Raw genomic sequence first — 57671 nt, 5'->3', positions numbered from 1 at the left:
CCGATTCCCGCTTCCTGAGATGGACATCTGTCCGGGAGGGCCGATCGGGCCGAGGGCGAGCCTAGGTGTTTTCACCCTCCGGCAGGCCGTTCGTCCCGGGTGAAACTCTCTACTGTTCGCAGCATGTCCCCAGGTCAGCGCCCCCTTTCCCGTCCGATTGCTACCGGTGTGGGGATTTTCGTCGTGCTCGCCACAGGCCTCGTCGCGGCACCCGCGCAGGCGGCGGCGACGGTGATCGCGGTCACGACGGCCACCGACGCGCCCCTCACGGCGGGTTGCTCCAGCAGCGTCGCCGGGACGTCGCTGCGGGAGGCGCTGTGCCAGGCGGGCGACACGGCCGAGGCGGTCGTCGAGCTGCCCGCCGGCACGTACGACCTCACGGCGGGCGCACTGACGGTCGACCCGGGCGATGCGCTGGACCTCACGCTGCGCGGGGCGGACCGGGCGACCACGGTCATCGACGGGGGCGGCACGGCGCGCGTGCTCGACGTGGACCCGGCGCTCGTCGGCGGGGTCGACCTCACCGTCGAGCGCGTCACGCTGCGCAACGGCGTCGGGACGCCGGAGACGGGCGGCGGCGGCGCGATCATCGCCGGCAGCGGCGACCCTGACGCGCCCGACTCCCTGACGCTGCGGGACTGCGCGATCACCGGCAACCGCAACACGCCGGGCGGCGGCCTGCCGTCCGACGTCGGCGGTGCCGTCTCCATGGCGGGCGGCTCGCTGCGGGTCGAGCGCTGCACGCTCACCGGCAACACCGCGATCGGCGCCGGGGGCGGCGCCATCGGCTTCACCGGCGTGGACGGCACCGACGAGGTCGTCGTCGTGGACTCGGTCGTGAGCGGCAACGCGGTCGAGGCGTCCGGGGTGCAGAGCACGGTCGGCGGTGCGCTCGACGTCGCCTGGGGCGACCCGACGACCACGATCACCGGCACCCGGTTCGAGGACAACACGCTGCGCACGGGCTCGCGGCCCGCCACGGGGTCGGCCGTGCGCGTGGCGACAGGCACCGCGACGCTCACGGGTCTGGCCGTGACGGGCAACGAGGCCGTCGGGGGGACCGGCTCGACCGCCGCGCTCGACCTGGCCGGGGGCACGCTCAGCGACTCGCGCGTCGTCCTGAACGTCACGGACGTCGACGACGTGCGCACGCGCGCCGGTGTGGCCGGCGCCGACAGCGCCGTGCGCACGTGGTGGGGCTGCAACGACCTCGGCACGACCTGCGACAGCGCCGGCGGTGCCACGACGGCCCCGCACGCGACGGCCACGTTGTCGCTCTCGGACGGCACGGTGAACGCGGGGCAGCTCGTCTCGGCGAACCTCGACCTGACGATGTCCGACGGGTCGAGGCCCACGTCCGCGTTCTTCAGCGCGGTCGCGGGCGCGCCCGTGACGTGGGCGGGTGCCACCTTCCGGTCCACCGTCGACTCCCTCGGCAGCGCCGCGAGCGCGGGCGCGTCGTGGTCGGCCGAGAGCACGACCACCGTCACCGCGTCGCTCGACGGCATGACGGCGAGCGGGCTCATGACCGTCCTGGTCCCGCCCGTCGTCACGACGCAGCCGAGCGATGCCGCGGCACCCGAGGGCGGGTCCGCGACGTTCGTCGCCGCTGCGACCGGCGACCCGGCACCGACGGTCACGTGGCAGCGGCGCGCGGACGCGTCCGCCGACTGGGCGACGGTTGCCGGCGCGACCAGCGGGACCCTCGTCCTTCCCGGTCTCACGCTCGCCGACCACGGCGCCCAGGTCCGCGCGGTGTTCACCAGCACCGCCGGCACGGCCACGACGTCACCGGCCACGCTGTCCGTCGGCTACGGCCCGCAGGACGTCGTCGGCCCCGCGGACGTCACCGGCCTCGCCGGCAGCGACGTCACGTTCACCGCGAGCGCGTCGGGACGGCCCACTCCGACCGTGCAGTGGCAGACCTCGACCGACGGCACCACCTGGACGGACGTCGCGGACGCCACGTCGTGGACGTACACCCGGACGCTCGCCGCGGACGACGACGGCCTCCTCGTGCGCGCGGTCGCGACCGGTGCCACCGGTGACGTGCCGACCTCGCCCGCCAGCGTCACGCTGGAGTCCGCACCGGTCGTCACGACGCAGCCCGCCGACGCCACGGTCGCGATCGGCGACGACGCGGTGTTCACCGTCGCCGGGTCCGGCGCACCGGCTCCCACCGTCAGCTGGTGGCAGCAGACGCCCAGCGGCTGGGAGCGGCTCGCCGAGACCGGCACCACCCTGACGCTCCCCGCGCGGGACCTGAGCCACCACGGCCAGGAGGTCCGGGCCGTCCTGACGAACGTCCACGGTTCGACGGACAGCCGGGTCGCCCAGGTGCTCGTCCCGCACGCGCCGACGATCACCGCGCACCCCGCCGACGTCGAGGGCCGCCTGGGCGAGATCGTCGAGTTCCACGTCGGCGTCACCGGCTACCCGGCGCCGAACGTCGAGTGGCAGGTCTCCTGGGACGGCAGCTACTGGCTCACCACCAAGTGGGGCACCAGCACCGTGTACGGGGGCGCTCTGGGCACCGGCGAGCGTGGCATGCGGGTGCGCGCGGTGGTCTCCGGTGGAGGCGTGACCCTGATCTCGGAGTCCGCGTACGTCACCGTGCTGGCCGACCCGACCGTGACCGCTCCCGCCAGCACGACCGTCACCCTCGGCGAGGACGCCACGTTCACGGTCGAGGCCGGCGGCACCCCCACCCCGACCGTCACCTGGCAGCGCCGGGGCGCGGGCGAGGCGTCGTGGACCGACGCGGGCACCGGGACCTCGCTGGTCCTCGCCGACGTGACACCCGCCGACGACGGCACCCAGGTCCGCGCCGTCGTGACGAACAAGCTGGGCTCCGTCACCAGCGCGACCGCGACCCTCACCGTCCGCTGGGCACCGACCTTCACCCGGCAGCCGGCGGCGGCCACCGTGTACACGGGCCAGGTGGCGACGTTCTCGGCCGCCGGCAACGGCAACCCCACGCCCGTCGTGCAATGGCAGACGTCGACGGACGGGACCACCTGGTCCGACGTCCCCGGGGCGACGTCGTGGACGTACGCACGCACCACGACGACGGCGGACGACGGCCTGCGGGTGCGCGTCGTCGCGACCGGGTGGGCCGGACCGGTGGCGTCGTCGGTGGCGGTCCTCACCGTCGAGCACGGACCGGCGATCACCGCGCAGCCGCAGGACGTGTCGGTCGGCGCCGGCGGCGACGCCGGGTTCGAGGTCGGCGTGACGGGCACGCCCGCGCCGATCGTCCAGTGGGTGACGCGGGCACCGGGGGGCGGGTGGACCGTCGCCGGATCGGGCCGGTCGTTCCTGCTCGAGGGCGTGACGGCCGCCGACAACGGCACGCAGGTCGCCGCGGTGGTGGGCAACACGCACGGCTCGGTGACCAGCACCGTCGCCACCCTGGAGGTGCTCTACAGGGCGACGTTCACGCAGCAGCCGGCCGACGTCACGGGCCTCGCGGACGACACCGTGACGTTCACCGCGGCCGTCGACGCCAACCCCGCGCCGACGCTCACGTGGGAGACGTCCACGGACGGCTCCTCCTGGTCGGCCGTCGCCGGGGCCACCGCGACGACGTACACGCGCACGTTGACCGACGCCGACGACGGCCTGCAGGTCCGCGTCGTGGCGGTCAGCTCGATGGGCCGGACCGTGTCGGACGTGGCGCACGTGACGGTCGAGGCGGCTCCCGTCGTGACCGCGCAGCCCGCGGACGCGACCGTCGACCTCGGCACGTCCGCGACGTTCGAGGTGCAGGTCACCGGACGTCCAGCACCGGACGTGACCTGGCAGACCGAGGTCGACGGCGACTGGGTCGTGGTGCCCGGTGCCACGGGTACGACGCTCGTCGTGCCCGGCACGGACGCCGCCCACGGCACCCGCTACCGGGCGGTGGCGACCAACGCCCGCGGCACGGCGACGAGCGACCCCGCCACGATGCGGGTGCTGCTCGCACCGACCGTCTCCGACCCGGAGGACGTCGCGACGGCCCCCGGCGAGGAGGTCACGTTCACCGTGGACGTCACGGGCCGCCCACTGCCGGACGTGACGTGGGAGGTGTCGTCCGACGGCGCCATGTGGACGACCGTCGGCACGGGCACGGCGCTGCGGCTGACGCCCACGCTCTCCGACGACGGGCTGCTGGTGAGGGCGGTCGCGAGTGCGACGCTCACGTCGGGACCGGTGTCGGCGACGAGCGCGGCGGCCGAGCTCGCCGTCGCGGACGCCCCCGTGGTCATCGACGGGCCGGGGGCGCTGACGACCCTCACGGCGGGGGTCCCCACGACCCTCGCGTGGACGATCCTGGCCGCCGACGCGAGCGCCGCGTGGCACGTCTCGCGCGACGGCGGTGCCACGTGGGCGCCGGTCCCGGTCGGCTGGGTCGTCGATGCGCAGGCCGCGAGAGCCATGGCGCGCGCCGCCGGGCCGGCCGTGCGGACCGTGCACTCGCTGGCCCTCACGCCGGCGATCGCCGACGAGGGCGCACTCGTGCGGCTCACCGTCACGACCGCGGGTGGCACGGCGAGCCCGAGCACCGTGCTCGACGTCGCGGGCGTGCCGGACCCGGGGACGGGCGCCGGGGGACCGGGCGCCGGGGCCCCGGGCGCGGGCGGGTCAGCGGGGAGCGGCGACGCCCCGGGCGGCGCGGCAGGGACGGGCTCCTCGTCCACCGCCCGGCCCGCGGGTGGGGCCGCGCTGTCCAGCACCGGCGCCGAACCCCTGCGGCTGCTCGCGCTCGGTGCGCTGCTCGCCTCCGCGGGTGTCGTGGCCCTCGTCGCGGCGACGCGGCGACGCGGCGCTCGCGCCTGACGGACCTCGGCCGGCGCGTCGTCCCCTACGGCGCGTCGGCCGGCTCCACCCGGAAGACCGGGTGGTCGGCCACGACGGCCTCGAACGCCTCGACGGGCTCGTGGCGGCCGACCCGCACGTGCGGGCGGGTGCCGGGCGCCACCTGCACGATCCGACGGATGACGGGGGCCCGCTCCTCGAGGGGCACCTCGACCAGCCGGACCGGTCGTGCCCGGCCGTGCCGCAGCACGGCACGGCCCCCGGCGGCGCGGACGTTCCACACCCACGCGCACTCACCCAGCATCGACACCAGGTACCAGCGCCCGTCCACGTCGGCCATGCCCAGCGGGAAGCGCGTGAGGTCACCGGTGCGTCGGCCGGGGACCTCGAGCGTCACCCAGCGTCGCGGGGTTAGCCACGTCCCGTGCAGCGCGGCGTAGAAGCGCGCGGCCCGGCGTGCGAAAGCGTCGCCGCGCCCACCTGCGTAGTGCCGCCGCAGACGCGTCGCTTGCCAGCGTTCGAACCGTCCCACCACAGCCCCCTGCCCGTGTCGACGAGCCGATGGTGGCGCGCGTCAGGGCGTGGCACCAGAGCCCAAGGGCCGGTCTCGCGCGGGACGGTCAGATGTCGCCGTTGAAGGGCCGCGTGGGGACCCCGGGGAGCACGCCCTTCTCGTCCGCGCGGCCGGACTCGTCCTCCGGGGTGTCGACCTCCGGGTCGTCCGGTGCGGGCGGGGCCTGGGGCGCGGTCGTGTCGACGGGGTCCGGGACCTCGTCGGGCGTGGGGGTGACGTTGTCGTCGGGGACGGACATCGGTGGCCTCCCTCTCATCGGTGGCTCGATGGTGGCACGACGTCCCCGCGCCCGCGCGCTGGGCGACCGGCGCCCGCGGGCGGCCGACCACTGCCCGTCGTCAGGCGAGCAGGCGCGCGATCACACGGGCCCCCGCCGCGGGCGTGATGTGCTCCGGCCCCAGCAGCCGTGCGCCGAGCGGCGCGACGTTCAGCAGCGCGACGACACCGAGCGTCGTGTCGCGGTCGTCCTGCGTGATGCCGGGCGCCGACTCGCGGCCCTCGCGGGCGTCCCGTGCGCGGCGCAGGTCGGCGACGTGCTCGACGAGCGCGTCGAAGGCGCGCGCGTAGAACCCGGCGAGCTCGTCGGCGTCCTCGGGGTGGCGCAGCGCGTACGCGAGCAGCTCGACCGCGAGCAGCAGGCGCGGGTCGTCGGAGGACAGCGCGAGCGCGTCGGTGAGGGCGCCGACGTCGACGCCGGCAGGCCCGACGCCGGGCACCGTGTGCTGCGACGGGTCGCCCTCCTCACCGAGGCGGGCGCGTGCGACGGCGAGGAAGAGCTCGCGCTTGGACCCGAAGTGCGCGTAGACGGCGCCCTTGGTGTACCCGGCCTCGGCGGCGACGTCGTCGACGGACGCGCCCTCGAAGCCGCGGGCCGCGAACACGCGCGCGGCGGCGTCGAGCAGGTCGGCCCGCGTGCGGTCGACCTTGCGCCGACGGCGCTGGTCCCGCGTGCGGGCGTCGTCCGCGATGGATCCGGTGGCGTCCGCCAGCTCCCGGGCGGCCTCGCGCAGCCCTTCCGCGACGGCGTCCGTCACCTCCGGCAGCAGACGTTCGGCCTGGGAGCCGAGAGCGCGCGTCAGCTGTGCTGCCGCGTCGGCGAGGGCGCGGCTGGCGGCGCTGAGGCGGTCACGGTCGTCGGCCATGGCCCCCACGATACGCCGAGCTCATACCGAAGGGTTGATACCGACGGGTATACCGACGTACTGTGCAGCATGTACCGATCGGTATCTGACTGGAGGACGAGATGACCGGGCAGGACGTGCTCACGGTCCGCGGGCTGCGCAAGCGGTACCGCGGACGACGCGGTGTGCAGGCGAACGACGGCATCGACCTCGATGTCGCCCCAGGTCAGGTGGTAGGGCTGCTCGGCCACAACGGCGCGGGCAAGACGACGCTCGTGCACCAGGTCGTCGGGCTCGTGCGGCCGGACGAGGGCACCATCACCGTCACCGGCCACGACGCGGTGGCCCACCCCGAGCACGCGCGCCGCCTCGTCTCCATCCAGGCGCAGGCCAACGTGCCGATCAGCGGCCTGACGCCCCGGCGCGCCATCGAGCTCGTCGGCCGCATCCGCGGCGCGTCCCCCGCCGACGTGCGCCGCCGCGCCACGGACCTGCTCGACGCCCTCGACCTCGGCGCCTGGGCCGACACCCCGGCCGAGAAGGTGTCGGGCGGCGTCGCCCGGCTCACCGCGTTCGCCATGACCACCGTCGTCCCCGGGCGCCTGGTCGTCCTCGACGAGCCCACCAACGACGTCGACCCCGTGCGCCGCCGGCTGCTCTGGCAGCAGATCCGCGGCCTGGCCGACGCCGGTCACGGCGTCCTGCTCGTCACGCACAACGTCCGCGAGGCCGAGCGTGTCGTCGACCACCTCGCGATCCTCGACCGCGGCGTCGTCCTGGCCGCGGACACCCCGAGCGGGCTCACCGCGCGGCTGCGCGGCGCCCTCACCCTCGAGGTCGACACCGTGCCCGGCGTGCCCGTGCGCTGGCACGCCGCCGCCCGCGACGCCGCGGCCGGCCACCTGCGCGCGACCGCCACCGTCCCGTCCGACGCGGCGGCCGACGTCGTGCGCTGGGCGCAGGACGAGGTCGAGGCCGGGCGGCTCGAGCGCTACGCGCTGACCCCCGCGTCGCTCGAGGACGTGTACGTGCAGCTCGTCGGCGAGCCCGTCGACGTCACCGAGGAGGCACCGGCAGCATGACGACCCTGACCGCCCCCGCGCCGACGCGCACCGACGGCCTGCGGCAGACCCTGCTGCTCGCGCAGTGGCAGCTGCGCCGGCAGTCGCAGTACCTGCCGCTCATGGTCGTCGTGCAGGTGTTCATGGCCGTCGCCACCGTCGTCGGCTACGGGCTGCTCGTCGGGGACCCGGACCCCGTCACCGCCCTGTTCCTGGCCACGGGCGCGCCGACCATCACACTGATCACCGTCGGGCTGGTGATGGTGCCGCAGATGGTCGGGCAGTCGCGCATCGAGGGCTCGCTCGACTGGATGCGGACCCTGCCCGTGCCACGCATCGCGTTCCTGCTGTCCGACCTGCTGGTGTGGACCCTCATCGCCCTGCCCGGCATGGCCCTCGGCGTGCTCGCCGGGGTGCTGCGCTTCGACGTCGACCTGTCGATCGCGCCGTGGTTCCTGCCCGCGACCGTGCTGGTCTCGCTGACCGCCTCGGCCGTCGGCTACGCGATGGCGACGGTCCTGCCGCCGCAGCTCGCCATGCTGCTCACGCAGGCGCTCGTCTTCATCGTCCTGCTGTTCTCCCCCGTGTCCTACCCCGCCGAGCGCATGCCCGCGTGGCTGCAGACCGCGCACGAGTGGCTGCCGATCGAGCCGATGGCCCAGCTGGTGCGTGCCGGGCTCGCGCAGGAGACGTTCGCGATGCCGACCCGCTCGCTCGTCGTGCTGCTCGCGTGGGCCGCCGCCTCGCTCGCGGGCGCTGCGGTCGCCCTGCGGCGCCGCGCGTGACACGACGGGCCTGACACGACGGGCCTGACACGACGGGTCTGACACGACGGTGGCGCCCGCGTGGGCGCCACCGTCGTCGGCCGGAGTCGTCAGGCCGACCTGTCAGGCGAAGCCGGTGCTGGCCCGGTTGCCGGGGACGGGCAGGATCGTCCCCTGGTCAGCGGGCTGCCGGGTCGCGTCCTGGTCCTCGTCCGGCGCCGGGTCGGCCTCGGGGGCCGTCGCGGTGACGGGGTCGGGGAACGCGTCGGGCGTCTCGGCGGTGGTGTCGTCGGGCGTCGGGGTGGCGGTGTCGTCGGGAACGGACATCGGTGACCTCCCTGTCGTCGGGGACACGAGCGTCACACACCCGCCGCCATCCCGCGAGAGCGAGAAATCCGGGACTCCTGTGCCCGGATTCCTCTGCCTCACGGGCACCGGAGGGGGACGCGGGTCATCCCTGCGGCGTATGCCCCCGGCCTGCGCAGATGCGCCTTGCGGGCGTCCCCGTGGCGCGGCGCTCTCCGTACGTTCGAGTCACACCCGAACGAGGAGGACGCATGATCGAGGCCATCGGTCTGACGAAGAGGTACGGCGACAAGACGGTCGTCGACCACATGGACTTCACCGTCCAGCCCGGCAAGGTCACCGGCTTCCTGGGCCCCAACGGCGCCGGCAAGTCGACGACGATGCGCATGGTCGTCGGGCTCGACCGGCCCAGCGCCGGCAGCGTCACCGTCAACGGCAAGCCGTACGCGCAGCACCGCGCGCCGCTCGGCGAGGTCGGCGTGCTGCTCGACGCCAAGGCCGTGCACGGCGGCCGGTCGGCGCGCGAGCACCTGCTGGCGCAGGCCACGACGCACGGCATCGGCAAGCGCCGCGTCGAGGAGGTCATGGAGCTCACGGGCCTGACGTCGGTCGCCCGCCAGCGCGCCGGACGCTTCTCGCTCGGCATGGGGCAGCGCCTGGGCATCGCCGCGGCCCTGCTGGGCGACCCGCAGACGCTCATCCTCGACGAGCCGGTCAACGGCCTGGACCCCGAGGGCGTCCTGTGGGTCCGCACCCTGCTGCGCGGCCTGGCCGCCGAGGGACGCACCGTCTTCCTCTCGTCGCACCTGATGTCGGAGATGGCGCTCACGGCCGACCACCTCATCGTCATCGGGCGCGGCCGGATCGTCGCGGACGCCCCGGTCGCAGACGTCGTCGCGCTGGCCGGCAAGCCCGCCGTGCGCGTCCGCACGCCCGACGTCCGCCGCCTCGCCGCGCTGCTCGCCACGCAGCCCGGCATCGAGCTCGCGTCCACCGGCCCCGACGTCCTCGACGTCACCGGCACGACTGCCCCGGAGGTCGCGGCGCTCGCCGCGAGCGCCGGGATCGTCCTCCACGAGCTCGCCCCCGTGCAGGCCTCCCTCGAGGACGCGTACCTGCAGCTCACCGGCGACTCCGTCGAGTACCGCTCGACGGCCGCCGACGCCACCACCCGCCCCGTCGCAGGAGCCCACCGATGACCACCGCCACGCCCTCCACGTCCCTGCCCGCCAGCCGCACGCGGCCCCGCACCGTCGTGCAGCCCGTGAGCTTCGGCCGCCTCGTCGCCTCCGAGTGGGTCAAGATCCGCTCGCTGCGCTCGACGTGGTGGACCGCCCTGCTCGCCGTCGCGTTCTTCCCCCTGATGGGTGCGATGCGAGCCTCGAGCGTCTCCGGCATCGCGGACGACGCCCCGGACGACTGGTTCGTCGGGCCCGTGTACGCGATCTCCGGGCTCACGCTCACCCAGCTCGTGCTGTCCGGGCTCGCGGTCGTCGTCATCACCGCCGAGTACCGCACGGGCCAGATCCGCTCGACCCTCGCGGCGGCGCCCACCCGTGTGCCGGTGCTGCTCGCCAAGCTCGTCGTCGTCGTCGGGCTCGTGCTCGCCACGGGCCTCGTCGGGTCCCTCGCGGGCTGGGCGTCCGTCGCACCGTGGTTCGAGAAGCTGCAGATGACGGTCGACCTCGCGAACCCCGAGCACCTGCGGATCATGCTGGGCGTGCCGCTGTACCTGGCCGCCATGGCAGCCCTCGCGTACGGCATCGGCGCGATCCTGCGGAGCTCGGCCGCGGGCATCGCGACCGTGCTCGGCCTCGTCTTCGTCATCGAGCCCGCGTTCGCCTACATCCCGTGGAAGCCGGTGCAGGACCTCGCCACGCTCCTGCCGTCGGCCGCGGGCGGGCGCCTCATCACCCACGACGCCACCGGCTCCGTGCTCTCGGGCTCGCAGGGCACCGCGCTCGGCCCCTGGGAGGGCTACGGCGTGCTGGTCGCGTGGGCCGTCGCCGCGGTCGTCGTCGGTGCGGTGCTGCTGCGCCGTCGGGACGCCTGAGCCGTGACCTGGGAGGATGCGCAGGTGACTGACACGACGACCACCGAGGGCCGGGCCGCAGGGCTCGGCCCTCGGGGGTCGGTCACGGCAAGCACGCACGGCCGCTCGCCGCGCCCCGTGGGGCGCGTGCGGGCCCGGCTGCGGACGATGACCAGCGCCACCGCCCGCACGTGGTGGCGGGCGCTGGCGTCCATGGCGCTCGTCGTCGCGTTCGTCGCGTGGGGCGTCATGACGGCGTTCGGCGCCGAGTCGATGTACCTGCTCAGCCGGTACGTCGGCCAGCAGCAGACCGACACCATGGCGTTCGCATCGGTGCTGCTCACCCTGGTGGGCGCGGGCGTGCTGCTCGCGCGCCACCGCCGGCCGGAGCTGGTCGCCGCCGTCCTCGCGGCGCTCGCGATCGCGACGCTCGTCGTCGCCGGGGCGACCAACGGGTACGAGCTCGCGCTCGCGGCCGCGCTGTTCGCGCTCGCAGCCGCCCGCCCGCCCCGCACGACGTGGGTCGTGGCCCTGGCCGTCGTCGTGCCGGTGCTCGTCACCGCACGCGTCGCGCCGCGCGTGGGTCTCGTCGGGTCCCTCGCCGCGGGCGACGCACCGGGTGCGGTCGACGCGGTCTCCCGGTTCCGGCTGCCCGGGTTCCTCGCCGACGTGCTGCCGCCGTCGTGGATCGTCACCGCGCTGCCGCTGGTGGTGCTCGCGCTGTTCGGCATCGCGTTCGGCACCCTCGTGCGCACCGCCCGGCTCCGCGCCGCCGCGCTCGCGGAGGCCGCCGCGGCGCGCGCCGCCGAGGAGGAGCACCGTGCCCACGTCCTGCAGGCCGACGAGCGCGCCCGCGTGGCCCGCGAGATGCACGACGTCATCGCGCACTCCATCACCGTGATGATCGCGCTGGGCGGTGGCGCCGCCGCGGCGATGGACCGGTCGCCCGACCAGGCGCGGCGCGCGCTCGACGAGCTCGTCGACACCGGCCGCGGTGCGCTCGGGGACGTACGACGGATCCTCGGCGTGCTGCACGCGCCGGACGACACGCAGGCTGCTGACGGTCCGGGACGCGCCGTCGCCCTCGCACACCCGGCCGGCTCGGCGGCGGGCGACGACGCGTCGGCCGGTGACGTGCCGATGGCGCCGCAGCCGGGTGTCGAGGACCTCGACCGCCTCGTCGAGCGGTTCCGCACCGCCGGGCTGCCCGTGCGGACCGCGGGACTCGCGGTGGCCGGGCTCGAGGGCCTCGACGCCACCGTCCAGCTCGCCGTGTTCCGCATCGTGCAGGAGTCCCTCACCAACACCCTGCGGCACGCGCCGGGCACCGCGTCCGTCGACGTCGCCGTGCGGCAGCTCGACGACGCGATCGAGGTCGTCGTCGCGGACCGCGGCCCTGGCGACGAGGACCGCTCCACCACCGCACCGGTCCCGGGGTCGGGGCGCGGGATCGCCGGCATGACCGGACGGGTCGCCGCCTTCGGTGGGACGCTCGAGGCCGGCCCGCACCTCGGCGGGTGGCGCGTGCGCGCGGTCCTGCCGCAGCCCGGCGGCACGACGGGCGCGACGACGGGCGCGACGCCCCGCGTCGAGCGAGCCGTGCCGGCGACGAACGAAGGAGAGGCATGATCCGCGTCCTGCTGGTCGACGACCAGGCGCTCATCCGCATGGGGTTCCGGCTGCTGATCGACAGCACCGAGGACCTCGAGGTCGTCGGGGAGGCGCAGGACGGGCAGTCCGCGATCGAGCAGGTGGCCGCGCTGCGTCCCGACGTCGTCCTCATGGACGTGCGTATGCCGGGCGTCAACGGCATCGACGCGACCGCGCGCATCGTCGAGACGCACCCCGAGACGCGCGTGCTCGTGCTCACGACGTTCGACCTCGACGAGTACGCGTTCGCGGCCCTGCGCGCCGGGGCCAGCGGGTTCCTGCTGAAGGACGCCGCCCCGGCCGAGCTGGCCGCTGCCGTGCGGACCGTCGCGTCCGGTGAGGCCGTGGTGTCCGCGCGCATCACGCGCCGCATGCTCGAGCTGTTCGCGGGGCACCTGCCCGCCGGCGGGGCCGTCGCCGACCCCGACGCCCCGCACCCCCGCCTCGCCGACCTCACGCCCCGTGAGGTCGAGGTGCTGCGGGAGGTCGCCGAGGGGCTGTCCAACGCGGAGATCGCCGGGCGCCTGTTCCTGTCGGAGGCGACCGTGAAGACGCACGTCGGACGCATCCTCGCCAAGCTCGGGGTGCGGGACCGGGTGCAGGCGGTCGTGGTCGCGTACGAGACGGGGCTGGTGCGGGTGGGCGGGTGAGGTTAGGCCGCGGGTGAAGACTCCTGGCCGATCTGGTCGCTAGTGTCCGATATGCGCGGATACGCGGGTGGCGACGGCGAGGGGGCCTCATGCCAGCGAAGAAGCTCAACCCACCGCCCGGTTGGCCCGCACCCCGGCCGGGGTGGGCACCACCGGCGGACTGGAAGCCCGACCCGTCCTGGCCGGCCCCTCCGGAGGGCTGGCAACTCTGGGTCGAGGCACCCGCGCGGCAACGCCGATGGCTGATGCCCACCGTCGCCGGGGCCGCACTGCTTCTGGGTCTGATCCTCGGGTCGACGTCGGGCGCCGCGGCGGGCAACGACCGGGCGGCTGCCGACCGGACGACGATCGAGGAACTGACGACGGACGTCGACACGCTCGACGGTGAGCTGCTGGGCGTACAGGGCGAGCTCGCCTCCACGGAGGCCGAGCTCACGTCGGCGCTGGCGCAGGTGGCAGAGCTGGACCGCCGGTCCGCCGACCTGGCCGCGCTCGAGACCGCGCTCGCCGCCCGGCAGCAGGAGCTCGACACACGGCAGGCCCAGCTCGATGCCCGTTCCGGTGACCTCGACACGCGCGAGGCCTCGGTCGCGGCATCGGAGGCTCGCACGGGCTCGACCGGGGCATCGGGGGCGTCGTCGGGCAGCTCGTCGGCCACCGGGGAGGGCTCGGCACCGGCGGGCGGCTCGGTCTACTACGAGAACTGCGACGCCGCGCGCGCCGCCGGTGCCGCACCGGTGCGCCGTGGTCAACCGGGCTACGCCTCGCACCTCGACCGGGACGACGACGGGGTCGGCTGCGAGTAGCCCTGCTGGGAGCGGCGTCGGATCTCCGTGCGCTGCCTACCTCAAGGCCGACCGCCGGTACCGAAGCGCGTCACCGCATGCGCTCGGCGTCCGCGGGTCGGCGCGAGCTCACTCCTCGTCGAGCGGAGGGATCGGCACGGCGCGGTCGAAGCGCGCGCCCGCCGGGTTGCTCGGCAGCAGCATGAACACGATGCCGACGAGCACGAGCCCGGGGACGAGGCACATCAGGAGCAGCCAGCCGGACAGGTTCGCGTCGTGCATGCGTCGGACTGCCAGGGCGATGCCGGGGATGAGGAGCAGGAGCCAGGCCAGGGCGGCCAGGCCGAGCACGATCCCCATCACCCAGCCGAAGGCGGTCGAGTCGTCGCCGACGATGCTGCCGGTCACGCCTGCGACCACCGCCGCGACGACGCCGGCACCCACCTCGACCAGCAGGTAGAACAGCGCGACCCACCAGTACTCGCTGCGGCTCGCCCGGCCGCTGAACACGGTGTAGCGACGCACCAGGCGGCGGACCGCCTGGGGGAACGTCGCGCCGGGGAGCGGTGAGTCGTCGAAGAGGTCGTCGGGCAGGTCCGTCGTCACCGGTCCGTAGTTCTCCGTCACGGTCCGTGAGCCTAGGCCGCGAGCGCGCGCCCCGTCCTTGATTTCCACAGGATGCCCCCGGACGGCTCCTCCTGATGCGCGGCACCTCGCACCTGTGGATGACGTCGCCGCGTGCCCGGATTGATCCGATACGTTCCCCCGCCATGGGGCACCTGCGGCTGAGCACCGACGAGCTGATCGCCGTCGGCACCGACCTGCGCACCGTGGCGCGCGAGCTCGAGGACGCCGACGCGACCAGCGACACCGTCGCCGAGGCCGTCGGGCACGCCGGCCTGGCCGGCAAGGTCCGGGACCTCGCGCACGGCTGGGACGACCACCGCGCCGAGATGCTCGAGGAGATCGCCCGCCTCGCCGACGCGTGCACCGGCATCGGCGACAACTTCGAGCGCATCGACACCGAGTTCGCCGCAGCGCTGCGCGGTGACGTGTGAGCCGGCCGTACTCCTGGTACCCGTTGGCGACCAGCGACCCCGTCCCCGGCGACCCTGCTGTCGTCCGCGCCGGTGGCGACCACTACCGCCAGGTCGCCACCGCCATCGGCGATGCCGAGCGCGTCCTGCGCGCACTGGTGGACGCCCAGGACGCGGTCTCGGAAGCGGTCGACGCGATCCGGGACCGCACGCACGCCGTCGCCGACCGCATCCGCCGAGCGCACGCCCGGTACGACGCCGCCGGGGACGCCCTGGTGCGGTACTCCCGCCAGCTCGACCTCGCCCAGACCCAGTCCCTCGACGCCCTGCACACCGCCCAGTCGGCCCAGCACTCGTTGGACCTCGCCGAGGACGCCGTCCGCCGCTCGCGGATCCTGCTCGAGGACGCCATCGACCTCGGCGAGGACACCACGACCCAGCAGCACGCCCTCACCACGGCCCGCACGGAACGCTCCGACGCCGAGATCGACCTCGCGCGCGCCCGGCTCGCCCTCGCCGAAGCCGTCGAACGCCGCGACACCGCCGCCGCACAGGCCATGGACGAGCTCGACACCGGTATGGACGACACGCTCCACGACGGGTGGTGGGAGGACTGGGGCGCGGACGTCGCGCAGGTGGTGTCGACGTGGGCGGGGAACATCGCGACGGGAGCCGGGGTGCTGTCGTTGGTGCTCGGCTGGGTGCCGTTCATCGGCCAGATCATCATCGCCGTGTCGGTAGTGGCAGGCGCCGTCGCGCTCGTCGCGGACCTCGCCCTCGCCCTGAAGAGCGGCGACGGGAAGGACTGGTTCAACGTCGTCATGGGGGTCGTGGGGCTCGCGTCCTTCGGAGCGAGCAGGCTGCTCGCGCGATCAGTCGACGCGTTCGAGGTCTCGGCGAGAACAGCGTCGTCCCAGGCCGCCACCCAGGTACCACGGGGACTGCTCGGCCGACTACTGGTGGGGCTGGAGCTGGGGCCGACGACGCAGGCTGTGAGGGGCGCCGCGGAAGTCGATGCCTTCGCGCGTGGTGCTGGCAGGACCGACCGCCTCACGACCGCCGCGCGCGAGGTGATGTCCCTGCACGGGTGGGACCGGGTCCTGGCAATGGCAGGACACAGCGGCCTGGTACGACAGACCAACCTGCTCCGCGAACAGCTGTGGGATGCGTTCCCCTTCCGCCCCCGCGCATTCCTGACGCTCCTCGGGCCAACGGTTCGGGGCGCCGCCCTCGAAGGAGCTGCGACGGTTCAGTACCTGGGTGACGCCGCGCTCGCGATGACCTCGGTGACGAAGCTCGTCGGCGAGGCGGTGACCGGTCCTCCAGCCGCCGCCGGCACGAGGCTGAGCCTGTGAGACGCCCGAGGCACGTCGTCGTGCCGCTGACAGGAGAAGACGCATGGCCGCACTAGCGACGGTGAGGTGGGCACTGCCGCAGGACTGGCTCGGCTGGGCGCACGGTGATCGCGCTGAGGCAGAGCGGCGATCGCCGCTGCACGGCGACGACGGTGTGCGTCGCGGCGTCGTCGCGGCCGTGCGGAGCTTCGAGGACATGATCTCCACCGAGCTGCCCGGAACTGCGTGCGCCGCATTGTGGTTCCCGGAACCTGCAGATCCCACCCCGCATGCCTCGGCCGTGTTGCGGAGCTTCTCCCTACCCCGGTCCGATGAGCCGCGGCTCGAGCGCGTGCTCGAACGCGCTCGCGCCGACATCCCTCTACCGCCCGGCGTCCGGCTCCTCGATGTGGCCGCCCTGCCATCACAGGTCGCAGCCGGCGACGCAGTGCTCCAGATCGTCGACACCGCCCCGCGTTTCCGTCGACGGGTCAACCGGGAGTGGTCGTGGTTCATCCTGCCGCCGGACACGGAGGATCTGGTCCTCGTCCACGTCGAGTCCTCCTCGATCGCCCACTTCGACCAGCTCGCTGACATGTCCACGGACATCGCGAACGCCGTCGAGGTCACCCTGGAGTCACCATGAGCGGGGTCGTCGACGGGACCGTCGCCGTCCTCCTCCCCGACGACTGGGCCGTCCTCGACCTCGAGGACGACGCCGCACGCACCGCCTGCGTCGAGGACCTGGTCGCGCGTCAGCTGAGCGGGGCGCCGGACCTCGCGCCGTTGCGCGCCGCGATGCGGCAGGAGCTGCTGCGGAGCACAGAACGGGCCGCTCGCGCGGGCGGTGTGCTCATGGCATTGGCCGTCGGCACCGGTGGCGCCCCGCCCGTGCCCGCGTCCCTCACGGTGTACCGGGTCCCGGGGAGCCTCGACGCCCGGGGACGCGCCGCCATGACCAGCGTGCTCGCGAGCGACGAGCCAGGGCACACGCTCGACCTCGGCGAGGGTCCGGCCGGCACGGTGCTGCGGCGCGTGCGGCCGACGGGCGCGTCGTCCGGCCTCACCGGCGACCGCGAGGTCCCCGCCCTCGTCGCCGACTACTGGGTCGAGCCGACGCCCGGCGCCCAGCTCGTCTACCTCGTCTTCTCCAGCCCGCTCGTCGACCTGCGCGACGAGCTCCTCGGACTGTTCGACACCGTCGTGTCGTCCGTCCGCGTGCTCCAGCCCGCCACGCCCCACACCCCCCAGGAGGACATGTGAACCGGCAGTCGACCAGCCGCACCCTGCAGATCGTGGGCGTGCTCATCCTCGTGGTGCTCGCGTGGCGCCGGGCCCTGACGTCCGACGGGCCGTGGTGGCCGTCGGTGCTCGCCACGGTCGTGCTCGTCGCCGCCATCGTGGCGGGGGTGTGGTGGTGGTCCCGACGCGACGACGGGAAGCGGCGTCGCACCGTCGCCGCGCGGCCCGGGTGGCACACGCAAGCGGTGTGGGCGGAGGAGACGCTCGGGGCGTCGCTGGCCCAGCTCGGTGCGTCGGTCGGCAAGGTGCGAGGCGGCACGCGGTTGACGTTCGCGTGGTCGGCGTCCGGCGTCGAGGTCTGGCGCGGCGACGCCGTGCTGCTGAGCCGGCCGTGGTCGCAGGTATGGACGATCACGGCCACGACCGGGCGCGCGGCGTCGACCGGCAACCCGGCGGTCGAGCTCGTGACGCGGGAGTCCGTCCGGATCGTGCTCGTGCCGACACGGCGGCCCGACGGCGGGATGCTGCCCGCGAGCCCGAGCCAGGTGGACGCCCTGGTCGGCGAGCTGCGCGCGGCGCGGGAGGCGGCCGGGTCGGCGGCGACGACCTCCCAGGACGGGGTGGCGTGACGGCCGCGGACCGACGGCCGGCAGGGCCGCGGGCGCGCGTGCGTGATCGAATGGGGCAGGATCCGTCGGATGTGCGCGGCCCCTCCACGGGCGCCGACCTCAACACGTCCACCCGACCTGCCGATCGGTGAACACATGACCTTGCCCCCGGACGACCTGCCGCGCTCCCCCACGGGACGGCTGCCGCGGTGGGTCGCCGACGAGGCCGCGGGCAGCGAGATCCCCCCTCCGCCGCCGGCCGAGTGGAGCGGGTCCGCGTACGCCGGCCCGCCGCCCGGCCGCGGCCGGCGCAGCCTCGTGACGCGTCTCGCGGTCGTCGTCGCGGTCGCGGTGCTCGGCTGGTGGCTGGCCACCACGGTGCTGCCGGGGTTCCTGCGGGAGGCCGACGCTCCGTTCCTCGACGGTGTCGTGGCCGGTCGCGTCCCGGACCCCTCGCCCGAGGTCGCCGCACTGGCGGACGAGATGTACCTCACCCAGGAGGGCCGCGACCTGCTCTACATGGCGGAGCCGGAGCTGCTGGGTGCCGAGGAGTTCGCCGGTCGCTGCGACCGCGGCGACTCCGGTGCGGCAGGCACGGCCGGTGCCGTCGGGTGCTACCACAGCACCGCCGGCGGCATCGAGACGGGCGGCCGCATCGTCATCTACACGCCCGCGGACCCGCGGCTGCGCGGGTTCGTCGTCGAGACCGCCGCACACGAGCTGCTGCACGCCGCCTGGACCGAGCTCACGAGCGACGAGCGCGACGCGGCGACGACGTCCCTGGCGACGGTCCTGGCCGGCATCGACCCTGCCGACGACATCCACACCCAGATCTCGGGGTCCGTCGGGACCGAGCCGGCCAACCGGCCGACCGAGCTGTTCTCCTACATCGGCACGCAGATCTGGCAGGAGGGCGGGCTGGACCCCGCCCTCGAGGCGCTGTACGGGCGGTTCATCGCCGACCGCCAGGCGCTGGTGGGCGTCCACAAGGCGTTCGAGGGGCAGATCGACACGATGACCGCCGAGCTCACCACCGCGCAGCAGGCGCTCGCGCAACGGCAGTACGACCAGTCGCTCGCCGCCGCGCAGCTCGAGGCCGACATCGCCAGCCTCGCGCAGTACCGCGGCACCATCGAGCAGGAGGAGGCGCGGCTCGCCGCCCTGCCCGCGTCCGAGCGTGCCCGTTCGCTGCTGTCGTGGACGTGGCGCGACGGCACCCCCCTGCCCGAGGCTCCCGCCGCCGAGCTCATCGCCGACGCCCGCGCGCTGCTGGCGCGCGACGAGGCGGAGATCGCCACGCGCGGCGCGGCGATCCAGGCCACTGCCGCGGAGGTCGCCGCCGAGCAGGCCCGGGTCGAGGCGATGAAGACGGAGCTGGAGGCGCTGTTCGCCCAGCTGAACCCGACGGGCAGCTGAACCCGACGGGGAGCTGAACCCGACGGGGAGCTGAGGCCCGGCGGGGAGCTGAGGCGCGGCGGCGCTGTGCCCGTGGGCCGGTGCCGGGTCGACCGGCTCGTCGGACCTCCCCGCTACAGTCCGGAGGGCCTCGGCGGCGCCCTTCAGGACCGGCCGACGCGTGCCGACATGGACATGTCGGGCTGCGGACGCGCCCGACGACCGAGAGGACGCCTGTGAACGACGGGGACCACCACGGCGACGTGGACGCGGCGGCCGGCGCGACCATCTCGATCACGGCTCTCCCCGTCCTCAGCTACGCGATGGCCCACAGCCGCATCGGCGTCATCGACGAGGTCACGGTGACCGGCGTCGCCGCGGACTCGCGCGGCGCGTCGCTCGAGGTCGACGTCGTGTGCGCGAGCGGGTCCCTCGGCGGGCCGAAGGTGCACCTCCTCGACCTGGCCGCGGGGCAACCGACGATGCTGCGGGCCGTCGACCTGGTCCTGGACCCGGGGCGCATGCTCGCGGTCGACGAGCAGCAGCCCGGACGGATCCGCACGGTGCTGCGCGACGCGGCCGGGGTGGTGCTCGCCACCGGGTCCGTCGATGTGCAGGTCCTCGCGTCCCACCAGTGGATGGCCCGGCCCGCGCACCTCGCGCTCGAGATGCTCGCCGCGCACGTCCAGCCCAACGCGGCCGCGATCGCACCGCTCCTGGTCGAGGCGTCGGACCTGCTGCGCGCGTCCACGGGACGCTCCGCGCTCGACGGCTACCAGTCGGAGGACCCCGAGCGCGTCGACGCCATCGCCGCGTCCGTCTACGACGCGATCCGGGCGCGCGACGTGCGGTACGCCGAGCCGCCCGCGTCGTGGGGCGACGTGGGTCAGAAGGTCCGGACGCCGGCCGAGGTGCTCGAGGGGCGCCTCGGCACCTGCCTCGACACGACGGTGACGTACGCGGCCGCGCTCGAGCAGGCGGGGATCAACCCGACGCTGTGGCTGTTCGCGGGGCACGTGGTCGTCGGGTACTGGCGGCAGGACACGACCCTCGGCATGGTCGCGACGTCCGAGGTCGCGGACCTGATCAACCTCGTGGACCTGGGCCTCGTCGGGCTCGTCGAGACGACGGCGCTGACGGGAGGCGTCGAGTCGCAGCCGTTCGAGGTGGCGCGACGGGCCGGGCGGAGCAAGCTCGCGCGGGACCTCGCCGACGCCGTGGGCGTCACGGACGTCCGCCAGGCGCGGCTCGCGGGGATCCTCCCGCTGCCCAGCCGTTCGGTGGGGGCCGACGGGCAGGTCGTCGTCCACGAGTACACGCCCGGCGCCGGGCCGACCATCGAGGCGTACCGCGGGTCCCCGTCGGAGCGCGCCGGGGACGACCGCCGCGACGTGCCCGCGCGCGTCGGCCGGTGGAAGAACTCCCTGCTCGACCTGAGCCTGCGCAACCGGCTCATCCACTACACGGACCGGGCGGGGTTCCGCCTCGAGGTCCCGGGCGAGGCGCTCGGGCGGCTCGAGGACCAGATCAGCGCCAACGTGCCGATCCGGCTCGTGGCCTCCGACGTCGTCGCGGAGGTCGACGCCGCGCGCGGTATCCGCTACGGCCGGGACCTGCCCGAGGAGACGCGCGAGCTCCTCCTGGCGGACAAGCGCTCCGCGTACATCGACATCACGTCCGCGTCGTACACGAGCAAGCTGCGGTACCTGACGTACAAGGCGAGGACGATCGTCCAGGAGACGGGGTCGAACAACCTCTACCTCGCGTTCGGCATGCTCAGCTGGCGGTTCAACGACCGGGACCTGCGCTCCCCGCTCGTGCTGGTGCCGGTGCACCTGTCCACGACGAGCCGCGGGCAGGCGTACCGCATCCGCGTCGACGAGGCGGGCGCGTCGACGCCCAACTACTGCCTGCTGGAGAAGCTGCGCGTCTCGTTCGGGCTGGAGATCCCGGGCCTGGCCGAACCGGGTGAGGACGCGTCGGGCATCGACCTGGCGGCGGCGTTCGACGCGGTGCGGCGCGCGATCGCGGTGGCCGGCCTGCCGTTCCGCGTCGAGGAGACGGTCGACCTCGCGATCCTGCAGTTCGCGAAGTTCCCGCTGTGGAAGGACCTCGACCAGCACTGGGAGACGCTCACGCAGAACCCGCTGGTGCGGCACCTCGTGCACACGCCGCTCGACGCGTTCGCCGACCCGACTCCCCCGCCGCAGGACGTCGACCTCGACCTGCTCGACGCCGCCGTCCCCGTGCCGGCGGACAGCTCGCAGCTCGAGGCCGTCGCCGACGCCGTCGCGGGCCGGACGTTCGTGCTCGAGGGCCCACCGGGGACGGGCAAGTCGCAGACGATCACCAACCTCCTGGCGCGCTCGCTGGCCGAGGGGCGGCGCGTGCTGTTCGTCGCCGAGAAGCGCGCGGCGCTGGACGTCGTCAAGACGCGGCTCGAGGCTGTCGGCCTGGGGCACCTGTCGCTGGACCTGCACGACAAGGGCGCGCGCCCGGCGGCCGTCCGCGCGCAGCTCCGCGCCGCGCTCGCGCTGCACGCGACGCCGGACCTCGACGCGCTGCGGGCCGGCTCGGAGACCGCGTCCGCCGCCCGCCGACGCCTCGCCACGTACGCGGCCCGGCTGCACGAGCAGAACGCCGCCGGGCACTCCCTGTACTCGGCGCGCAGCTTCGAGCTCGCGTCCGACCCGGCCATCACGCCGCTGGACGTGCCCGCCACGCTCGTCGCCGGCGGGACACCCGAGCAGCTCGCGGAGATCCGGGGCGTCCTGCGTGACCTGCCCGACGTCGCCGACCTGGCCCGGCCCCGCCCGCGGCACCCGTGGCGGTTCGTGGACGTGCGGCCGGACGGCCCGTTCGACGTGGGTCGGGTGCACGCCGCGGCGCAGCGTCTCGACGCGGCGATAGCGGATGCGCAGGCGCACGGTCTGGACCTGCCCCGGCTCGGCCGGCTGCGCTCGGCGCAGGACGCGGCGACGTGGGCCCGGCTCGCCGACGCGCCCCGGTACCCGCTCGCGACCCTGGCCACGGTGCTCGACACGGCGTGGCGCCCGCACCTGCAGCGCGTGCGCGCGGCGGCGGACGCGCTGGCCGGCGGTGGGGGCGAGTGGCGGCAGGTCGTCGCGCCCGTCGTCATGCTGCGCGACGTCGCCGCCGTGCACGCGGCGGCACTCGCGGCTGACGCGTCGGGGTTCTTCGGACGCAAGAAGCGGCGCCGGGCCGTGCTCGCGCAGCTCCTCGACGCGCTCGTCGTGCCGCCCTCGCAGGTGCCGCTCAAGGAGCTCTCGACCCTGACCGGGGACCTGGCCGCGACGTACGCCAAGGTCACCGAGCTGCGCGCGCTGGTGGCGCAGACGCCGCTGCCCTTCGCCGCCGACGGCTGGAACCCCGGCGACCCGCAGGCCGCGGGGTGGATGCGCGACAACGTCGACGTGTTGATGTGGCTGGGTGAGGTGCTGGCCGTCGACGGGTCCGCCCGGGGCGACGACCTGCGCGCGTTCTACTCCGGGACCCCGCAGGGCCACGCGCTGACGCCGCTGACGGAGCTGGCGGAGAGCTGGGCCGGCCTGGACGCGGCCATCGCCACCGACACGTCGGCGCGGGAGAGGTGGTCCGGCGACGACGGCTTCCTCACCACGTGGTGGACGACGCGCACCGACCGCCGCCTGGAGTCCACCGCGACCCTCGACCACTGGGTGGGCCTCGTCCAGCACCTCGAGCCGCTGCGGCGCAGCGGCATGGACGTCGCGCGCCGGGCGATCCTCGACGGCCGCGTCCCACCCGACGAGGCGGTGCTCGCGTTCGACCGCGGCGCCGCACGCACGTCGCTGGCCGAGCGTGCCGAGGCGACCGCGCTGGGCGACTTCGACGTCGCGGCGCACAACCGCACGATCGAGCGCTTCACGCAGGCGACGCGCGCCGTGCGGGCCGAGCTGCCGCAGGCCATCCCCGACCAGGTGCTGGCGCTGCGCCGGTTCGACGTGACGTCGGGCGCCGGGCAGATCGGCGGGCTGGTCCGCCAGCTCAAGCGCGAGCGCGGCGGCATGACCGTGCGCGCGCTCATGGAGCACTACGGCGAGCTGATCACGCAGATCATGCCGTGCACGCTCATGAGCCCCGAGTCGGTCGCGCGGTTCTTCCCCGCCCGGCCCGGGCTGTTCGACGTCGTCGTGTTCGACGAGGCCTCGCAGATCCGCGTCGCCGACGCGATCGGCGCGATGGGCCGGGCGTCGTCCGTGGTCGTCGTCGGCGACAGCAAGCAGATGCCGCCCACGCAGGTCGCGGAGACCAACGCGACCGTCGAGGACGACGAGGAGGTCACGGTCGAGACCGTGGTCGACGAGGAGTCGATCCTCTCGGAGTGCGTGCAGGCGCGGGTGCCGAGCCGGTGGCTGTCGTGGCACTACCGCAGCCAGGACGAGTCGCTCATTGCGTTCAGCAACCGGCTCTACTACGAGGACCGGCTGTCGTCGTTCCCCGCGCCGCTGCCGGGCGACACCCGCGCGCACCCCGCGGGGTACGGGATCTCGCTGGTCCGCGTCGACGGGACGTTCCAGCGGTCGGGCAAGGGCAAGGCGCTGCGCACGAACCCCGTCGAGGCGGACGCGATCGTCGCGGACGTGCGCGCCCGCTTCGCCGCGTCACCGGGGCGCGCGCCGTCGCTCGGGATCATCACGTTCAACGCCCAGCAGCGCGACCTCATCGACAACCTGCTGCGTGACAGCGGCGACGAGCGCATCGTCGCCGCGCTCGACGAGGCCGACGGGCTGTTCGTCAAGAACCTCGAGAACGTCCAGGGCGACGAGCGCGACTGCATCCTGTTCTCCGTCGCGTTCAGCGCGAACGACCGCGGTGTCGTGCCGCTCAACTTCGGGCCGCTGTCCAAGCCGGGTGGTGAGCGGCGGCTCAACGTCGCCGTGACGCGCGCCCGGCGTCAGGTGGTGCTGTACGCGAGCTTTGCGCCCGAGGCGCTGCGGGCCGAGGAGTCGACGCAGGTGGGGACCAAGCACCTGCGGGCGTACCTGGAGCTCGCGGCACACGGCGTCGAGGTCGCGGCCGCGGACGGGCGACGACGCAGCGTCGTGGACCACCACCGCGACGACCTGGCCGCCGAGCTGCGGCTGGCCGGGTACGCCGTGCGGACCGACGTGGGGCTGTCGGACTTCCGCGTGGACGTGTCGATCGCGACCGCAGACGACCCCGACCAGCCGCTGGTCGCCGTCCTGCTCGACGGCCCGACGTGGCGCGCGCGGCGGACCGTGGGCGACCGCGACGGGCTGCCGGTGGAAGTGCTGCAGGGGCTGATGCGGTGGCCCGGGGTCGAGCGGGTGTGGCTGCCGGAGTGGGTGCAGCAGCGCGAGGAGACGCTGGCGCGGTTGGCGGCGGCGGTGGAGCGGGCGCGGGAGGTGCTGCGGGAGGCGGCGCGGGAAGCGGAGCGCGGGTCGGTGGCTGATGAGGCGACGGACGCCGCGGGTGCGGGGGCTGCTGGTGCCGGGGCTGTGGACTACGGGTCGCCGGCGGTCGATGCGCTGCGGGTCGTCGTGGACGGTGACGCGCTCGCGTGGGACGTGGTGGACGGGGACGTCGACGACGTGGTCGAGGACGTGGTCGACGAGGCCGAGGTCGGGATGCTCGCCGTCGCCGGCGGCTCGGCTGTGCTCCCCGCGAGCGAGGCGCACGCCGGGTCACGGGCCTCTGTGCTGGACCTTCCCGCTGTGCCCATGCGTCGGCACCCCGCTGTCCGGGACCACGAGGAGTGGTCCCCGGGCGTCCTGGGCACGGTCTCGACGCTCAACCGGCTCCCCGATGCGCGCGCGGCCGCGGAGGTGCGTGCGGCCGTCGTCGATGCGATCACCACCGAGGGCCCGATCCACCCCGACCGCCTCGCCAAGATCGTGGCGGGCGCGTACGGGCTGGGGCGTGTCGGTGAGGAGCGCAAGGCGGCGATCCGGAGGCTCGTGCCGGCGGAGAACCAACCGGCGGGTGACGACTTCTACTGGCCCGCGGGCGTGGAGCCGCGGACGTGGTTCGAGGTGCGGTCCGCGGCCGACGGGACGAGCCGGCCGGTGGACGAGGTGTCGCTCGTGGAGATCGCGAACGCCCTGCGCGTGGCCGCCGAGGAGACGGGGGGTGCGTCGGCGGACGAGCTGAAGCGGCGGGCACTGCAGATGTTCGGGGGACGGCGCGTCACCGAGGCGATCGGGAAGCGGCTGGACGAGGGGCTCGCGCTCGCGTTGGAGTGGGGACGCGTGCGGGTGCGGGGCGTGGGGACGTACGTCAGCGGGGGGGGTGACGCCGCGCAGGCTCGGTAGTGCTCGATCCGCTGGGTCAGGGGTCATCCCCGGATCCGTCCCTGGAGAAGCCCGTCAGCCGAAGACGTCGACAAGCCGAAGCAGTCCGTAACCTGCGCCGATGAACCCGAGAGTGACATAGGCCCATCGATCGGAGCGCTGCTTCCGCACCGGCGCCATGGGCGATGCGGTGGAGGGACGCCGTCTCGCACCGGCGATGCGCTGTCCTCGTCGCGCCTGGCGCGCTCCCCCAACCCGGCGCCTGCTACGCACCGGCTGTGCGGAGCCTCCACATGATGGCGGAGGGGATCCACGCAGCAAGCTCTCGATGGAGACTTCGGAACGTCGCCAGTCACTCGCCATGCGGAGGAATCGACGCTGTGGCGACCCTTCTTGAGCTCACTCCGCACTGGCCGGCGTCGAGGTCACGGTCGATCCCAGTCTCATCCGTCCAGCCTCACCTGATCCCCGCTCACGAGGAGACCCACGGTGCGAACCGCATCACCCGACCAGATCAGCGACCTGCTGCGCGCCTTCGGAGCCGTCACCTGGCCGACCGGGCGGCAGACCGCGCTCGACCTCGCCGCCGCGCGCGGGTGGTCCGTGGAGCTCGAGACGAAGAACTCCGTCAGCTTCATCACGAACCTCGGCACCAACGACGACAGCGCACGCGCGCTCGTGCTGTCGGACGAGGCCACCGGCGGACTCCTCGACAAGCTCACCGTCAACGTCTCGGACGCCGAGGCGGCAGCACCGACCGAGCTGAGGAAGGCCTACACCGACCTCTGCGCGGTCGCCGAGAACGCGCTGGGCGCACCGGTATACGTGGAGCGGGGGTCGAACCCGCGGACGTTCTGGGACCTCGACAACGGCGGGCGGGTCGGCTTCCAGCGGCTCGACGACATCGTGATCATGATCCTGATCTCGCGCGACGCCGCCGACCTCCTCCGTGAGGACAAGCGACTGGGCCTCGACCCGAACCGCATCACCGGGGCGGGAGACGAGGACCTCTAGACCGTCACCAGCACCGAGGGCGCCCAACGGAGGGACCGCGTCCTGCCGGCTCACGACGGCGAACCCGACACGATCTGGCCGTGGCAGACCGAGGAGGACATCCCGTGCAGACAGCATCCGCCTGTCAGATCCGGGCGCTCCTGCGTGCCTTCCGGGCTCTGATCAGGCCGGACGGTGCAGACAGCCGAGTCCTCGACCTGACGGTCCACGTCTCCGACCGGGATCCCGGAACGCCTGCAGGTCTGGACGGCGCCCAGCGAGACGTGGCGGCTGCGGTCCAGACCGAGCTGGGCGAACCGGTGCGCACCGACGCGTGGGAGCACGCCCGGACCGTGTGGGACATCGCCAGTGGTGGACGAGTCGTGGTCCGGAGGCTCGAGTCCGTCGTCATCGTCCTGCGCTCGCAGGAGGTCGCGGACCTCGAGCGTGGCGAGGAGCGGCTGGGGGATCGACTCCGGCCGCATCCCGGGTACGGGACGCGAGGCCCTGTGAACATCGCGCTCCACTCCAGGGACGCCCGCGCTCGCGGACCGCGTCGCCTGCCTCGGTCGCACGCCGCCTTCGCGTCCTCCAGACGTGACCGCTCGGGACGAGGCCCCTGATGCGAACAGCCAGACCCGACCAGATCAACGACCTGCTGCGCGCCTTCGGCGCCCTCACGTGGCCGACCGGGAGGCAGACCGCGCTCGACCTCGCCGCCGCTCGCGGGTGGTCCGTGCGGCTCGAGACACGGAACGCCGTCCGGTTCACCACGAATCTGGGCACCAACGACGACCGCGCGCGGGCGTTCGTGCTGTCGGACGAGGCCACCGGCGGAACCCTCGACAAGCTCACCGTGAACGTCTCCGACGCCGTCAAGGCGGCACCGGCGGAGCTGAAGAACGCCTACGCCGACCTCTGCGCGCTCGTCGGGACGACACTCGGCACGTCGGTCCAGGTGGACCGCGGGTCGCTCCCGCGGACGTTCTGGGACCTCGAGAACGGTGGGCGGGTCGGCGTCCAGCAGCTCAGCGACATCGTGATCCTGATCCTGCTGTCACGCGATGCCGCCGACCTCGCACGCGAGGAGAAGCGTCTGGGGATCGACCCGGATCGAGTCCCCGGGACGGGGCACGAGGACCTGTGACGATCCGCGTCGCAGGTGGGACGTCTCGGGGCATTCCGCGCGGGCCCGTCGCCCTAGATGTGGTTCCCCGTGAGGTGTGAACGCAGCCGCGCTCATCGCCGCGGGAGGTGCACGACCATGCGCTCCCCCGTCCTCCTTCTGGCCACGGCGGCGGCCATGACGCTGCTCGGCCGGTACAACGTCGCAGGCCGGCGCGCGCGCCGCCACGAGGGTGAACGGCCGGAGGAACACTTGTCGCGCGGGGCGCCGGCTGATGAGCTCGGCCCATGGAGGTCCAGCGGCGGGTCGGGTCGGCAGCGACGCCGACCGCCTGGAGCTGCTACACGGGGACGACCGACGAGCTCGTCGGCGGCGGGTACGGCGACGTCCTGGGGCACCGGTACGAGTACGACTCGAACGTCGTCAACCACAAGGCAATCGCGCCCGGTGACCTGCTGGTCGTGCGGGACGGTCAGTTGATCCTGGGCCACGGCGTGGTCGAGGACGTCACCAGCGGACCGGGCGTGAAGACGATGCGCCGGTGTCCTCAGTGCGGGTCGGCGGACGCCACGGCGCGCAAGCGGGCACTCCCGCGGTACCGCTGCAACGACTGCAAGGCGGAGTTCGACGAGCCGGTCCTGAAGGACATGGCGGTGACCCGGTACTCCGCCGTCTACCGCTCTTCGTGGCGGACGCTCGACTCCCCGCTGCCCGTCCGCGCGCTCGAGGGTGTCTACGCCGGCGCCGACCGGCAGAACGCGATCCGCCGGCTCGACTGGGCGCGGGCGCTGACGATGCTCGAGGAGTTCGGGGGCGTCGAGGAGGCGCTCGAGGCCGAGCTGCTGCGCCACGGCGCCCCGATCACGGGCGGGCACGTCGAGGCGGTCGTGCGACGACGCGTCGGGCAGCAGCGCTTCCGCGAGCACCTGCTCGACCGGTACGGGGCCACGTGCGCCGTCACGGGTGCGCAGCCGGAGATGGTCCTGGACGCGGCGCACCTGTACCGGTTCGCCGACCGACCGGAGCACGCCGACGACGGCGGGCTGCTGCTGCGCGCCGACGTGCACCGGCTGTTCGACCGGCTGGTACTGACGTTCCACCCGCGGACGTGGACGACGCAGGTCGCGCCGGTGCTGCTGGAGCGGCACGAGAGCCTCGCCGTGCTCGACGGTCGGCGGATCTCGGTGCACGCCACGCGGCTGCCGGACGTGGGGCTGATCGAGGAGCACCATGCGGCGGCGCGGGCACGGTGGAAGGACCTGGCGCGGGTGTGAGGGCCCCGCCGCCGAGCGTGCGCCGGTTCGACGGGCAGGCCCGGCGGTCCGGGTTCATGCGTGCGCGGCGTGGGGATCGTGCCCAGGGATGGACATGAGGCACGCTTATCCATCCCTATCTACTGATAGATGGGTAGCATCTTCAGGTGCACACCGTTGCTGACGCCGATCAGCCGAGAGCCCACCGATCCTGGCCTGCGCTCGCGTGGGAGGAACGACCGTGGCGATCGACGCTTCCGCCCGACCTGCTCTCGCAGTCGGCACGCGCGGCGCTCCGGGAGCCGTATCGCGCTGCCGTGACGCCGGCCGTCGCGGACCTCGACGTGCGGCTGCCGCGCGCCGCTGCGGCGGCCGCCGAGGAGGCGTCCGCGGTGATCCGGGACTTCGACGCCGAAGCGGCCGGCGACGTGGCTCCCTTCGCTGCGATCCTGCTCCGGTCCGAGTCCGCCTCGAGCTCCCAGATCGAGAACCTGACGTCCGGCGCCAAGCAGATCGCCCTCGCGGAGCTCGGAGAAGAAGCCCGGCGGAACGCCGTGCAGATCGTCGGCAACGTGCACGCGATGCAGGCGGCGATCGCACTGTCGGAGACGATCGACGCCGACGCGATCCTCGCGATGCACCGCGCGCTGCTCGAGGGCGCCGAGCCGGAGGCGGCCGGTCGGTGGCGCACCGAGCAGGTCTGGATCGGCGGCACCGGGTACTCCCCTCACGGTGCCGCGTTCGTCGCCCCGCACCCCGGCCGCGTCCCCACGGCGATCGCCGACCTCGTGGCGTTCGCCCACCGCGACGACATCCCCCCGCTCGTCCACGCGGCACTCACGCATGCACAGTTCGAGACGATCCACCCCTTCCCCGACGGCAACGGGCGCACCGGCAGGGCCCTGATCCACGCCCTCCTGCGACGCCGCGGGCTGACGAGGTCCGTCACCGTTCCGGTGTCCGCCGGCCTGCTCGTGGACACGTCCGCGTACTTCGACGCGCTCACCGCCTACCGTGCGGGCGATCCGGCAGCGATCGTCCTCGAGCTCGCTCGCGCCACGCACGAGGCCGTCGCGAACGGCCGCATCCTGCTGGCGGACCTCCGCGCGGCGCGCAGCGAGTGGCGGATGCGGATCAAGGCACGCTCGGACTCGTCCGCATGGCCGTTGGTCGAGCTCGTCCTCCGCCACCCGGTCGTCAACACCGCCACCGTCCAGCGTGAGCTCGGCATCTCACACACCAACGCGATGCGGGCGATCGAGCGGCTCGTGGCGGCTGGTGCGCTGGCGGAGGTCGGCGGGCGGCGCCGGTCGGTGCTGTGGCAGTCGACGCAGGTGCTCACCGCGCTGGACGGGTTCGCAGCTCGGGCGGGGAGGCGGGGCGTGGGTCGGGCGTGACGGGACGCCGCGGCGGAGTCTCACCGAGGGTCGACTCTTGCACCATCGCCGGCGAGGGCTGTTGTCAGGGTGAATGCCTGCCGTGGAGCTTGCCCCTCTCCCGGGCGTGCTGGTGAGCTCGGCCCATGGAGCGCCCGCGGCAGGTCGGGACGTCGACCACGCCGACCGCTGGAGCTACTACACGCGGGCGTCCGACGAGCTCGCCGACGGCCCGCACGACAACGTCCTGGGGCACCAGCGCCGGTCCGCACAGCACGTGACGCACGAGGACCGTCCCCCATGGGGCTCGACGACCCAGCTCCGACGGCGGCTACGGCTGCCGCCATGAGACCTCTTCGCAGATCAGCCCGCGCTGTCCTGCGCTTGACTGAGGTACCGGTAGATCGACTCCGCAATCCGGCGACCGAGCGGGATGGGCACTGCGTTACCGATCTGCCGTGCGATCTCGATCTTCGAGCCGAACCACACGTAGTCGTCGGGGAAGCCCTGGAGACGCGCTGCCTCGAGGTGCGTGATGGGCCTGTCCTCCGATGGATGCAGGTAGCGCCCCTTCTCGGGCTTGAAGAACTCGGTGCGGACGGTCACGGACGGCTCACCGCGCCGGAGCCTGCCCATGACGTCTCCCGAGCCTGCGTCGTGCGCGTCCCACGAGACGGTGGAGAGGTACTCGAGCTGGGCGGGCCGCTCGACGTCACCGGCGACCACGACGGCGCTGTACCGCTGCGACCTGCTGCGACGCCTCGCAGTCTCCTCCGTGACGGCGACGGCGTCCCGGACCAGGACTCGTTCGGACGTCGGCACACCTTCCTCGACCACAGTGTGGGCACCCAGCACGAGCAGCTCGCCGTCGTTCCCGCGGGGCAACCCGACCTTCTCCGTGATCATCTCGGTGCCGTCGCGGAAGCGGCAGACGTACCGGCCTCTCAGGTCCTTCCGGTTCCCGCCACGCGGGATCGCCCGGTAACGCGCGAGCGAGACTTGCTCCGGCCTTCGCCCGATGTGGAGGTCGGTCGTGCGGAACGGCCCGGGGTACCGGCCGCCAACTCCACGGACCGAGCGTGCAGCGAGCGTCGGCAGTTCCGCAGCCACGCTCCTCCTCGCCGTCTCCTCGAAGATCGCGTCGGCGGTCGCCCACGGTTCCTCGCTGCCGAGGGGGAGACTGATGCCCTCGAGGTCCTTCTTGTGCTTCAGCATCTCTTTCGAGTGCGTCTGTCTCGGGTAGCGCAGCAGGTCGAGGCGGAGGTCGGCGTCCGTCCTGACGCCCATGACGATGGCTCGCCGGCGGGCCTGCGGAGCGCCGAAGTCGGCGGCGTTCAGGAGGTAGCGGCGGTCTTGGGCCCACGCGTCCTCACCCGGCTTCGATCCGGGGTCGACCAGCCGATAGTTCATCAGGTCGGCGCCGCCGATCCGCTCCTTCAGATCCTGGAACTCGACCGACCGGAGGAACCTGTCGACGTTCTCGATCACGAAGACCTTGGGCTGCATGGCGACGACGACGCGGATGAACTCCTGCCACAGCGTGTTGCGATCGGCCCGCACCCTCTCGCGGTTGAGCCCTGAGAACCCCTGGCAGGGAGGCCCCCCGACCACGACATCGATCTCGCCCGGCGCCCACCGCGGCTCCCAGCCGACGATGTCTCGACAGACGATCTCGGGCGGGGCGGCCACACCGCGGCGTGGCCCGTCGACGAAGTTGGCGGCATAGGTCGCGGCTGCCGCGGGCTCCCACTCGACAGCCCCGAGGGTGCGGAAGACGGGGCCGGTCGCGCCGGTGGGGCGGTACTGGTGGAAGCCCTCCGTGAGACCACCACAGCCGGCGAAGAGATCGAGGACAGTGAAGGGGGCCCCAGGAAGCCCGTCGCTCGTCACCGGGCGATCGTACCCGCTGCCGGCCCCAGCCCTGACCTGCGGACACGCTCGATCTCACCATGAACGCTGCCACCCCGCCAGGTACGCTGGTTCCCATGGAGCAGGTTGCCCCGCACCCGGGGGCGTCGAGCCCGTCGGTGAGCGAACGGATGAGCGCGGCTCGACGGCGGGACACAAAGCCCGAGCTCGACGTCCGCCGCATTCTCCACGCCCGTGGGCTGCGCTACCGGGTCAACTACCCCGTCCCAGGGCTCCCGCGGAGGACCATCGACATCGCATTCACGCGATCGAGGATCGCGATCTTCCTGGACGGGTGCTTCTGGCACGGCTGCCCCGAGCACGGGACCCAGCCACGAGCCAACTCCGACTGGTGGCTCACCAAGTTACGCCGGAACGTTGTCCGGGATACCGACACCAACCACGTGCTCGAGTCTGCGGGGTGGCGCGTGCTCCGCTACTGGGAACACGAGGAGGCTTGGGTGATAGCGGATGAGATCAACGCCGTCGTCCGCGGGCTCGACCGCCCTGCGGAGGAAATCGGCGTAGGTCACGACGTACCGAGTCACCACCGACCGCGGACACAGATCCCCTGACGGTCGCCTGACCTTACTCACCGACCGAGGTGTGCGAGGGATACGGCTCTCTCACGGGCGACGAGCGCCGTGAGTTCCGCCTCTCCCATCCAGTCCACGTCGAGGAAGGCCGTGAGTCGTAGCAATCGCTTCAGGAGGTCGCGGAAGACCTCCCTGCCCCCGCTCCCGTCCTCCGCCGCTGACGTGCGCACGACGGCACGCACCAGTCCCGGGCTGGCCGCAACCGACCGCCGCCGCGCCATGATCTGATCCAGGTCGGCCTCACCCAGCACATCGAGCATCCAATAAGGATCGGCCCTTGGCTGCTCGTCGCGCAGCAGATGGGCACGCCACCAGAGCCTCGCCAACACGTGCCGCGTCAGGTCCGTGCCCTTGAACCTGTCCGCCACGAACCCGCCCGCCCCCGGCGGGAACCGCCAGGCGCAGACGTCAGGGAGGAGGACGAGTGCAAGATACGCCCACACCTGACGCTGGGAGGCCTCGCCCGGACCGATGCCCATCTCCAGGTGAAGGAGCCGGGCTAGTGCACGGTCGAAGCTGCTCCGACTGTCGGTCCCACCCCGGTCGGGGAACCCGTGCTCCACAGCGAGCGCCAGCACCCTGGCACGAAGGCCGCGCAACTCGTCAACCTGGGTCCGCCGACCACCGGAGGCCGCGAACACCGTACGCGCTGCGGTGACCCTTTCCGGGACACCATCCGACTGGGCCGCGGCTTGCGCGAGAGAGGCGAATCGCGCTTCGGCCTCGGCAGGGAGGAGCCTCGGGTAGAGCCGAGTCATGACTTGACCGCCCTCGGGAACTTCAGCGCGCTCTGCGCTCGTGACCTGACGAGGGACGGGTCTCGGACCCACTCGCCCCTGAGCCGAGCAACAGCGTCGTCAAGCTCCTCACCGGGCAGCCTCAGGAACGAACGGATCAGACCTGTCACCAGACCACCGGTCGACAGCTCGTCCTCGTCGGACTGCACAGGTCGGAACTCGTCGTCATCGAGCGCTCGTCTGACGAGGTCGCAGACCACGTCGACCATGAGCGCGTCCCACAGGAGCGCCGAGCCACTATCCCCGGGCTCGAGCGCTTCGACGACCGAGCTGTTGTCGACGTTCAGGAGGACGAGCAGGTTGCCCATCGCGGGGGCCGACCAGTCCGCGCCGTCGAGACTGATGTACCACGCAGCATCCGGGGGGAACCCCTGCTCCCGGAACCGCACCGGAGCCACAGGCAGCAGGCCTCCCTCCCCCTCTAGCGCAAGATGGTGCGCGTCGCGCCAGAGAATGCTGCCCGCCCGCCTGGCCGTGAACCGGTTGCTCTCGACGTCGTCCTGCCTGACGAGGGTTGTCTCCAGAACGAGCTCCCCGGCCAGGTCGCTCCCGTGCACCGGGGCGATCAGGTGCGCATGTGACCACCCCGTGCTGTCGGCAACCAGGCCTTGGACGACCGCCGAGCACCTCACCATCGACCCGCTTGCCCAGTACCGGACGTGCAGGGCGACGGGCGTGTTCGCCTCGAGCCCTGCCTGCTCGAGCACGGTGCGAAGGTTCACCCGTACGACGCGCTCGAACTTGAGGAGACTCTCGTAGTCCCAGCCCGCGACAAGGCGGCCCACGGGTAGGCCCCCAGAGAACCAGGGTTCGGCGATGACCTCGGAGGGCCTAGGGACCGCGTAGGGAGTAGTCCTCACGACAGGTTCCCGTCCCACTCGACGGTCAGTTCCAGTGCCGCATCCTCGACCGGACACGCAAGTAGGTCCAGCTCCTCGTTACCGGCATCGACGGTGTCCCCGAGGACGACGGCACCGTCCGAGCGGCGCCATCCCAGGACAGTCGGTTGGCCGGCGGCAACCGGCGCCGAGGCCTCGGTGCCCTCACCGGTGACGACGGCGACACATCCCCGTACCCTCCCTTCCGACGAGACACGCAGGGCCTGCGCCACAACCCAGCGCCCGTCGAGCATCTCGAAGCGCGGTTCTCCGACGAAGCGCGGCTTCCGCCGTGCACCGGCCCGCCCCGTACCGTCACCCGACCGCCGGGCACCGCCGCCCGCGCCCGTAGCGTCACCACCCCGGCTCGGGGGTTGCACCACGACATCCTGGTCACCATCCACCGGAGCACCTCCCCCGCCCGCGAGCAGGAACCCGAGGCGCTGCGAGACACCTCCGACGGGGGTGCTCTCGACGGCGCGGGGGACGTGGCGGGGTCCGACCAGGTCGGCACAACGGTCGGACAGCCGCCGGCGCGCGACACGGACGAACGTCGCGTCATGCCCGCTCAGCTGGGCGTCCACCCAGGCGTCGTGGGTCGGCGGCTCGGCACGGGAAAAGACCACGTCGAGGTCGTCGTCGACCTTGAACACTCCCGCGTACCCCACCTCAGGATGCGGCTTCGCCTGACCCTCGAAGTAGCCGACCACGAGGTCCGGGTGACGCATCAGGGCAACGTGGTGCGGAGCCTTGTCGCGCTCGAGTCCCAGTTCCTCCGCCGCTCGATGGCGGACGCTTGCGCCGAACGTCTGCTCGACCGCGAACTGACCGAGGAGACGGCGAGGCTTCAAGCACTCGATCCGGCCACCGGGCTCACGCTCGAGCATCTTCCGGTACGCGCGAGCAAAGCAAGCGATGGCGGCATCGTTCGACTCATTTGGGACCTGGACGGCGACGCCGTTCACCGAGATCGACAGGTTCAGCCGCTGGTCGCGGTCGACCAGAGTCAGTGGCCAAAGATTCCATGCCGCTGCGTCCGCGAGGTACTCGCCCGCCTCGTCCTGCGAGAGGTCCGGCCCGTCCCCGTCGTCCGACGCGTCTCTCAGGTCCGGGTCCATCACGACGACCGTTGTCCCCGTCGAGTTTCCCTCGAACGGGGGCAGTCCCAGACGATCGGCGTACTCGGAAGCCACCTGGTCGACGAGGGGCTCGCAGTGGTCGGACCTGACGTCCCCCCACCAGTGGCGTCCGGTGAACGGTCTCCGGTCTCGGTCGTGGAACTCGCCCAGAAGTGCCGAGCCGATGAGCCGTGTGCGGAGCTCGCCGCTCTCATCCCTGAACCTCGTGTGGATCAGGATGGTGCCAACTCGGCTCGCCAGGAAGAACGCACCCTTCCCGTACCCGTAGGTGCCACCGCCACCGTCAGTGTCCTGCTTCTCGCCGGAGTTGAGCACGAACGAGAGCCACCCGCGGTTTCCCGGCTCTGCGTAGTGGTCCGATCGCGTCGGCCCCCCTAGGCCCGTCGTCCCCCGGTCTGTCACGGCCAGGTAGCGGATCGACCTCTTGCGCAACGACTCCCCCAGGCCGCGGACCGGTCCCACCGGTCGCGGTGCGCCGGGGAGGAGCAGCTCCCGCCAGACATGCGCGCGATCAGGCCCGACAGTCCCGAGGTGCATGGAGAAGTCGACACGCTCACCGATCCGGGCGTCCCAGGAGTTCTGCGCAGCCTCACGCACCAGGACGGTCAGCAAGGACAGTGACGGCCGGCCGAGCTGATTCCGCAGTCCCTCGGCAGTGATCCCACCCGCAGGTGAGAACGGCTGCGAGAACCACGTCGGAGCAGTCACGAGTCCTCCACCACCACGGCGTACAGGTCTCCCACCGGCCGCAGCTCCGGAGTCACGACATCCAGGTCCACCAGATACTCGACGCCTCCGACACCAGCTGGTACGGCAGCGTGCTCGAACTTCTGGGGAGAGATCGCCGGGAAGCCGTCGTCCACCAGGTACCAGCGCTGCTCGACCACCTCAAACCTGAACTCACGAACGACCGGGGACGCAACGCCGGGAAAGTCGAGCTTTCCGAGCCGCTCGATCATTGCCGTGTGGCTGCTCCCATCCAGGCACCGCGCGATGAGGTCGGCGAGACCGTCGCCGTTCTCGGCGCTCGTCTGACGCAGCCGGAACCACACCAGACCGAGAACGCCTCCCACGGGCGGTTCGAGCTGGTCGGTGCCGTGGACACGGACGAGCCTGCCCTCCCGGGTGAGGCTCGCCTTGACCTCGATGGCATGACGCGCCGAACGGAAGTCCTGCGCGGCCCCGTCGGGGCCCGTCCACAGTGCGACCGCCCCCTCGTCGAGTCCGAGCAGCTGCTCCAGCACGAGGAGCTCGGCGGTCAACCCGGCCAGGCGGGTGGCGTTCCACGTCTGCGCACCGGAGCCCAGCAGCGTGCGCCAGTTCTCGAGATGCCGCCGCACGGTCGTGCCGGGGTCGTCCGGGGCGGACACGAGGCCGAGGCAGATGTCCGCCGCCAGGCCCGTGAACACCCCGTCCAGGTCAGGCCGCAGGCACTCGAGGTCCACGTAGCGGCCGCCCCCCACCTCCGATGTCAGCGGCCGCGTCGTGAGCCGGACCGCCGTTCCGCTCCGGTCGGACACCTCGGGACGACTGTGGGCTAGGGGGACGAGCAGGTGCCGGTGCCCCTCAGAATCCACCCCGACACGCACCGAGCCGCCCCCCACCTGGAGCGCGATCGCGGTCGACGCGACGGTCGGCCCGTCGGGCACGGGAAGCTGGGTCCAGAAGTAGTCGAGCGTGCGGCGCAGCTCCGACTCGACGTTCCGACGCTGCGTCATGCGTCGCTCTCGACGCCGTCGAGGTCCTCGTCGAGGATGGCAAGGTCGACCTCGTCGTCCTCGTCGAGCGCTGGGAAGATCCCGGACAGGTCTGCCGAGAAGAAGTCGTAGTGGACCGGGAGATCACTCCCGACGGACGGCTGCGGAAAAACGAGGGCCGCGCCCCACACGACATCCGCAGGCGCGTCGAGCTCTTCGCGACCCCTGAGTGTCGTGGGCGACAGAGGGTCGATCGGGTACAGCAGGACGAGACCGGTCTCGGGCGTCTGCTCGACCCGGAGCCTGGCGTACCCGGTCCGGCCCAGCTTCGCAGCCCCGGCGGACACGACAAGGTCGATGGCCTCGTCACGCGAACCGGAGAGCGTCTTGATGTCTGCGCAGGCGGTGATCGGGGAGTTCTTCAGACGAGACCGACGGACCATGCCCACGGACGCACCGTGAGGAAGCTCGAGGACCTTGAGGGCCCTCGCCGTGGGCTGCCCCATGACCGCGACGTTCCACGACTTCAACCCGCCGGCACGGACACGACCGTCGATGTACCGCACGAGAAGATCGCGATCGGCCTCGACGGATCTCTCGTGGAAGGAGTAGCTCTCGAGGAACGTCACTACGTCACGCGAGCTCACACCCCGCCAAAGCACCTTTCCGGTGCTGGCCGGCACCGTCGCGCTGTCCTCCCGCCCCCGGATCGCGCAGCGGGTGAGGAAGTCGTTGACCGCCGCTGCATTTCTGTCCAGCCACGCGCCCGCCTCCTCCTTTGGGGCGACCGGGAAGTAGCGGGACTCAACCAGCTCGCCGCCGTAAGCCGCCGCAGCACGCACAGCGTTCGTCATCTTGCCGGCTGCGCTGATCCTCATCTTCGGGTGCGAGCGGATGCGGACCGCGAGGTCGAGGGGTGACTTGTGCTCGACGAGATAGCGATCGATCTCCCGACGGATCTCCTCCTCCACCGTGGCGAGGTGGGCGTACCAGTCGCGAAGCTGTGCCGGCATCCAGATGCGCGGCAAGTCCGAGTAGCCCGGCCGGTACCCGAACCACCGGCCCATCTGGAGCAGGGTGTCGTACACGTCCGCGGAGCGCACGAAGAAGCTGACGACCAGGCCCTCCAGCGTCAGCCCTCGGGACAGCGTGTTGCCACCGACAGCAATGACGGTGCGCGGCCCGCCGTCGTAGTTGAGGCGATCCTGGCTGCGATAGTGGTCGAGGATGACGTCCGTGTCACTGACGACGGCAGTCAGCAGGGCGAACACGTCCGCAAACGCCAGGGGCGACTCGCCGAGCTCGGACGCGGGTACTCGGGAGGTCTCGTCGTGCCAGAGACGGCGCAGCTCGGTCTCCAACCGCGTGTCACCGGATCGGAGAGCCCCGAGCGTCAAGCTCCTGAACTGGCGGAGGGGCTCCGCGTACGAGTCGTGAACCCGTGTGTCTGAGTGCGCGTGGACGAGCATCGACGAGTGCTCGGCCGTCCCGGAGCGACATCTACGGGCGGCCGTTGCGAGCCAGAACCACAGGAGTGCGTCCCGTAACGAGTCCGTGATCCGCGGCGCAAACCCGGGGATGTCGGCCCTGCTCCGTGGACGCAGGTCGGGAAGCTCCTCCTCTGCGATGTCCCGAATGACGTCGAGTCCGCCAGGGACGTCGGCAGGGTCCTCGCCGTCCAGCGCTCGCCTGCCGAAGAGCGTCTCCGGACCCTGATAGGAGCTCGGCCGTTCGAGACTCAGGACGAAGTCGCGCGGGTAGAAGTCCCGCTCATCGGACGGATCGATGACCAGGTTGGCGAAGGGCGTCGCGGTGTAGCCCACGTAGCAGACCTTTGGCAGACCTTCCACGATGTCGGCGATGAGCGGGTTGATGGTCTTCGTAGCAACTGTCGCCTGGTCCGCCTCGTCGTCGATGATGAGTGTCGGGACCTGCGCCAGATGCTCGGAAGCGCTCAGGAGCCACCGACGCAACTTGCGCAGGACCACCGCGTTCTTCTTCACGACAAGCAGTAGTGCCTGGTCCTTGACCGCGAGGAGTGAGGCCGCATTCGCAGGCGGTACGAAATCGCGCTCCGCGCTCGTGATCTGGTGCCAGAAGGTCGGATTTGCGCCGACGATGTCGCTCACGAGACGCGCCTGCGTCTGAGCCCTCAGAGCGTTGTGAACGCCGGACAGCACAATAAACATGCGATACCCGCGGTCTGCCGCCTTGCAGATGACGGCAGTGAAGTTAGATGTCTTCCCCGACTGCACGTGACCGACGACGAGCCCCTTCGCCGCGAACTCCGGCGTCGCCGGGTGGTCCAGCATCGCTACCACCTTGCTGGATGCAGCGTCGATCTTCGCAGCGGACTCGCTGCCCAGCTTTCGCACCAACCGCTTCTCCAGCGGGGGCCAGTTGACGTCGCCCGAGCGAGGGCCGATGTACCAGGGCACCCGCCCCTCACGCGAGATGCCCAGCGGCTCGCGCAGCTGGATGATCTCCCGGGCCTTGAGCTCGTGCCTGGCCAGCAAGGCGTCGAGCCTGTCCTCGGGGAACCCCATTGCTCGCAGTCCCTGGATCACCTCATGCGGCTGGGACCTGGAGGTGAAACCGGTGAACGCGTTCCAGGCCGCGTCCTCGACGACTGAGTCACTCACGCTGTCTCTCCCCCATAGCGCCACTTCGTCGCGGCCCGTCGACACCGTAGCGGTGCACACCTCATGATCCGGAACACAAGAAGGACATCGTGGTGACGATGCTCTGCCTGGTATCTCGGCAGCTTCCGACGTCGGCTGTAGAGCATGCCCAGTGGTCAGGCACCGAACGCCCGACGACTACATCACTTCCACGGACACGACCTGCGGCATCCTCCGCACATGGACCCGGAACTCGGGCAGGACTACGCACGCCTGTCGTTCAGTGGCGAACCGAACCCGCCCCCCGCACCCAACGCGTCACCCGCAGCAGAACGAGGAAAGCGCCGACCGCGCAGTCGACCTGGACGGCGACGCGGGTCGACCCGAACGCGGTCAGGCTCTGACGGCCGCCTGCATCTCGGCGCCAGGACTGTGTGAAACGTGTTCGCCACGGCCCGCTCTCGCGGTGCGGATGCGAGGCGACGTGGGTAGGACCCGCGGCCGCCAACCCCGGTCCCGCGGGTCGTCACCGCTAGGGCGCCTCACAAGTCATTCTCGACCGCGGTCGCGTCGGGCTGGGCGCTCACCGGTCGTCGTCCTGCCCGTCATGTCCGTCCATGGCGTCGCCCTCCAGGTCACCTCCTGACGACGGCGACACGGGGCTCCCCGTCCTGTCGAACGTCGGCCCGTCCCCGCGGGGGCCCTGGGGGTTCTCGGTCGGCCCCGACGTCTCGTCGAGCGCCTCGGCGAGCCCGGCGTCGGCGCCCGTCCCCGTCGGCTCGATCTCCGTCGCCCCCGTGCCCGTCACGTCCTTGCTCATGCCGCTCCTCTCGTCCGCCCGGGCCGGGCACCGCGCCCGGCCCGGACGGAGGTCGTCACTGGTCGCCGATCTTCTTGTCCGCCGCCGACTGCGCCTTGTCGAGCTGCTCGTCGTGCTTGCCGCCCGTGGCGGACGACGCCGCGTCGGACCCCTTCTCCAGGGCCGCGTCGCTCCCCTGCTCGCCCTTCTCTCCCTGCACCGCGTCGGACGCCTTGCCCTTGAGGTCGTCGATGCCCATGCGTGTTCCCCCTCGGTCCTGCGAAGGGCCTGCCCGGCACCCGGGGCGACGAGCGGGCCGCACCGGGCGCCCCGGCGCCGTTCCATCCTGCGTCGACCCCTGGACGCCCGCACCCGCACCGCAGGATCCGGGCGGCACCGCGCCTGCCGAGGACCGAGCCGATCGACACATCGGCTCGCTGCGACCAGCGGGACGTCCGAGCCGACGGCCGTCAGCGGTCCCGCGCTGGGGGCAGGGTGATCTCCTAACCGAGTCCCTGCAGGGCTCGGACGTGATCGATCCCGTCGTCGTGGCTGCCCGGCAGGTCCCAGGGCGACACGAGCCGGCCCGTCGCGTCAGCCTCGTAGATCGCCGTGGTTCCTCCGCCTTCGCGCGGGTAGGCCAGGACGAGCACCCAGTCGATCGGGGCGTTGGCGAGCCGGCCCCGCTGGTAGGGCGGGTCGAGGTGGTAGAGCGTGGCCGTGTGCGGGGGGAGGAGGTCAGCGCCCTCGGCGTCCGCCCGCGGCTGCAGCATCGCGACGAGCCACGCGACCCGCGTGCCCGGCTGACGCGCAGCCACTCGCGCGCAGGGGGTCCAGTGCTCGCGCGACGTGACGGCGACGTACCGGCCGCCGACGCGCACGACCCCGAAGTCGTACACCCACACCGTCGGGTCGGCGGTACGGAGGTGCTGCATGAATGGCTTGAAGTCGTGCAGCCACCAGCTCGCCCGCTCACCCGAGGGACCGACGAGCTCGATGCGATGCGGGCCGACGCCCGTCAGCCGCCACGGGGTGCCAGCGGCCCGGACAGCGCGGGCGACGAGGTCCGGCTGGACGACGTGGCCGGGAGCGTCGGAGGCGCACGCGAGGTGGGTGGGGTCGTCGAGGTGCAGATCAGGCACGGGGTACTCCGTCAGGTCGAGCAGCTTCCCGTGCCGGCGGCACGGGCGGATCTTCCTCCGGGGGCACCGTGCGCTCAGCGCGGTTGCCAGTCGGCCAGCCGGAGGGCTTGAGGCCGAGCTTCGTGATCGGGAGAGATCCTAGGACGGACGACTGACAGCGACGCGGAAGGGGCTGATCGCAGCGTTCGGCGCTGCCCACAGATGCGAGACAACGCACCGACCGAGTCACTTTCAATCAAAACCTTCCGGCCATGCCGGAAGGACGGACAGATTGCCCTCATTGCCGTCGCGGTCTGCTTGGTGGCCTCCGGGTGTACGTCCGCAACCGGGCGCGCACACTCGCAAGGAGGACAGACAGGCTCCGAGATGGTTACTCAGAGAGCGCGCCGCTCGGCAGTCTCCACTCCTCATCCGGGGACATTGCTGAAGAATCCCCGAAGGTATTCACGAAGTTCCGGGTCACAGACATACACATATGTTCCAAGCATGCCCCGCGTCAGCAGCACGCTATAGATGTTCACGATGTACCGCAGTAGATCCTCGTCCGAGTAGCGCACACCGAGCGTCGGATTGTTCTCCTTGCCCTTACGGTCCCGGTAGGACGCTCGATCGACGAGCAACCGCCCGGACCGCGCGTCGTAGCGCAACTCCTTCCCGATGATCACACCGGCGTAGTTCAGGTCATACCCCTGGACGGTGTGGATAGACCCGACTTCGTCGACGGACGCCGAGGAGTTGATCCAGTCCTTTTCGGCAGAGTTCCACCGCATTGCGACTCCGCCGATGATAATGTCGAAGGCAGTTGGGTCCTTCTTGCTGACCCAGTCCCAGGCGTACCCGGCGACGAGCCGGGCGAGCGAGTGCGTGTCGTCACGACGCCGAACGGCGTCCCGCATGGCAGCTAGATCATCGTAAAACCGCAGATCGTAGCCCTCGAAGACCTGCCGCGCGAGGCCAGGTCGCCCGGTGAGGACATCCCTGACGTACTGCACGTAATCCGCCCCCGCTGCGACCCGCATCTGCGACATCAGCGGGTACCAACGCGCATCTCGACGCGCCTCCGACACTAGGTCCGCGATGGCGGCAGTCGGCAGATCCGCCGGGCGCACACTCTGGTCACCGTCCACCAGGAACACCGCTTGCTTGCTCTGGGCTCTGATCCAGTCCAGCTGCGTGCGGCTCACGTCGTCGTACCCGAACAACCGCTCGGTGATGTGGCGGAACATCTGGTTCTGCGGACCCGACGGCTGGTTGGCGCGCTGGCTGAGCCGGTGTGCCTCGTCGACGATCAGGAGGTCGTACTTGTCCGTCGCCTTCCCCACGTCGAACGGCGAGAGCACCATCTCGGGTCGCAGGCCGGGCGTCTTGGCGAACACAGCCTTGATCGACGCCCGCAGGGACTGCTGCGGCACGACGAGCCCGATGCGGAAGCCGTGGAGAAGCTCGCGATAACCTGCGGCGAAGAAGTCGACGAACAGACCATCTTGGTCGATGTCGTCGTCGGTGTAGGTGCGCGCGATGTCGAGCAGCACCTTCATGAGGTAGATTGCGACGACCGTTTTGCCCGTACCAGGGCTACCCTGAATGACGATCGAACGGCCGACGTCAGCGGTGAGATCGGCGAAAAGGCCCTCGAGGATGCCCTCCACGGCCACTGCCTGGTCCTCGCTCAGCGCCTTGAACGGCGAGAGCTTGAAGAGGTTGCTGTTCTCGATCTCCGGCAGCGACCGGGAGAAGAGACCTTCGGCCCGCAGCGCCTCGAAGACCTCGCGAAACTGGCGCCGGTACCTCTCGCGCTGGAAGTAGTCCGCGTCCCTTACCCCGACGTTCAGGTTGATCACCCGGTGCGCGTCGTCGCCGGAGAACAGACCGATGAGGTACGCCTCGAGGTCGAGGCACACCGACTTGTTGAACTCGTCGTCGATGATCACTCGGACGGTACGCAAGCCCTGCTTGTTCGTGGCATCCAGATGCTGACGCATCCGCGTGGCTGCGCTGAGCGACTCTCCTACGTATACGGACGTTCGTGCACCAGGTTTCGTCGTTGCCAGCTGGTCGTCGATCACGTACACGACCGGCCAGTTCATGTGGCGCCGGTCCGCGCGCGACCAGCGATCCACAGCCCGCGAGTCGAAGGCGAACCTCGCGATCGTCTCCCCCGCCACCACAGCTCCGTTCGGTCGACCCGACAGGTTCACGGACTGACCCCTCGTCCATTACCTCGCCATTGTGCCGGGCGGAGGTGTCCGCCGGGTTCACATCGAGCTGGAGATCGTCAGCGCATGGTTGAGCGACCGCCCTCGACGGCCGATGTCACCTCCATGCGGTTCGATCGTCACGTGACCACGCGCCTCGGGGCCGCCGCGTGAGCGACCGCATCCTCCCGCTCCGATTCGCCGCGCGCTGCCGCCGCTGCGGGCGCGAGCTCACCATCGGCACGTCGGCGAGGTGGGAACCGACGACCAAGCAGACGACGTGCATCCGTTGTCCCACCGTCTCGAGCACGGGTCCGGCACCCGCCACCACGTCCCGACCCGACGCTTCGACGGCGACCGGGCCCGTAACCCGCGACCGTTGGCAGGCCCTCATCGACTACCATCTGGCAGCCCTCCGCCTCGCAGCCATGCCAGCTGCACCCCTGGTGAGCGACACGTCGCGTCGGCAGCTTCTCCCGCTCGTCCGCGAGGAGCTGATCACAGGCCGCGGCGACGCGCTGGTGCTGACGCCCGAGGGCCAGAGGTTCGTCGCGAGCACGTCGGCGCAGGACGTCGTTCTGTACGGCTGGCCGCTCGCCATCGTGGAGGACCGCGCGGGCACGGCGCGGGTGACACCGGTCTTCCTCACCGAGCTCACGTCGGGAGGTGCCGACGGCATCGTCGTCCCTGGTGACGATGAACCGTATGTGAATCCGGCGCTGCTGTCCGAGGAGTACGGAACCGCTGAGCAAGTTGCCGCTGCTCAGGATGCTGTCGGAGCAGGAATCGGATTCGGTGACGCCCGTGCCGTCGCCGCGGCCGCTGAACGCATCGCGCGAGCGCTCGGAATCTCCGTGCTCGGCGAGCTCGATCCTGATGCCGTCCGGGCCCCATCTCGGCCCGAGAGCGGGCTTCACAACCTCGCTGCCCTCGTCCGGGGCCCGTCGACGCTCGCCACTCGCGCGCTCATCGAGGAGCTTACGGAGCTGAGGAACCGCACGGACTGGACTGCGACAGCGGCGGCACCACTGGTGCGGTCGGTCGACGAGCCCGTGCCACCTGCGCGGGAGGCGGAGCCGCTATCACTCGCCCCGTCAGCCTTCGCGAAGCTGACGCTCAACGACGCCCAGGAGCAAGCCGTGGCGGCCGCGCTCACCCGCGACCTGACCGTCGTCACCGGCCCACCGGGAACCGGCAAGAGCCAGCTGGTCGCGTCAGTGGTGGCGAACCAGTGGCTGGGCGGACGCAGCGTCCTGGTGACCTCGACGAACAACGGCGCCGTCGACGAACCAGTCGGCAGGTGCGCGAGCCTCGACCCGGTGCTGCTGCTGCGTACGGGCAACCGGGAGGTGCGCGACCGCTTGCCCCAGCAGCTTGAGGAGATCGCGGGGCGCGAGCTCGAACGCGGCCCATCGCCACAGGTGATTCGCCGACAGCTCGAAGCCGCCGCCGCGGCGCGTCGAGAGGTGCACACCGCGCTAGAGGCCCGCACCCGCGACGAGGCGAACCTGGCTCAGACGCTCGTCGACCTCGAGCTCCTGCGTCGCCGCCTGTGGGGGGCGGACGCGGCGAGCACCCCGCTCGCCGATGCGTCGACCGTCGAGAGACTCACTCGCCGCGCGGCACGACGCGGTCCGTTACGCCACCGACGCGAGCGCAGAGCGGTCACCGCTGCACGGCCCTCACGACCGGGCATCACCGTCGAGGACGTCGCTGCGTGGGCGACGACCGAAGTCACCGCCGCTCGCCTGACATCGGCGCTGCGTGCGGCAGGGCCGTCCGACCCCGCGCACGACCGCAATGCCCTCAAGGACGCTGAAGATGCCTGGGCCGATGCCGGGATGATCGCGCTACGCGATACCGTCCAACAGCGCCTTCGTGCCGGACGAGCAGCCCTGCAGCACCTGGCCCGCCTGCGTACCGCCGCGCGATCGGCTCGCGCCCACGCGGTCATGCGCGCACTGCCGACTGCGGGTGGGTGGGCGTGCACCGCGCTTTCCGCGCAGGGAACGTTCCCCCTGACGGCAGGTCTCTTCGATCTGCTCGTCGTCGACGAGGCGAGCCAGTGCTCGATCGCCCATGTCCTGCCGCTCGCCTACCGGGCACGTCGCATAGTCGTCGTCGGTGATCCGAACCAGCTCACACCGGTCGTCACGCTTGACCGTCGCAGTCAGGCTCGGCTCGCGGCGGGCGCCGGCTGGACGCCGGACGAGGTACGGCGCCAAGCCTTGTCCATCGGGCACGACTCCGTGTACACCGCGTACGCGGCGCGTTACGGGGACCGGCCGCTGCTGCTGACGGAGCACTATCGCTGCCATCCCGCCATCGCCCGCTTCGTCAACGAGGAGTTCTACGGTGGGCTGCTGAAGGTGCTCACCGACGTCACGCAGCATGGGCCTGGAACGCGCGGACTCGTGCTCGTGGACACCCCAGGCGCCGTACTGCCGGGCCCACGCGGCGGCGCATACAACCCAGCAGAAGCCGACGCCGTCGTCCGCTGGATCCGGGACCACCCGGACGAGGCTGGAACTCTCGGCGTCGTCACCCCTTTCGCCGCCCAGGCCCAAGCCATCGAGCAGCGCCTGCGGCGGGCCATCGGCACAGACGCAGCGGCGCGTATCCGTGTCGGTACGGCGCACCGCTTCCAAGGTGGCCAGTGTGAGGTCGTCTTGTTCTCGCCCGTGGTGAGCGCAGATGCCGGTCCAGGGACGTTGCGCTGGGTCGAGGACCAGCGCAACCTCGTCAACGTCGCCGTGTCCCGCGCGAGGCGCGCGCTCGTCGTTGTTGCTGATGTCGCTGCGATCGAGTCGCTGGCTGTACCGACGCTGCGGACGCTCGTCGCCCTCGCTGGGGCGGATGCGACCGAACGCGACGCCGTCTCTGAGCTGCGGGAGAACCGCGGACTGCACTCCGACGCTGAGCGACGGCTGTTCGCGTCGCTTGCCCGAGCGGGCCGCACGCCCCGGCTCAAGGAGATCGTCGAGGGATACGAGCTGGACCTGGCGCTCGACACCCCGACTGGCCCTCTGAACATCGAGGTGGACGGCGCGCACCACACCGACGTCCGCGGGCGACAGCGGCGACAGGACCTCGCTCGCGACGCCGTGCTGGAAGGGCTCGGCTGGCAGGTCCTCCGGGTGCCCGCATGGCGGGCACTGGCCGAGGCAGACGTCGTCGCGGAGGAGATCGCCGCCGCCGCCCAGACCTAGCTCGGTGCCGCGCGGGACCGTTGAAGGCATCCGTGATGGATCGGATCGCTTGTCCACAGGTCGAACCGACCTGCACCCCTGGAGGTGCTGAACCGGTACTTTTCCGGCATGAGGATGCATAGGCGCAGGCGGCTCGCTGCCGTCGCAGGTGTGGGGCTGATGTTGGGTGCGTGCACCGGTCCCGCTGTGCCTGCGGAATCGACTGCGGTGGCGACACTGACAGCGGAACCGAGTGTCGCTGCTACGACGACATCGAGCGCCACCACTACGGCGCCCCCCTTGCCGGCGGAGATGAGTAGTGCCGACATCACCGGCGCCGAGGCCGCCGCGCGGTACGCCATAGCTGTGCTCAACCACGCCTCCGCGACGGCTGACGTCTCGGAGTGGACGCGCCTGACAGCGCCAGATTGCCAAACGTGCGCAGGCTTCACCAGCGACATCACGGAAACCGGACCAGATCCGGATGGAGTGGTCCTGGTCGAGTCGTCGAAGCCGACCGAGATCAATCCTGGGACTTTCTACACGGTGGCGCTGATCGTGAGCCAGGAGCCCTACACGCGGCCTGACGGAAGCGCGAGTGAAGGTGGCGAGTTCGCACTCCTGCTCGCACTACGATTCACAGAATCCTGGACCGTCGAGGCCATCGACGTAGGCCCGTCGGACGCCCCATGGGCCAGTTGAGGCGGCGGGCACTCGCCTGGTTCGGTCTGCCTGTAGTCGTCACCCTCGCGCTCGTCGGTGTCGTGACACCCGCTGCGGCGGCGCCGGACTTTGAAGCTGCGCTCGGGAACGACGGTGCAGCGCACTTGGCAGCAAGTGAGACCGAGGAGATGGCCCGGCAGATCCGGAGCATCCCGCCGGAGCAACGCTTGGTCGGCTACGAACGATCGCCTTACTGCCGCGAGGCGGCCGGCATGTGGGTCAAGGGCTTCCCCGACGGCACTTGTGCGCCCGGGGCCAACTTGGCCACCACCGCCGTCCAGTGCGAGGAAGGCGACACCCTCGTGATGCCCATGTGGATGCACACGCGCCCCACGCCTGCCTCGCCATGGGGCCCCTGGGACGACATCGACCCGGGCGGCTGCGGCGTCGACCTGCTGCCCGTACTCACCGAGGCCGACTTCCGCCGCCTCCCCCTGCCCTCCCCCACCCTGACCCTGCAACCCGACCGCGGCTGGGTCCTGATCAACATCGAGACCATCGTCTCGACCGACCCCACCCCGGTCACCCTGCGCACCGAGCTGCTCGGCTACGGCATCACCGTCGAGGCCACCCCCACCCGCTGGACCTACGACTTCGGCGACGGCCACACCCTGACCACCACCTCACCAGGCCACCCCTACCCCCACCACGACGTGTTCCACGAGTACGAGAACCCCGGCACCAGCACCATCACCCTGAACGCCGAATGGACCGGCCGCTACCAGATCGACGGCTCACCCATCTGGCGCGACATCAACGGCACCGCCAACACCACGACCACCTCCCCACCCTTCACCGTCGAAGAACGCACCAGCCGCCTCGTCGCCGACCTGTGCACCGACAGACCCAAACCACCCGACTGCTGACGCAGTAACCGGAGGAGGTCTTGCACTCGCTGGACGGCATCGGCGCGTGCTGAAGGCCCGCTCGACGGTGCGAGATCCCGGCCATCAGACGGCACGCATCGCGATGCCGACGTCGGCGGACTCCCAGGCCCGCGCGCTAGACCGGGCGTCGCGCGCGAGCGCACCCGCCCCGTCGGCCAGCGCCTGATCCAGCACCGTCAGCACCAGGGAGACATTGCCCAAGGCGTCCTGGACGATGCCGGACCCGAGGGTTTGACCGGCGGCGGTGCACTCCGCCCCCGCGACTCCGGCATGAGCACCGACCACGGCTGCAAACGAGGCAACGGCACCGTCGTCGACCCTCAGATCAACCACGGCTGCACCCCTGAACCCGAGGTGAGTGCGTCACCTGGGCACCTCGACCGCAAACGTCGGACTCGGTTCCGCCGGAGTCACGAGATCACGGCCGCGCAGGTCCCCTAGGGCCCGGGGATCGGGCTGCGGATCGAATGTGCCGCGTGCGATCGGCACCGAACCGCAGTACTCGTCGGTGAGTGCCTCTCCCGTGGACAGCGTGTACGGCTCCCTCAGCCCCGCGGCGCCCGTGATTCGCCGCTGGCCGTCCGGTCCCTGCTCGAGCCGGAATTCGAAGGCCTGCGGCCATGGCTCCGGGTACTCGTCGTCAGCTGTGGGACTGATCGCCAAGTCGTCGGCGCAGCCGACCACCATGGCCTTTGTCCCGGACGGTTCGACGTCGACAGCGAGCGGCGTGAAGGGCCGCGGTCCGAGCACGACGAAGGCCCTGCCCTCATCGAGACGCCGCGCGGCTGCGCGAGCGAACCAACGCACGTGGTCCTCGCGCCACGTGCCGACCAGGGACCGATCGGTGAAGTTGGAGCTGTTGACCGCCGTCGCGTAGGCGAGCTCGCCTGCTCTGACTGCGCGAACCCAGGGATCGTCCTCGATGGTTCCCGACGGAGCACTCTGCGCCCATCGGACATCGGCAGTCGCCACTGGCGTCGGGCTGACCTCGCCACAGCCGGACGCGGTGATCGGAACCACGAGTGCCAAGACCAGCGGCGCAGCCAGACGGTGCATGCGTGACGTCGTTTGGTTCTTCACGTCGTATCTCCCTTGACGCCGTCCGACGCGCTCGATCGCATGGCGCCGACGATGAGGTCGTAGTCGGAGACGAGCTCACGAGCGACGTCGTCCGCCGGCTCTGACGAGACGTCCCCGGCATGGCCGCTGGACTTGTCCCAGAGACCGAGGCGCCGGTACTCGGCCACAGACGTGCTGAAGAACTCCTCGAGCGATCCCACCCCATGCGGCACCGCCGAGTCGGTGCCGCTCGGGAGCGGACCACCGGTGAGCGCGGACTCACCCAGCTTCTGCAGGGCGTCGAGCCCCGCGTCCACGCCGATCGACGTCAGGGGGCCGACGGGCGAGAGCGCGACGCCCGCATCGACCACGTGGCGGCCGACGTCGAGCGCGGCTCGGGTCTGCTGGTCCTGGAGGTACTGCTTGACCTCGGCCGCTGAGTAGGTCGCTCCATCGATCCCACCCCACACCGCGACCAGAGCGTCCAGGCCTGCCGCAGCAGATGCCGGTCCGTGGGTGATTCCTGCCTGGACTCGCACCTGGTAGTCCAGGGCCGCGCCATGCAGGACGAGACGACCTTCGACCTCTCCTGCCACAGCTGTGAGCACGGGGCGGAGCCAGCCCCGAGAGATGCGCGCGGTCGGGACGGTCCCTTCGAGATACGGCACCGTGACGTCATGCCATCGCAGGCTGATCTCATCCTCGGAGAAGCCGCTCTCGAAGCCCACTTCGACGAGGCCAGGAAGCTGCCCTGCGATAGCGGTGGCGAGGCCCTCCGCACCGCGCGCGGAGAGGTGGCCGGGCACCAGCGCTCGGTTGGTGCTGAGTTCGTAGAGGACGTGGGTGTTGATCGCTGCGACCTGGCGGTTCACTGCGAGGTTGCCTGGTTCTGCCTGGACCCCAGCCCACAGTGCACCGATCCCGGCGAATCCGTCGGACGCACCCACGGCCCAGCCTCGGTCATGGAACCAGTACGTGATCCGGTCGAGGGCAAAGGCCTGGTCCGGGGCTGACCAGTCGATCCCCTCCCCCGTCAACCAGTCCCTCGCCGCCTGGGGGTACGCCCCGAGCGTCTCGAACACCCGCGCCGCGGCGTCGTGCGCCCCACCCCCCTCGAGCGACAGCAGTCCGATGGTGTCGAGCGCGTGGCCGGGAGTTCCCGGCCCGTCGCGCCATGGCCCGCCGTTGCCTCGCTCGATGGCGTCCAGCAGGTCGGCCATCGCCACGGTGAACGTCTGGCTCATCCGTGCGCTCTGCGGGTCCGCGAAGACGTAGCCGATCGCCGACAGCGTGCCGTTCATGCTCGACGCGACCCGCACCATGTCGGCCGCGTACGACGCCGCCTCGGCAGACGACCACGTCGACGACGCCGACGCCAGACCGGAGCGGAGCGCTCCCCCCGCGGCCGCGAGCGAGGAGTTCCGGTCCGTCGCACCGACGACCATCTGCTCGCCCAGCATCGTCAGCAACCGCACCACCCCGGCGCCGCCGATCGCGACAAAGATCCCGGACATCAGCTCGCCGTCATCGCCCCACGCATCGAGGAAGTCCGTGAGCGCCGCGAGCGTCTGGGTGTCCGCGGGGTGGTTGCTCACCTGTTCCGCAGCCTCCGCGAACCACGTCGCCATCACCCGCCGCTGCTCCGCCGTCACCGTCCCCGCCGCGCTCGCCGCCAACGCCTGCACCAACGGCACGTCGACGATCGCGTCCAGCCCGGTCCCCGGCGCGTACGCCCCCATGACATCCACCCCGACCAACCGCGCCGCAGTCTCCTGGTCCAGGTCTTCCCGCTCGTCACAGCACGCGACGAACGCCCGCAACCCCGCCGCCGCATCCCCCACCGCTGCCCGCCACACCCGCAGCTCACCAGCCGCCTCCGGCACCGGCGCGAACGCCGGCACCTCCGTCCACGACCACGGCACGGCACCCACCCCACCGGCCAACGCCGCCACCGCGTACCGCTCCCGCGCCGCCACCGCGCGGATCCGCGCCGACTCCACCTCGTCCCGGGCCGCCATCACCCGCCGCTCCAACCCCCGCAACGCCGCCCCGTACCCGGCCAGCACCCCCGCCACCTGCCGGCACCCGCCGGCGGCATCGTCCAGCCCGGACGCCAGCCGCACCGACCGCTCCCCCAACGCCGACGCCCACTCCCCGACGGATGCCGCCACCAACCCGTCCCCGGCAGACCGCACATTCACCGCCCGGGTCGCGAACCGCTCCGCGCGGGCGACGTAGCCAGCGACCAACCCGTCGACGGCATCGACGTCACCGGCCTCCGGCGAACGCTCCAGCACCGCGAGATCCACACGCACCCCCTTGGCCAGAACCGGACGAACCGGGCACACCGTAGCGCTCGGGAGCGGCCTGTCGCCCGGGTCGTCCACAGGGCCTCACCCAGGCGCGACGGACCACTCACGGCGCTTGCGGGCGCACCCGTGCACCATCGAGCAGCTCACGGCAGCCTCGACCACACAGCGGTTTGGTGGTTCACCTCTCGTCATGGTTGTTTCCCGTGACAGTGAACAGCTATGCGGACGTCGTCGCGCGCCCCTGATGCCCCTTCGTGCGCTCCGGACCTCCGCGCCCGGACGGCTCGACGCGCACCCGACCTCGACGGGCGTCGACCATCTGGGCCGGGCCGAGCTCGACCAGTGACCGACCCGGCGCGATAGCACTCGCGCTATCGTCGGTCCATGACCGATCACCTCGGCACCGAGCTGCGTGCCCGTCGCCTGCGCCTCGGCCTCACGCAGCGTGAGCTCGCGGCGCGGTCCGGAGTCGCCCAGCCGGTGATCGCAGCGGTCGAGACCGGGCGACGCGGCATCAGCCCGGAGGGGCGCGCCCGCCTCGACGCCGCCCTCCGCGTCCGGCCCTCCGCGGTGCTCGACCGGCACCGCCTCGCGGTCCGCGATGCCGTCGCGCGGCATCACGGTCACGACCCGCTCGTGATCGGCTCGGTCGCCCGTGGTGAGGACACCCCGGACTCCGACCTCGATCTGATGATCACGTTCGACGACGGCACCGACCTGGTCGACGTCCTGGACCTCACGGACGAGCTCGAGCAGCTCCTGGGCACCAAGGTGGACGTCGTGTCCGGTCGTGTCGCCGGCGCCGTGAGCGCGCACGCCCGACGCGAGGCGATCCCCCTGTGACGGCACCGGACAAGGTGACCCGTCTCCTCGACGACCTCGCGGCCATCGCGGAGGATGCGGCGCACGTCGTCAGCCTCGGTCAGGCCGCCTACCTCGCCGACGACGCCCAGGGGCGGCTGCTGCGCAACGCCGGTGAGCGCATCGTCATCAAGGTGTCGACGGTCGTCGAGCGACTGCCGGACGACTTCAAGGCGGAGCACCCGGAGGTGGAGTGGGTCAAGATCCAGCGGATGCGCAACCTCATCGCGCACCACTACGACAAGGTGCAGGCCGACTTCGTGTGGGCGACCCTCGCGCACCGCATCCCCGGGCTCATCGCGGAACTCGGGGGCAGATGAGCTCGTAGCCCTCACCCACCCCTCAGTCCAGCGGCGCCGACCACCGCAGCAGCGCCCCACGCCCGGACGCGGGCCGCAGCAGCGCGAACGACCCACCGGACTCCTCCGCGCGCTGCGCGAGGTTCCGTGTCCCCGACGAGCGCGTCCGCGCCGGCGGCACGCCGACACCGTCGTCCTCGACCTCGACGACCACCTGCCCGGCCTCCCCGGTCGTCACGGTCAGCCGGACGGACACCGCGCGCGACCGTGCGTGGCGCGCGACGTTCGACAGCCCCTCGCGCACGACCGCGACGACGTTGTTGGCGCGCCCGGGCGCGACGACGTCGTCGATGCCGGCGGTGAGCACCCGGTCACCGGCGACGGGGTCCACGCGCAGGTGGTCCACGTGGACGCTGAGGTGCGGGGCGAAGCCGAGGGACGAGCGCGCGAGCTCGACCTCGGCGACCACCCGTTGGACCAGCGGGATCGTGGCACCCGGGTCGTCGAGGGTGCGCACGATGACGCGGATCTGCCGGATGCCGGCGTCGACGTGCCCGACGACCTCCTCCAGCACCTGCGACACCTCCGCCGACACCGGCTCGGCCGGGTCGGTGCGCAGCGCCTCGACCTGCATGCCGGCGGCGAACAGCTGCTGGATGGCGAGGTCGTGCAGGTCGCGCGCGATGCGCGTGCGCTCGTCGTGCACGGCGGCGTGACGGCGCAGCCGCTGGGCCTCGCCGAGCACGAACGCGAGCGCGGCCTGCCGGGCGAACGACTGGGCGAGCGTGAGGTCCTCGTCGGTGAACGGGACGCCTCCCGCGCGCCGCAGCAGCACGAGCACCCCCATCCCCTGCCCCTGGGCGTGCAGGGGCGCCAGCAGCGACGGCCCGTACCCGACGAGCGCCGGGGAGTCGCCCGCGCCGGCGTCGGCGACGAGGCACCCGATGCCGTCGTCGAACGCGGCGCGGACCCGCCGCTCGGCGCTCATGTCGGCCCCCACCAGCGCCCTGCCCGCGGGGGTGACGATCTCGACCAGGAGCTCGTCCTCGTCGGCCCCGGGCAGGACGATCGCGGCGACGTCCGCGTCGGCGACCTGCACCGCTGCGCCGGCGACCCGCTCGAGGACGTCCTCGGCGTCGGCGCCCTCGAGCAGCATCGTGGCGATGTCCTGCGCGGCGGTCAGCCACTGCTGACGCCGGACCTCCAGCGCGTAGGACTGGGAGTTGCGCACGGCCACGGCGGCGGCGGCCGCCAGCGACAGGACGACCGCCTCGTCGTCGGCGCCGAACCCGCCCGCCTTCTCCGAGAGGTACAGGGTCCCGAAGCGCTCACCGCGGACGCGCACGGCGGCGCCCAGGAACGAGCCCATCGGCGGGTGCCCCGGCGGCAGGCCACGGAAGGCGGGGTGCTGGGTGAGGTCGTCGAGCCGCAGGACGCCCTCGTCGGGGATCACGCCCAGCACGCCCCACGCGTGCGGCGGGTGCCCGAGCAGGCCGACGACGGCGTCGGGGATGCCGCTCTGCACGAACTCGACCGACGCACCGTCCGCGTCGACGATGTTGATCGCCCCGTACCGCGCGCCGGTCAGGCTGGTGCTCGCGGCGACGAACCGCTCGAGCAGGCTGCGGGTGTCGAGGTCGCCCGCCATGTCGAGGATCGCCGACTGCAGGGCCGACCTGACGTCGTCCTGCGGTCGGGCGCGGGCCACTGCCTGCCTCACGGCTACCTCCTGGTGCGGTACACCTCAGGATAGGTAGTCACGGGACCAAGGTCCCCATCGGCGGCGGGCGGTCTCCGTCGCCGACAGCGCCTGGCGCAACGCGGAGGCCCTCACCCGCACCGCTCGCACCCGGTGCACGCCGCGTACGCGGGCCGGGCGGCGTCGTACCGCTGCCCCGCCGGCCGCCCCGGGAGCAGCCCGACGACGACGAGGAACACCCACCCGTACGGTGCCAGCGCGACGACCTGCCACCACCCCGACAGGTTCAGGTCGTGCAGCCGGCGGGTGTTCAGCGCGATGGTCGGCACCGCCGTGACCAGCGCCCACAGCACTGTCGCCGCCCCGACGACGAGCACGGCTCCGGCGGGAGCCCCGCCGTCATCCAGCACCCGCATGGCCAGCACGCCGCCCCACACGACGACGACCTGGAGGAACGCGGGGTTCCAGTACTCGGCTCGTCCGGCGCGCCCGGTGAACACCGTCGACCGCCCGAAGTACCGGCGGATGGACTCCCCGAACCCGGCGCCGGGCAGCGGGGTGTCGTCGAAGGGGCGGGCGTGGGGGTGGCGTGTTGTCGTCATGCCCGGGACGTTAGGGGCGGTCGATCACCCTTTGGTCCGGTTTCTCCCCATCTGTGGATAACCCTGTGGCCAAGGGTGAGGGTCGGGCGTCCTCACCCAGCACGGCGTGCGCGAGCAGCGTCGCGCCGGCGACCGCCGCGGGCATCGTCACCACGGCCCCGCCGGGCACCAGGAAGCACAGCTGCGTCGCCGCCCCGAACCCGATCGCCCGGCGGCGGTGCGCCCGCAGCAGCCGGTTGCGCTCGCGCCGCGGCACGCCGCGGGAGATCAGCGCGCGCGACGTCAGCTCGTGCGCGAGCGCCCACCCGGTGAGCAGCAGCCCGCCGACCCACCCGAGCGCGGTCCCGACGACCGGCACGATCCCCACCGCCCCGGCGAGCACCGCGACGACGAGCCCGCGCCCCATGAGCGCGAGCCCGTCCTCGGCGCCGCGCCAGAACCCGGTGTCACCGGTCGGCACCGCGCCGGTCTCGGTCGCCTCCACGACCCGCCAGATCCGGTCGTAGAACGGCTCACCGACGGTGAGGGTCAGCGCGGTGAACGTGACGACGACGAGCACGACGGCGCCCGCGAGCACCACGGCCTGCGCGGCGACCTCGGCGGTCCGCTCCCACGTCGGCGACCAGTCGTCGGCGAACGGCGTGAGCCACTCCGCGACGGTCCCCAGGTTCAGCACCAGCAGGACGATCGCGGCGAGCACCAGGAACCCGACCACCGCGGCGGGCACCAGACCCAGCGCCATGACCCGCGGCTGCCGCCGCCAGTACCCCCACCCGCGCAGCAGCAGGCGGGCACCGTCGAGCACCTCACGCATCGCGCACCTCACGCATGGTGTCGCAGCGTAGGCCCCTCACCCCTCCGCGGTCCCCCGCGCCACCGCCGACGCCCGCGACGACTTCCGCGTCACCAGGTGCAGCACGACCCCCACGCCCATGAGCACGCCCGCGAGCGCCCAGTGCTGCGGCTCCTGCCGCGTCAGCAGCACGAGGCACGAGAGCACGGCCAGCACGGGCAGCCACGTCGGGGCGCGGAAGTGGTCGTGCTCGACCTGGTCACGCCGCAGCACGAGCACCGCGACGTTCGTCGAGAGGAACACGAAGAGCAGCAGCAGGACGACCGTCGACGCGAGGTCGGCGAGCTCACCGGTGACCGCGAGCACGATGGCGACGAGCGTCGTCACGACGATCGCGACGCCGGGGGTCCGGCGCCTCGGCAGGACGCGCACGAGCGGCCCGGGCAGCAGCCCGCGCTCGGCCATGCCGTACGCGAGGCGGCTGGCCATGATCATCGTCAGCAGGGCGCCGTTGGCCACGGCGATCAGCGCGATGACCGCGAACAGCTCGGGCGGCACGCCGCCGGCGACGCGCACGACCTCGAGCAGCGGACCGCTGGACTCGGCGAGCTCGGACGGCGCGACGACGGCGGGCGCGATGAACCCCAGGAGCAGGTAGACGACGCCGGCGGTGAGCAGCGACCCGAACAGGGCGCGCGGGTACACGCGGGAGACGTCCGTGATCTCCTCGGCCAGGTTCGCGGAGGTCTCGAACCCGACGAACGAGTAGTACGCGATGAGCGCGGACCCGAGCACGGCGACCCACACGCCCGTCTCGGCGGGGGGCGTGAACGCGCCGCCCAGGTCGGCCTCGCCGCGACCGATGATCCAGACGCCGAGGACGATGACGAGTACGAGCCCGGTGGTCTCGATGAGCGTCATGACGATGTTGGCGCGCAGCGACTCCTTGATGCCCCACGCGTTGATGAGGGCGACGAGGACCAGGAAGACGATCGCGGCGGGCACCTGCGGGACGTCGATGTACGCGCTGAGGTAGTCGCCCGCGAACGCCAGCGACAGCCCGGCGGCGCTGACGA

The 57671-nt window shown here is 72.2% G+C and carries 50 protein-coding genes and 1 riboswitch (2 of these 51 cut by a window edge); of the genes, 27 read left to right on the top strand and 23 right to left on the bottom strand.

Annotation, left to right across the window (positions count from 1 at the left end; translation table 11 throughout):
• Nucleotide 1 carries a 1-nt sliver of a hypothetical protein gene (locus tag IR158_RS11990; protein WP_291813283.1) on the bottom strand. Its footprint begins 407 nt before the window's first position, so a 1-nt sliver of its 408-nt coding sequence is all that appears in the window; only part of the start codon is in view: it crosses the left edge, with 1 base visible at nucleotide 1; the stop codon falls past the left edge of the window.
• 182 nt (nucleotides 2-183) lie between these two features.
• Here IR158_RS11990 and IR158_RS11985 point away from each other — a divergent pair, with 182 nt between their 5' ends.
• Nucleotides 184-4821 (top strand): immunoglobulin domain-containing protein, encoded by a 4638-nt coding sequence (locus tag IR158_RS11985; RefSeq protein ID WP_291813281.1) that lies wholly within the window; start codon nucleotides 184-186, stop codon nucleotides 4819-4821.
• 25 nt (nucleotides 4822-4846) lie between these two features.
• Here the strand turns inward: IR158_RS11985 and IR158_RS11980 are convergent, their stop codons facing one another.
• The 3 genes from IR158_RS11980 to IR158_RS11970 form a co-directional block, all read right to left on the bottom strand.
• A complete protein-coding gene (locus IR158_RS11980; protein WP_291813280.1) occupies nucleotides 4847-5332 on the bottom strand; it encodes a nitroreductase/quinone reductase family protein in 486 nt (161 codons plus the stop codon).
• An 88-nt stretch (nucleotides 5333-5420) separates the two neighbouring features.
• Nucleotides 5421-5612 carry a hypothetical protein gene (locus tag IR158_RS11975; protein WP_291813278.1) on the bottom strand — a complete coding sequence of 64 codons (192 nt, stop codon included), beginning with the start codon at nucleotides 5610-5612 and terminating at the stop codon, nucleotides 5421-5423.
• Nucleotides 5613-5712: 100 nt separating this feature from the next.
• On the bottom strand, nucleotides 5713-6516 hold the full coding sequence (locus tag IR158_RS11970) for a TetR/AcrR family transcriptional regulator (RefSeq protein ID WP_291813277.1): 804 nt from the start codon (nucleotides 6514-6516) through the stop codon (nucleotides 5713-5715).
• A 101-nt stretch (nucleotides 6517-6617) separates the two neighbouring features.
• Between IR158_RS11970 and IR158_RS11965 the strand changes: the two genes are divergently transcribed.
• The gene (locus IR158_RS11965; protein WP_291813275.1) at nucleotides 6618-7577 is read left to right on the top strand and encodes an ABC transporter ATP-binding protein; all 960 of its coding nucleotides are present in this window, start codon (nucleotides 6618-6620) and stop codon (nucleotides 7575-7577) included.
• Entirely contained in the window at nucleotides 7574-8341 is a 768-nt protein-coding gene (locus tag IR158_RS11960; RefSeq protein WP_291813273.1) for an ABC transporter permease, read from the top strand. The genes IR158_RS11965 and IR158_RS11960 overlap by 4 nt, the downstream gene beginning before the upstream one ends.
• A 102-nt stretch (nucleotides 8342-8443) precedes the next feature.
• On the opposite strand, the gene IR158_RS11955 is transcribed toward IR158_RS11960, so the two are convergent.
• Complete coding sequence (locus tag IR158_RS11955; RefSeq protein ID WP_291813272.1) at nucleotides 8444-8647, bottom strand: hypothetical protein; 204 nt, start codon at nucleotides 8645-8647, stop codon at nucleotides 8444-8446.
• A 230-nt stretch (nucleotides 8648-8877) separates the two neighbouring features.
• On the opposite strand from IR158_RS11955, the gene IR158_RS11950 reads away from it, so the two are divergent.
• The 5 genes from IR158_RS11950 (at nucleotide 8878) to IR158_RS11930 (ending at nucleotide 13764) form a co-directional block, all read left to right on the top strand.
• On the top strand, nucleotides 8878-9825 hold the full coding sequence (locus IR158_RS11950; RefSeq protein ID WP_291813270.1) for an ABC transporter ATP-binding protein: 948 nt from the start codon (nucleotides 8878-8880) through the stop codon (nucleotides 9823-9825).
• A complete protein-coding gene (locus IR158_RS11945) occupies nucleotides 9822-10679 on the top strand; it encodes an ABC transporter permease subunit (protein ID WP_291813268.1) in 858 nt (285 codons plus the stop codon). The genes IR158_RS11950 and IR158_RS11945 overlap by 4 nt, the downstream gene beginning before the upstream one ends.
• A 24-nt stretch (nucleotides 10680-10703) precedes the next feature.
• Nucleotides 10704-12287 carry a histidine kinase gene (locus IR158_RS11940; RefSeq protein ID WP_291813266.1) on the top strand — a complete coding sequence of 528 codons (1584 nt, stop codon included), beginning with the start codon at nucleotides 10704-10706 and terminating at the stop codon, nucleotides 12285-12287.
• Nucleotides 12284-12958 (top strand): response regulator transcription factor, encoded by a 675-nt coding sequence (locus IR158_RS11935; protein WP_291813264.1) that lies wholly within the window; start codon nucleotides 12284-12286, stop codon nucleotides 12956-12958. Before IR158_RS11940 ends, IR158_RS11935 begins: the two co-directional genes overlap by 4 nt.
• Nucleotides 12959-13203: 245 nt before the next feature.
• Nucleotides 13204-13764: an excalibur calcium-binding domain-containing protein gene (locus tag IR158_RS11930; protein WP_291813262.1), complete on the top strand. Its 561-nt coding sequence runs from the start codon at nucleotides 13204-13206 to the stop codon at nucleotides 13762-13764.
• A gap of 108 nt (nucleotides 13765-13872) precedes the next feature.
• Here IR158_RS11930 and IR158_RS11925 read toward each other — a convergent pair whose 3' ends face one another.
• Nucleotides 13873-14370, bottom strand: a complete 498-nt coding sequence (locus IR158_RS11925) for a DUF805 domain-containing protein (protein WP_291813260.1) — start codon at nucleotides 14368-14370, stop codon at nucleotides 13873-13875.
• A 143-nt stretch (nucleotides 14371-14513) separates the two neighbouring features.
• Here IR158_RS11925 and IR158_RS11920 point away from each other — a divergent pair, with 143 nt between their 5' ends.
• The 13 genes from IR158_RS11920 (at nucleotide 14514) to IR158_RS11865 (ending at nucleotide 30749) form a co-directional block, all read left to right on the top strand.
• Entirely contained in the window at nucleotides 14514-14801 is a 288-nt protein-coding gene (locus IR158_RS11920; RefSeq protein ID WP_291813258.1) for a hypothetical protein, read from the top strand.
• Nucleotides 14798-16135 carry a putative T7SS-secreted protein gene (locus IR158_RS11915; RefSeq protein WP_291813256.1) on the top strand — a complete coding sequence of 446 codons (1338 nt, stop codon included), beginning with the start codon at nucleotides 14798-14800 and terminating at the stop codon, nucleotides 16133-16135. The genes IR158_RS11920 and IR158_RS11915 overlap by 4 nt, the downstream gene beginning before the upstream one ends.
• Nucleotides 16136-16178: 43 nt before the next feature.
• Entirely contained in the window at nucleotides 16179-16760 is a 582-nt protein-coding gene (locus IR158_RS11910; protein ID WP_291813255.1) for a hypothetical protein, read from the top strand.
• Nucleotides 16757-17377 (top strand): hypothetical protein, encoded by a 621-nt coding sequence (locus tag IR158_RS11905; protein ID WP_291813253.1) that lies wholly within the window; start codon nucleotides 16757-16759, stop codon nucleotides 17375-17377. Before IR158_RS11910 ends, IR158_RS11905 begins: the two co-directional genes overlap by 4 nt.
• On the top strand, nucleotides 17374-17985 hold the full coding sequence (locus tag IR158_RS11900; protein WP_291813251.1) for a hypothetical protein: 612 nt from the start codon (nucleotides 17374-17376) through the stop codon (nucleotides 17983-17985). Before IR158_RS11905 ends, IR158_RS11900 begins: the two co-directional genes overlap by 4 nt.
• Before the next feature lie 135 nt (nucleotides 17986-18120).
• On the top strand, nucleotides 18121-19380 hold the full coding sequence (locus IR158_RS11895) for a hypothetical protein (protein WP_291813249.1): 1260 nt from the start codon (nucleotides 18121-18123) through the stop codon (nucleotides 19378-19380).
• Nucleotides 19381-19595: 215 nt separating this feature from the next.
• Nucleotides 19596-25673: a DUF3320 domain-containing protein gene (locus IR158_RS11890; protein ID WP_291813247.1), complete on the top strand. Its 6078-nt coding sequence runs from the start codon at nucleotides 19596-19598 to the stop codon at nucleotides 25671-25673.
• A 468-nt stretch (nucleotides 25674-26141) separates the two neighbouring features.
• On the top strand, nucleotides 26142-26666 hold the full coding sequence (locus tag IR158_RS11885) for a DUF6301 family protein (protein WP_291813245.1): 525 nt from the start codon (nucleotides 26142-26144) through the stop codon (nucleotides 26664-26666).
• Nucleotides 26667-26746: 80 nt separating this feature from the next.
• Nucleotides 26747-27268 (top strand): DUF6301 family protein, encoded by a 522-nt coding sequence (locus IR158_RS19355; RefSeq protein ID WP_366928438.1) that lies wholly within the window; start codon nucleotides 26747-26749, stop codon nucleotides 27266-27268.
• Nucleotides 27268-27792: a DUF6301 family protein gene (locus tag IR158_RS11880; protein ID WP_291813243.1), complete on the top strand. Its 525-nt coding sequence runs from the start codon at nucleotides 27268-27270 to the stop codon at nucleotides 27790-27792. The genes IR158_RS19355 and IR158_RS11880 overlap by 1 nt, the downstream gene beginning before the upstream one ends.
• A 266-nt stretch (nucleotides 27793-28058) precedes the next feature.
• Nucleotides 28059-29045 carry an HNH endonuclease signature motif containing protein gene (locus IR158_RS11875; protein WP_291813242.1) on the top strand — a complete coding sequence of 329 codons (987 nt, stop codon included), beginning with the start codon at nucleotides 28059-28061 and terminating at the stop codon, nucleotides 29043-29045.
• 296 nt (nucleotides 29046-29341) lie between these two features.
• Nucleotides 29342-30421 carry a Fic family protein gene (locus IR158_RS11870; protein WP_366928437.1) on the top strand — a complete coding sequence of 360 codons (1080 nt, stop codon included), beginning with the start codon at nucleotides 29342-29344 and terminating at the stop codon, nucleotides 30419-30421.
• An 82-nt stretch (nucleotides 30422-30503) separates the two neighbouring features.
• A complete protein-coding gene (locus IR158_RS11865; RefSeq protein WP_291813238.1) occupies nucleotides 30504-30749 on the top strand; it encodes a hypothetical protein in 246 nt (81 codons plus the stop codon).
• Between the two features lie 14 nt (nucleotides 30750-30763).
• Here the strand turns inward: IR158_RS11865 and IR158_RS11860 are convergent, their stop codons facing one another.
• Nucleotides 30764-32290, bottom strand: a complete 1527-nt coding sequence (locus tag IR158_RS11860) for a DNA cytosine methyltransferase (protein WP_291813236.1) — start codon at nucleotides 32288-32290, stop codon at nucleotides 30764-30766.
• A 95-nt stretch (nucleotides 32291-32385) separates the two neighbouring features.
• Between IR158_RS11860 and IR158_RS11855 the strand changes: the two genes are divergently transcribed.
• Nucleotides 32386-32883 (top strand): very short patch repair endonuclease, encoded by a 498-nt coding sequence (locus IR158_RS11855; RefSeq protein ID WP_366928436.1) that lies wholly within the window; start codon nucleotides 32386-32388, stop codon nucleotides 32881-32883.
• 17 nt (nucleotides 32884-32900) lie between these two features.
• Here the strand turns inward: IR158_RS11855 and IR158_RS11850 are convergent, their stop codons facing one another.
• The 9 genes from IR158_RS11850 to IR158_RS11810 form a co-directional block, all read right to left on the bottom strand.
• On the bottom strand, nucleotides 32901-33662 hold the full coding sequence (locus IR158_RS11850; RefSeq protein WP_291813235.1) for a DUF6339 family protein: 762 nt from the start codon (nucleotides 33660-33662) through the stop codon (nucleotides 32901-32903).
• On the bottom strand, nucleotides 33659-34561 hold the full coding sequence (locus tag IR158_RS11845) for a hypothetical protein (RefSeq protein ID WP_291813233.1): 903 nt from the start codon (nucleotides 34559-34561) through the stop codon (nucleotides 33659-33661). The genes IR158_RS11850 and IR158_RS11845 overlap by 4 nt, the downstream gene beginning before the upstream one ends.
• A complete protein-coding gene (locus IR158_RS11840; RefSeq protein ID WP_291813231.1) occupies nucleotides 34558-36330 on the bottom strand; it encodes a hypothetical protein in 1773 nt (590 codons plus the stop codon). The genes IR158_RS11845 and IR158_RS11840 overlap by 4 nt, the downstream gene beginning before the upstream one ends.
• 92 nt (nucleotides 36331-36422) lie before the next feature.
• A complete protein-coding gene (locus IR158_RS11835; RefSeq protein ID WP_291813229.1) occupies nucleotides 36423-37436 on the bottom strand; it encodes a PD-(D/E)XK motif protein in 1014 nt (337 codons plus the stop codon).
• Nucleotides 37433-40057 (bottom strand): Z1 domain-containing protein, encoded by a 2625-nt coding sequence (locus IR158_RS11830; protein WP_291813228.1) that lies wholly within the window; start codon nucleotides 40055-40057, stop codon nucleotides 37433-37435. Before IR158_RS11830 ends, IR158_RS11835 begins: the two co-directional genes overlap by 4 nt.
• Nucleotides 40058-40619: 562 nt before the next feature.
• Nucleotides 40620-40856 (bottom strand): hypothetical protein, encoded by a 237-nt coding sequence (locus IR158_RS11825; RefSeq protein WP_291813226.1) that lies wholly within the window; start codon nucleotides 40854-40856, stop codon nucleotides 40620-40622.
• Nucleotides 40857-40911: 55 nt separating this feature from the next.
• Nucleotides 40912-41094, bottom strand: a complete 183-nt coding sequence (locus tag IR158_RS11820; RefSeq protein WP_291813225.1) for an Rv0909 family putative TA system antitoxin — start codon at nucleotides 41092-41094, stop codon at nucleotides 40912-40914.
• Between the two features lie 244 nt (nucleotides 41095-41338).
• Complete coding sequence (locus IR158_RS11815; RefSeq protein ID WP_291813223.1) at nucleotides 41339-41977, bottom strand: hypothetical protein; 639 nt, start codon at nucleotides 41975-41977, stop codon at nucleotides 41339-41341.
• An 18-nt stretch (nucleotides 41978-41995) separates the two neighbouring features.
• Nucleotides 41996-42105: riboswitch (SAM riboswitch) on the bottom strand.
• 279 nt (nucleotides 42106-42384) lie between these two features.
• Nucleotides 42385-44142 (bottom strand): DNA/RNA helicase domain-containing protein, encoded by a 1758-nt coding sequence (locus tag IR158_RS11810; protein WP_366928435.1) that lies wholly within the window; start codon nucleotides 44140-44142, stop codon nucleotides 42385-42387.
• Between the two features lie 476 nt (nucleotides 44143-44618).
• Here IR158_RS11810 and IR158_RS11805 point away from each other — a divergent pair, with 476 nt between their 5' ends.
• From IR158_RS11805 to IR158_RS11800, 3 genes are all read left to right on the top strand, one after another.
• Complete coding sequence (locus IR158_RS11805) at nucleotides 44619-47381, top strand: AAA domain-containing protein (RefSeq protein ID WP_291813221.1); 2763 nt, start codon at nucleotides 44619-44621, stop codon at nucleotides 47379-47381.
• 108 nt (nucleotides 47382-47489) lie between these two features.
• Complete coding sequence (locus tag IR158_RS19350) at nucleotides 47490-48062, top strand: DUF6318 family protein (protein WP_366928434.1); 573 nt, start codon at nucleotides 47490-47492, stop codon at nucleotides 48060-48062.
• Nucleotides 48050-48949, top strand: coding sequence for a hypothetical protein (locus tag IR158_RS11800; protein ID WP_291813219.1), 900 nt, complete (start codon nucleotides 48050-48052; stop codon nucleotides 48947-48949). Before IR158_RS19350 ends, IR158_RS11800 begins: the two co-directional genes overlap by 13 nt.
• 84 nt (nucleotides 48950-49033) lie before the next feature.
• Here the strand turns inward: IR158_RS11800 and IR158_RS11795 are convergent, their stop codons facing one another.
• The 3 genes from IR158_RS11795 to IR158_RS11785 form a co-directional block, all read right to left on the bottom strand.
• The gene (locus IR158_RS11795; RefSeq protein WP_291813217.1) at nucleotides 49034-49171 is read right to left on the bottom strand and encodes a hypothetical protein; all 138 of its coding nucleotides are present in this window, start codon (nucleotides 49169-49171) and stop codon (nucleotides 49034-49036) included.
• A 162-nt stretch (nucleotides 49172-49333) separates the two neighbouring features.
• On the bottom strand, nucleotides 49334-50050 hold the full coding sequence (locus IR158_RS11790) for a hypothetical protein (protein ID WP_291813216.1): 717 nt from the start codon (nucleotides 50048-50050) through the stop codon (nucleotides 49334-49336).
• The gene (locus tag IR158_RS11785; RefSeq protein ID WP_291813214.1) at nucleotides 50047-52338 is read right to left on the bottom strand and encodes a hypothetical protein; all 2292 of its coding nucleotides are present in this window, start codon (nucleotides 52336-52338) and stop codon (nucleotides 50047-50049) included. The genes IR158_RS11790 and IR158_RS11785 overlap by 4 nt, the downstream gene beginning before the upstream one ends.
• A gap of 387 nt (nucleotides 52339-52725) precedes the next feature.
• Between IR158_RS11785 and IR158_RS11780 the strand changes: the two genes are divergently transcribed.
• Both IR158_RS11780 and IR158_RS11775 read left to right on the top strand, forming a co-directional pair.
• Nucleotides 52726-53184, top strand: a complete 459-nt coding sequence (locus IR158_RS11780; RefSeq protein ID WP_291813212.1) for an XRE family transcriptional regulator — start codon at nucleotides 52726-52728, stop codon at nucleotides 53182-53184.
• Nucleotides 53181-53522, top strand: a complete 342-nt coding sequence (locus tag IR158_RS11775) for a HepT-like ribonuclease domain-containing protein (protein ID WP_291813210.1) — start codon at nucleotides 53181-53183, stop codon at nucleotides 53520-53522. The genes IR158_RS11780 and IR158_RS11775 overlap by 4 nt, the downstream gene beginning before the upstream one ends.
• A 22-nt stretch (nucleotides 53523-53544) precedes the next feature.
• Here IR158_RS11775 and IR158_RS11770 read toward each other — a convergent pair whose 3' ends face one another.
• The 4 genes from IR158_RS11770 to IR158_RS11755 form a co-directional block, all read right to left on the bottom strand.
• Nucleotides 53545-55221 (bottom strand): GAF domain-containing protein, encoded by a 1677-nt coding sequence (locus tag IR158_RS11770; protein WP_291813208.1) that lies wholly within the window; start codon nucleotides 55219-55221, stop codon nucleotides 53545-53547.
• A 110-nt stretch (nucleotides 55222-55331) separates the two neighbouring features.
• The gene (locus IR158_RS11765; RefSeq protein ID WP_291813206.1) at nucleotides 55332-55802 is read right to left on the bottom strand and encodes a DUF805 domain-containing protein; all 471 of its coding nucleotides are present in this window, start codon (nucleotides 55800-55802) and stop codon (nucleotides 55332-55334) included.
• A gap of 10 nt (nucleotides 55803-55812) precedes the next feature.
• Nucleotides 55813-56616 carry an EI24 domain-containing protein gene (locus IR158_RS11760; protein ID WP_291813204.1) on the bottom strand — a complete coding sequence of 268 codons (804 nt, stop codon included), beginning with the start codon at nucleotides 56614-56616 and terminating at the stop codon, nucleotides 55813-55815.
• Between the two features lie 36 nt (nucleotides 56617-56652).
• Nucleotides 56653-57671 carry the 3' portion of an APC family permease gene (locus tag IR158_RS11755; RefSeq protein ID WP_291813202.1) on the bottom strand. 322 nt of this gene lie beyond the right edge of the window, so the window shows 1019 of its 1341 coding nt (coding positions 323-1341); the start codon falls outside the window, past its right edge; it ends in the stop codon at nucleotides 56653-56655.

Origin of the sequence: Cellulomonas sp. (assembly GCF_015234515.1) — a bacterium.
Taxonomy (GTDB): domain Bacteria; phylum Actinomycetota; class Actinomycetes; order Actinomycetales; family Cellulomonadaceae; genus Cellulomonas.
The sequence above is the reverse complement of the archived record's forward strand: the minus strand, read 5'-3'. Positions and strand labels throughout refer to the sequence as shown.

Coding starts and splice junctions, on each gene's coding strand:
- IR158_RS11965 (WP_291813275.1), top strand. CDS start 6,618: ATGACCGGGCAGGACGTGCTCACGGTCCGCGGGCTGCGCAAGCGGTAC.
- IR158_RS11760 (WP_291813204.1), bottom strand. CDS start 56,616: ATGCGTGAGGTGCTCGACGGTGCCCGCCTGCTGCTGCGCGGGTGGGGG.
- IR158_RS11800 (WP_291813219.1), top strand. CDS start 48,050: ATGGGCCAGTTGAGGCGGCGGGCACTCGCCTGGTTCGGTCTGCCTGTA.
- IR158_RS11935 (WP_291813264.1), top strand. CDS start 12,284: ATGATCCGCGTCCTGCTGGTCGACGACCAGGCGCTCATCCGCATGGGG.
- IR158_RS11820 (WP_291813225.1), bottom strand. CDS start 41,094: ATGGGCATCGACGACCTCAAGGGCAAGGCGTCCGACGCGGTGCAGGGA.
- IR158_RS11955 (WP_291813272.1), bottom strand. CDS start 8,647: ATGTCCGTTCCCGACGACACCGCCACCCCGACGCCCGACGACACCACC.
- IR158_RS11950 (WP_291813270.1), top strand. CDS start 8,878: ATGATCGAGGCCATCGGTCTGACGAAGAGGTACGGCGACAAGACGGTC.
- IR158_RS11930 (WP_291813262.1), top strand. CDS start 13,204: ATGCCCACCGTCGCCGGGGCCGCACTGCTTCTGGGTCTGATCCTCGGG.
- IR158_RS11975 (WP_291813278.1), bottom strand. CDS start 5,612: ATGTCCGTCCCCGACGACAACGTCACCCCCACGCCCGACGAGGTCCCG.
- IR158_RS11835 (WP_291813229.1), bottom strand. CDS start 37,436: ATGACGCAGCGTCGGAACGTCGAGTCGGAGCTGCGCCGCACGCTCGAC.
- IR158_RS11970 (WP_291813277.1), bottom strand. CDS start 6,516: ATGGCCGACGACCGTGACCGCCTCAGCGCCGCCAGCCGCGCCCTCGCC.
- IR158_RS11780 (WP_291813212.1), top strand. CDS start 52,726: ATGACCGATCACCTCGGCACCGAGCTGCGTGCCCGTCGCCTGCGCCTC.
- IR158_RS11910 (WP_291813255.1), top strand. CDS start 16,179: ATGGCCGCACTAGCGACGGTGAGGTGGGCACTGCCGCAGGACTGGCTC.
- IR158_RS11920 (WP_291813258.1), top strand. CDS start 14,514: ATGGGGCACCTGCGGCTGAGCACCGACGAGCTGATCGCCGTCGGCACC.
- IR158_RS11880 (WP_291813243.1), top strand. CDS start 27,268: ATGCGAACAGCCAGACCCGACCAGATCAACGACCTGCTGCGCGCCTTC.
- IR158_RS19350 (WP_366928434.1), top strand. CDS start 47,490: ATGAGGATGCATAGGCGCAGGCGGCTCGCTGCCGTCGCAGGTGTGGGG.
- IR158_RS11945 (WP_291813268.1), top strand. CDS start 9,822: ATGACCACCGCCACGCCCTCCACGTCCCTGCCCGCCAGCCGCACGCGG.
- IR158_RS11875 (WP_291813242.1), top strand. CDS start 28,059: ATGGAGGTCCAGCGGCGGGTCGGGTCGGCAGCGACGCCGACCGCCTGG.
- IR158_RS11855 (WP_366928436.1), top strand. CDS start 32,386: ATGGAGCAGGTTGCCCCGCACCCGGGGGCGTCGAGCCCGTCGGTGAGC.
- IR158_RS11895 (WP_291813249.1), top strand. CDS start 18,121: ATGACCTTGCCCCCGGACGACCTGCCGCGCTCCCCCACGGGACGGCTG.
- IR158_RS11960 (WP_291813273.1), top strand. CDS start 7,574: ATGACGACCCTGACCGCCCCCGCGCCGACGCGCACCGACGGCCTGCGG.
- IR158_RS11850 (WP_291813235.1), bottom strand. CDS start 33,662: ATGACTCGGCTCTACCCGAGGCTCCTCCCTGCCGAGGCCGAAGCGCGA.
- IR158_RS11905 (WP_291813253.1), top strand. CDS start 16,757: ATGAGCGGGGTCGTCGACGGGACCGTCGCCGTCCTCCTCCCCGACGAC.
- IR158_RS11825 (WP_291813226.1), bottom strand. CDS start 40,856: ATGAGCAAGGACGTGACGGGCACGGGGGCGACGGAGATCGAGCCGACG.
- IR158_RS11765 (WP_291813206.1), bottom strand. CDS start 55,802: ATGACGACAACACGCCACCCCCACGCCCGCCCCTTCGACGACACCCCG.